This window comes from Chryseobacterium soli, from assembly GCF_000737705.1.
Lineage (GTDB): Bacteria > Bacteroidota > Bacteroidia > Flavobacteriales > Weeksellaceae > Chryseobacterium > Chryseobacterium soli.
In genome coordinates this window covers 288,358-346,028 of record NZ_JPRH01000003.1, presented here as the reverse complement: position 1 = coordinate 346,028, position 57,671 = coordinate 288,358, and the positions used below count along the sequence as shown (strand labels likewise).

54 protein-coding genes and 8 tRNA genes (2 of these 62 only partly in view) are annotated in these 57,671 nt (G+C 36.6%); 25 read left to right on the top strand and 37 right to left on the bottom strand.

Annotation, left to right across the window (positions count from 1 at the left end):
• The 23 genes from IW15_RS09005 to IW15_RS08895 form a co-directional block, all read right to left on the bottom strand.
• A protein-coding gene (locus IW15_RS09005; protein ID WP_084681389.1) for a PKD domain-containing protein crosses the window boundary here: on the bottom strand, positions 1–3,046 show its 5' portion. Its footprint begins 1,784 nt before the window's first position; only the first 3,046 of its 4,830 coding nucleotides appear in the window; it begins with the start codon at positions 3,044–3,046; its stop codon lies off the left edge, out of view.
• Between the two features lie 629 nt (positions 3,047–3,675).
• A tRNA-Asp gene (locus tag IW15_RS09000) sits at positions 3,676–3,749 on the bottom strand.
• Between the two features lie 32 nt (positions 3,750–3,781).
• A tRNA-Asp gene (locus IW15_RS08995) sits at positions 3,782–3,855 on the bottom strand.
• Between the two features lie 36 nt (positions 3,856–3,891).
• Positions 3,892–3,965: transfer RNA gene (locus tag IW15_RS08990), tRNA-Asp, on the bottom strand.
• A gap of 132 nt (positions 3,966–4,097) precedes the next feature.
• A complete protein-coding gene (trxA, locus tag IW15_RS08985; protein ID WP_394331243.1) occupies positions 4,098–4,439 on the bottom strand; it encodes a thioredoxin in 342 nt (113 codons plus the stop codon).
• A 60-nt stretch (positions 4,440–4,499) separates the two neighbouring features.
• Complete coding sequence (locus tag IW15_RS08980) at positions 4,500–5,675, bottom strand: cysteine desulfurase family protein (protein ID WP_034710705.1); 1,176 nt, start codon at positions 5,673–5,675, stop codon at positions 4,500–4,502.
• Between the two features lie 2 nt (positions 5,676–5,677).
• On the bottom strand, positions 5,678–6,145 hold the full coding sequence (locus IW15_RS08975; RefSeq protein WP_034710703.1) for a hypothetical protein: 468 nt from the start codon (positions 6,143–6,145) through the stop codon (positions 5,678–5,680).
• Between the two features lie 23 nt (positions 6,146–6,168).
• Entirely contained in the window at positions 6,169–6,756 is a 588-nt protein-coding gene (locus tag IW15_RS08970; RefSeq protein ID WP_034710700.1) for an HAD-IB family hydrolase, read from the bottom strand.
• Between the two features lie 5 nt (positions 6,757–6,761).
• Positions 6,762–7,487 carry an SDR family NAD(P)-dependent oxidoreductase gene (locus tag IW15_RS08965; protein WP_034710697.1) on the bottom strand — a complete coding sequence of 242 codons (726 nt, stop codon included), beginning with the start codon at positions 7,485–7,487 and terminating at the stop codon, positions 6,762–6,764.
• Positions 7,487–8,806 carry an FAD-binding oxidoreductase gene (locus IW15_RS08960; protein WP_034710693.1) on the bottom strand — a complete coding sequence of 440 codons (1,320 nt, stop codon included), beginning with the start codon at positions 8,804–8,806 and terminating at the stop codon, positions 7,487–7,489. The genes IW15_RS08965 and IW15_RS08960 overlap by 1 nt, the downstream gene beginning before the upstream one ends.
• Positions 8,803–9,690 (bottom strand): decaprenyl-phosphate phosphoribosyltransferase, encoded by an 888-nt coding sequence (locus IW15_RS08955; RefSeq protein WP_034710690.1) that lies wholly within the window; start codon positions 9,688–9,690, stop codon positions 8,803–8,805. The genes IW15_RS08960 and IW15_RS08955 overlap by 4 nt, the downstream gene beginning before the upstream one ends.
• Positions 9,691–9,797: 107 nt before the next feature.
• Positions 9,798–10,487: an OmpA family protein gene (locus tag IW15_RS08950; protein ID WP_034710688.1), complete on the bottom strand. Its 690-nt coding sequence runs from the start codon at positions 10,485–10,487 to the stop codon at positions 9,798–9,800.
• A gap of 24 nt (positions 10,488–10,511) precedes the next feature.
• Complete coding sequence (locus IW15_RS08945) at positions 10,512–11,003, bottom strand: lipocalin family protein (protein WP_034710686.1); 492 nt, start codon at positions 11,001–11,003, stop codon at positions 10,512–10,514.
• A 125-nt stretch (positions 11,004–11,128) separates the two neighbouring features.
• Positions 11,129–12,811, bottom strand: a complete 1,683-nt coding sequence (locus IW15_RS08940) for a S8 family serine peptidase (protein ID WP_034711071.1) — start codon at positions 12,809–12,811, stop codon at positions 11,129–11,131.
• An 88-nt stretch (positions 12,812–12,899) separates the two neighbouring features.
• Positions 12,900–13,514, bottom strand: a complete 615-nt coding sequence (locus IW15_RS08935; protein WP_034710685.1) for a WbqC family protein — start codon at positions 13,512–13,514, stop codon at positions 12,900–12,902.
• 6 nt (positions 13,515–13,520) lie between these two features.
• Positions 13,521–14,201 carry a signal peptidase I gene (gene lepB, locus IW15_RS08930; RefSeq protein WP_034710684.1) on the bottom strand — a complete coding sequence of 227 codons (681 nt, stop codon included), beginning with the start codon at positions 14,199–14,201 and terminating at the stop codon, positions 13,521–13,523.
• Complete coding sequence (gene lepB / locus IW15_RS08925; RefSeq protein ID WP_034710683.1) at positions 14,201–15,847, bottom strand: signal peptidase I; 1,647 nt, start codon at positions 15,845–15,847, stop codon at positions 14,201–14,203. The genes lepB (IW15_RS08930) and lepB (IW15_RS08925) overlap by 1 nt, the downstream gene beginning before the upstream one ends.
• Before the next feature lie 81 nt (positions 15,848–15,928).
• Positions 15,929–16,630 (bottom strand): 4-hydroxy-tetrahydrodipicolinate reductase, encoded by a 702-nt coding sequence (gene dapB / locus IW15_RS08920; RefSeq protein WP_034710681.1) that lies wholly within the window; start codon positions 16,628–16,630, stop codon positions 15,929–15,931.
• A gap of 57 nt (positions 16,631–16,687) precedes the next feature.
• The gene (locus tag IW15_RS08915) at positions 16,688–17,326 is read right to left on the bottom strand and encodes a DUF5683 domain-containing protein (RefSeq protein WP_034710679.1); all 639 of its coding nucleotides are present in this window, start codon (positions 17,324–17,326) and stop codon (positions 16,688–16,690) included.
• Positions 17,323–18,216 (bottom strand): ParB/RepB/Spo0J family partition protein, encoded by an 894-nt coding sequence (locus tag IW15_RS08910; RefSeq protein ID WP_034710678.1) that lies wholly within the window; start codon positions 18,214–18,216, stop codon positions 17,323–17,325. Before IW15_RS08910 ends, IW15_RS08915 begins: the two co-directional genes overlap by 4 nt.
• Before the next feature lie 84 nt (positions 18,217–18,300).
• Positions 18,301–19,074, bottom strand: a complete 774-nt coding sequence (locus IW15_RS08905; protein ID WP_034711070.1) for a ParA family protein — start codon at positions 19,072–19,074, stop codon at positions 18,301–18,303.
• 166 nt (positions 19,075–19,240) lie between these two features.
• Positions 19,241–20,083 carry an energy transducer TonB gene (locus IW15_RS08900; RefSeq protein ID WP_034710676.1) on the bottom strand — a complete coding sequence of 281 codons (843 nt, stop codon included), beginning with the start codon at positions 20,081–20,083 and terminating at the stop codon, positions 19,241–19,243.
• A gap of 336 nt (positions 20,084–20,419) precedes the next feature.
• Positions 20,420–21,706 (bottom strand): adenylosuccinate synthase, encoded by a 1,287-nt coding sequence (locus IW15_RS08895; protein WP_034710675.1) that lies wholly within the window; start codon positions 21,704–21,706, stop codon positions 20,420–20,422.
• A gap of 241 nt (positions 21,707–21,947) precedes the next feature.
• Between IW15_RS08895 and IW15_RS08890 the strand changes: the two genes are divergently transcribed.
• Complete coding sequence (locus IW15_RS08890) at positions 21,948–22,883, top strand: alpha/beta fold hydrolase (protein WP_034710674.1); 936 nt, start codon at positions 21,948–21,950, stop codon at positions 22,881–22,883.
• 84 nt (positions 22,884–22,967) lie between these two features.
• Here IW15_RS08890 and abc-f read toward each other — a convergent pair whose 3' ends face one another.
• The gene (abc-f, locus tag IW15_RS08885) at positions 22,968–24,554 is read right to left on the bottom strand and encodes a ribosomal protection-like ABC-F family protein (protein WP_034710673.1); all 1,587 of its coding nucleotides are present in this window, start codon (positions 24,552–24,554) and stop codon (positions 22,968–22,970) included.
• 357 nt (positions 24,555–24,911) lie between these two features.
• Between abc-f and hpt the strand changes: the two genes are divergently transcribed.
• The 5 genes from hpt to IW15_RS08860 all read left to right on the top strand — a co-directional run bounded on the left by hpt (position 24,912) and on the right by IW15_RS08860 (position 29,381).
• A complete protein-coding gene (gene hpt / locus IW15_RS08880) occupies positions 24,912–25,466 on the top strand; it encodes a hypoxanthine phosphoribosyltransferase (RefSeq protein WP_034710672.1) in 555 nt (184 codons plus the stop codon).
• Positions 25,467–25,595: 129 nt separating this feature from the next.
• Positions 25,596–26,174: an adenylate kinase gene (locus IW15_RS08875; RefSeq protein ID WP_034710670.1), complete on the top strand. Its 579-nt coding sequence runs from the start codon at positions 25,596–25,598 to the stop codon at positions 26,172–26,174.
• Between the two features lie 78 nt (positions 26,175–26,252).
• The gene (gene obgE, locus IW15_RS08870) at positions 26,253–27,236 is read left to right on the top strand and encodes a GTPase ObgE (protein ID WP_034710669.1); all 984 of its coding nucleotides are present in this window, start codon (positions 26,253–26,255) and stop codon (positions 27,234–27,236) included.
• A 222-nt stretch (positions 27,237–27,458) separates the two neighbouring features.
• Positions 27,459–27,953, top strand: a complete 495-nt coding sequence (locus IW15_RS08865; RefSeq protein ID WP_034710668.1) for a DUF6438 domain-containing protein — start codon at positions 27,459–27,461, stop codon at positions 27,951–27,953.
• Positions 27,954–28,115: 162 nt separating this feature from the next.
• A complete protein-coding gene (locus IW15_RS08860; protein ID WP_034710666.1) occupies positions 28,116–29,381 on the top strand; it encodes a DEAD/DEAH box helicase in 1,266 nt (421 codons plus the stop codon).
• 69 nt (positions 29,382–29,450) lie between these two features.
• Here IW15_RS08860 and IW15_RS08855 read toward each other — a convergent pair whose 3' ends face one another.
• The 7 genes from IW15_RS08855 to IW15_RS08825 all read right to left on the bottom strand — a co-directional run bounded on the left by IW15_RS08855 (position 29,451) and on the right by IW15_RS08825 (position 36,522).
• Positions 29,451–30,224: a TatD family hydrolase gene (locus IW15_RS08855; RefSeq protein ID WP_034710665.1), complete on the bottom strand. Its 774-nt coding sequence runs from the start codon at positions 30,222–30,224 to the stop codon at positions 29,451–29,453.
• Positions 30,225–30,229: 5 nt separating this feature from the next.
• Complete coding sequence (locus IW15_RS08850; RefSeq protein ID WP_034710662.1) at positions 30,230–30,751, bottom strand: DUF4269 domain-containing protein; 522 nt, start codon at positions 30,749–30,751, stop codon at positions 30,230–30,232.
• Positions 30,744–31,706, bottom strand: a complete 963-nt coding sequence (locus IW15_RS08845; RefSeq protein ID WP_034710661.1) for a GSCFA domain-containing protein — start codon at positions 31,704–31,706, stop codon at positions 30,744–30,746. The genes IW15_RS08850 and IW15_RS08845 overlap by 8 nt, the downstream gene beginning before the upstream one ends.
• Positions 31,707–31,774: 68 nt before the next feature.
• Positions 31,775–32,746 carry a polyprenyl synthetase family protein gene (locus IW15_RS08840; protein ID WP_034710660.1) on the bottom strand — a complete coding sequence of 324 codons (972 nt, stop codon included), beginning with the start codon at positions 32,744–32,746 and terminating at the stop codon, positions 31,775–31,777.
• Between the two features lie 109 nt (positions 32,747–32,855).
• The gene (locus IW15_RS08835; RefSeq protein ID WP_034710659.1) at positions 32,856–33,998 is read right to left on the bottom strand and encodes an inorganic phosphate transporter; all 1,143 of its coding nucleotides are present in this window, start codon (positions 33,996–33,998) and stop codon (positions 32,856–32,858) included.
• Positions 33,999–34,012: 14 nt separating this feature from the next.
• A complete protein-coding gene (locus IW15_RS08830) occupies positions 34,013–34,651 on the bottom strand; it encodes a DUF47 domain-containing protein (RefSeq protein ID WP_034710657.1) in 639 nt (212 codons plus the stop codon).
• A 152-nt stretch (positions 34,652–34,803) separates the two neighbouring features.
• Positions 34,804–36,522, bottom strand: coding sequence for a DEAD/DEAH box helicase (locus tag IW15_RS08825; RefSeq protein WP_034710656.1), 1,719 nt, complete (start codon positions 36,520–36,522; stop codon positions 34,804–34,806).
• A 227-nt stretch (positions 36,523–36,749) separates the two neighbouring features.
• Between IW15_RS08825 and IW15_RS08820 the strand changes: the two genes are divergently transcribed.
• From IW15_RS08820 to IW15_RS08790, 7 genes are all read left to right on the top strand, one after another.
• Positions 36,750–38,060: a TolC family protein gene (locus IW15_RS08820; protein ID WP_034710655.1), complete on the top strand. Its 1,311-nt coding sequence runs from the start codon at positions 36,750–36,752 to the stop codon at positions 38,058–38,060.
• 2 nt (positions 38,061–38,062) lie between these two features.
• A complete protein-coding gene (locus IW15_RS08815) occupies positions 38,063–39,322 on the top strand; it encodes an efflux RND transporter periplasmic adaptor subunit (protein WP_034710654.1) in 1,260 nt (419 codons plus the stop codon).
• Positions 39,323–39,343: 21 nt separating this feature from the next.
• Positions 39,344–40,111, top strand: coding sequence for an ABC transporter ATP-binding protein (locus IW15_RS08810; RefSeq protein WP_034710653.1), 768 nt, complete (start codon positions 39,344–39,346; stop codon positions 40,109–40,111).
• A gap of 5 nt (positions 40,112–40,116) precedes the next feature.
• Positions 40,117–41,346: an ABC transporter permease gene (locus IW15_RS08805; protein WP_034710651.1), complete on the top strand. Its 1,230-nt coding sequence runs from the start codon at positions 40,117–40,119 to the stop codon at positions 41,344–41,346.
• A 153-nt stretch (positions 41,347–41,499) separates the two neighbouring features.
• The gene (locus IW15_RS08800) at positions 41,500–42,165 is read left to right on the top strand and encodes a DUF2461 domain-containing protein (RefSeq protein WP_034710650.1); all 666 of its coding nucleotides are present in this window, start codon (positions 41,500–41,502) and stop codon (positions 42,163–42,165) included.
• Between the two features lie 191 nt (positions 42,166–42,356).
• Entirely contained in the window at positions 42,357–43,151 is a 795-nt protein-coding gene (locus IW15_RS08795) for an FkbM family methyltransferase (RefSeq protein WP_034710649.1), read from the top strand.
• Positions 43,152–43,160: 9 nt separating this feature from the next.
• Positions 43,161–44,639: a lipopolysaccharide biosynthesis protein gene (locus tag IW15_RS08790; RefSeq protein WP_034710648.1), complete on the top strand. Its 1,479-nt coding sequence runs from the start codon at positions 43,161–43,163 to the stop codon at positions 44,637–44,639.
• Here the strand turns inward: IW15_RS08790 and IW15_RS08785 are convergent.
• From IW15_RS08785 to IW15_RS08770, 4 genes are all read right to left on the bottom strand, one after another.
• On the bottom strand, positions 44,632–45,678 hold the full coding sequence (locus IW15_RS08785; protein WP_034710647.1) for a hypothetical protein: 1,047 nt from the start codon (positions 45,676–45,678) through the stop codon (positions 44,632–44,634). The genes IW15_RS08790 and IW15_RS08785 overlap by 8 nt on opposite strands.
• A gap of 85 nt (positions 45,679–45,763) precedes the next feature.
• Entirely contained in the window at positions 45,764–46,618 is an 855-nt protein-coding gene (locus IW15_RS08780; protein WP_034710645.1) for a glycosyltransferase, read from the bottom strand.
• A gap of 81 nt (positions 46,619–46,699) precedes the next feature.
• A complete protein-coding gene (aspA, locus tag IW15_RS08775; protein WP_034710644.1) occupies positions 46,700–48,100 on the bottom strand; it encodes an aspartate ammonia-lyase in 1,401 nt (466 codons plus the stop codon).
• A gap of 71 nt (positions 48,101–48,171) precedes the next feature.
• The gene (locus IW15_RS08770) at positions 48,172–49,197 is read right to left on the bottom strand and encodes an N-acetylmuramoyl-L-alanine amidase (RefSeq protein ID WP_034710643.1); all 1,026 of its coding nucleotides are present in this window, start codon (positions 49,195–49,197) and stop codon (positions 48,172–48,174) included.
• A gap of 135 nt (positions 49,198–49,332) precedes the next feature.
• Between IW15_RS08770 and IW15_RS08765 the strand changes: the two genes are divergently transcribed.
• The 5 genes from IW15_RS08765 (at position 49,333) to IW15_RS08745 (ending at position 50,895) form a co-directional block, all read left to right on the top strand.
• Positions 49,333–49,417: transfer RNA gene (locus IW15_RS08765), tRNA-Ser, on the top strand.
• A 16-nt stretch (positions 49,418–49,433) separates the two neighbouring features.
• Positions 49,434–49,508: transfer RNA gene (locus tag IW15_RS08760), tRNA-Pro, on the top strand.
• Positions 49,509–49,542: 34 nt separating this feature from the next.
• Positions 49,543–49,616, top strand: a tRNA-Arg gene (locus IW15_RS08755).
• Positions 49,617–50,142: 526 nt separating this feature from the next.
• Positions 50,143–50,682, top strand: a complete 540-nt coding sequence (locus IW15_RS08750) for a DUF2975 domain-containing protein (protein ID WP_228384332.1) — start codon at positions 50,143–50,145, stop codon at positions 50,680–50,682.
• A gap of 3 nt (positions 50,683–50,685) precedes the next feature.
• Positions 50,686–50,895, top strand: a complete 210-nt coding sequence (locus IW15_RS08745; protein WP_034710642.1) for a helix-turn-helix domain-containing protein — start codon at positions 50,686–50,688, stop codon at positions 50,893–50,895.
• Here the strand turns inward: IW15_RS08745 and IW15_RS08740 are convergent, their stop codons facing one another.
• Positions 50,896–51,399: a thermonuclease family protein gene (locus IW15_RS08740; protein ID WP_034710641.1), complete on the bottom strand. Its 504-nt coding sequence runs from the start codon at positions 51,397–51,399 to the stop codon at positions 50,896–50,898.
• A 213-nt stretch (positions 51,400–51,612) separates the two neighbouring features.
• Here IW15_RS08740 and IW15_RS08735 point away from each other — a divergent pair, with 213 nt between their 5' ends.
• The 6 genes from IW15_RS08735 to IW15_RS08710 all read left to right on the top strand — a co-directional run bounded on the left by IW15_RS08735 (position 51,613) and on the right by IW15_RS08710 (position 55,664).
• Positions 51,613–52,893 (top strand): erythromycin esterase family protein, encoded by a 1,281-nt coding sequence (locus IW15_RS08735; RefSeq protein WP_034710640.1) that lies wholly within the window; start codon positions 51,613–51,615, stop codon positions 52,891–52,893.
• The gene (locus IW15_RS08730) at positions 52,893–53,798 is read left to right on the top strand and encodes an ABC transporter ATP-binding protein (RefSeq protein ID WP_034710639.1); all 906 of its coding nucleotides are present in this window, start codon (positions 52,893–52,895) and stop codon (positions 53,796–53,798) included. The genes IW15_RS08735 and IW15_RS08730 overlap by 1 nt, the downstream gene beginning before the upstream one ends.
• A complete protein-coding gene (locus IW15_RS08725) occupies positions 53,791–54,567 on the top strand; it encodes an ABC transporter permease (protein ID WP_034710637.1) in 777 nt (258 codons plus the stop codon). The genes IW15_RS08730 and IW15_RS08725 overlap by 8 nt, the downstream gene beginning before the upstream one ends.
• Positions 54,568–54,655: 88 nt before the next feature.
• Complete coding sequence (locus IW15_RS08720) at positions 54,656–55,147, top strand: DUF6985 domain-containing protein (protein ID WP_034710636.1); 492 nt, start codon at positions 54,656–54,658, stop codon at positions 55,145–55,147.
• Positions 55,148–55,482: 335 nt separating this feature from the next.
• Positions 55,483–55,557, top strand: a tRNA-Pro gene (locus tag IW15_RS08715).
• Positions 55,558–55,590: 33 nt separating this feature from the next.
• Positions 55,591–55,664 (top strand) — tRNA-Arg (locus IW15_RS08710).
• A 1,260-nt stretch (positions 55,665–56,924) separates the two neighbouring features.
• Here IW15_RS08710 and IW15_RS08705 read toward each other — a convergent pair.
• Positions 56,925–57,293: a DoxX family protein gene (locus IW15_RS08705; RefSeq protein ID WP_034710635.1), complete on the bottom strand. Its 369-nt coding sequence runs from the start codon at positions 57,291–57,293 to the stop codon at positions 56,925–56,927.
• A gap of 276 nt (positions 57,294–57,569) precedes the next feature.
• Between IW15_RS08705 and IW15_RS23005 the strand changes: the two genes are divergently transcribed.
• Positions 57,570–57,671, top strand: the 5' portion of a protein-coding gene (locus IW15_RS23005; RefSeq protein WP_228384331.1) for a DUF4280 domain-containing protein. Its footprint extends 15 nt past the window's final position; 102 of the gene's 117 nt are visible here — the first part of the coding sequence; the start codon lies at positions 57,570–57,572; the stop codon falls past the right edge of the window.

The window sequence follows — 57,671 nt, the reverse complement described above, 5'->3', positions numbered from 1 at the left end:
TTTTTACAAACAAAGGATCTTTGATACATCTGCATGCCAATCCTTCTGAAGTCTGGTTCTTCCATAATGGATAGTATTCATATCTCCCCCATACATTTGGGAAGTTAACAGCATCCGGACGGTAATTATTGATATACTGCCCTGCATCAGGTAATAATCTTAAACTTCTTGCTACTGTTGAAGGGGTAACATCATACCATCTGGACATCGTTGCGGTCCAAAGATAAGTTTCATGTCCATCCGTATATTCTGAATTATAAGCGTATAAATTACCTGTACCAGGAAAAATACCTAAATTATTTCCTGAAATATTCCTCATATCAAAACCTGTTTGAGGATATATTCTGAAGTTCTGCATATATGCCGGCATATTAGTATTAGACGGCAGTATCGTTTTTGGCATCGTATTATAAGTAGTTCCTGCATTTGGATTGATTCCAAACGGGGAATAATCAATTCTCACATCATCTACATAGCTATAATTTCCAAGGTTAGCCACCAACATAGACGGTATTCTCCATCCATTAGGACATGGGTCATACGATGATTTATTCTTATAAGGTCTTTTTTGAGAATTAAAATTATAATTTGAAGGGGTAATCTGCCCTTGAGAATTATCCGACCATAAATTCAGTTCTCCCAACCTTTCTGCTGTAAGTGATGAAGAAGTTCCAAACCAATTATATGGAAGGTTTAGATTATTGTTATAAAACGCCTGATTACTATCATTATTATTTTGGATATAAATCAAACTCAACGGATTTCTTATAGAGAGCTGAATATTGTTTTTTACGCTGGCATCCTGCAGTTTTACACGCCTTTCCAACTCATCAAGTGAAGTACCTACCCATTGATTGGTTTCATGAGCATCAAAGTGTCTTACTCTTTTTCCAATAGAGCCTGTAACTTCATAAAAATCATCTCCTTTGGCCACTAATGCAGGAAATGGATCTTTTCTTCCCCATTGATACAGAAGACCTCCATTCTTATTCAAGTTTGTTCCTGTCATAGAATTACCAATGGCACCTAGATTTCTGTCCATCCATCCCCAATCTGAATTAGGAATATCTTCCAGAGTCCCATTTTTTAATTGTCTCTGCACAGCTGTATAACTCTTATAAGTTGATCCGTTAGTGGGGTCGTCCGTCACCCAGATATGCCAGGACCAATACGTTTCTCCATTTATTTTATAGGTAACAACCGCATTTCCTTTTTTAGCTTTATTAACAGGTACTTTTATTCTGGCATCTGTTCCTGTTCCTATTATGTCTAAAGCATAATTCTCCCCAGTTTTTATTAAACCATGAACATCTTCCCAAAGTACATCCGCTGTTACAGTTCCACTCGGAATAGGATTTCCAGCAATAAGATTAGTTGTGCTATTCCACATCGTGTACGCCTTTTTTACGGGAATATAAATACCGTCTACCTCATTATTATTTTGGTCTTTTCCTGTAAAAATATAAGAGTTAGGAGCTAAAGTCCAATCCCTGCAGTCTACTGAATTTATAACCGCTGACGCAGAAGCTGTACAGCCATTTGCACTCTTTACCATAATGGAATAAGTTCCTGCTGCAAGACCCGTTTTCACATTAGAAGTCTGATAAGTTACTCCTCCATCAAAACTATACTCTACTCCTGAAGCAGGAGAAGTTATGGTAATATTGCCTGTATTGACAGGGCATGCAGGTTGTACAATCGTAAATACAGGTGCATTTGGAACAGCAGGAGCCTGGTTGATAGTAACACTTGTTGCATCTGAAACAGCACCTTGTATACTTTTTACTTTTACCAGATAGGTTCCTGAAGCTAAACCGGAAATCGTGTTCAAAGATTGAAAACTATTACCATTATCAAAACTATAAGTCACCCCCGTATTTGGAGAGGTAACTGTAATAGATCCGCTCGGAATACTGCATGAAGGCTGTGTAGCAACAGCTGTTGGAGCATCCATTTGGATGGTTTGTATATAATTATTGATTTTTAATGAAGAAACTAAACTATTACCATAGTCTGCATTCAGTTCCGCATGGTGACTACCCACGGTAGAAAAAGCTATAGCCGGATTATTTAGCGTAGAGGTGAGTACATTGGTACCGTCTTCAAAATTCCATAATACTGATGAAGGTGTTCCTTGTGAAAGGTTTGTAAATTGTACATTACTGCCAACAGTAGTAGAAGTTGGGGCAGCAGAGAATTCAGCAAGTGGAGAAAATGTAAAGCCGTAACCAAAATTTACATTAGCATTCACATCTATTGCTTGTCTTTGCGAACCATTATTGGTATATAATTTTACCTTTATATAGTATTTTCCTGGAGATAAAGGATAATTGATCACCTCAGGGCTTCTGGAGTTAAGCCATCCCTTTGCACCATCACTCATGTATGTTGTCAGGGTAATTTGTGTCTCCGTTTCAGTTCCGTCAGTATTCTTTTTTACCAGATAGGTCCAATTCCTTACAAAAGATAAAGATCTTAAATTTAAAACTGCTGTAGTAACTCCTGTAGGAATTTCAATTTCTTTACTCTTATACTCATGGTAACCTGTGATGGCATTATTTCCTGTTATCCATCTTGAAATACCCGCTACATCACCTGTAGATGCGGAAGACCATCCTGTAAATGTATAACGTATAACAGGTGTACTTACCACTCCATTGATATCAGCATATGACCAATCAGGATCAGGATCAGGATCCGCCATCAGAGAACCATCATTATTTCTGCCAGTGCATAAATCAATAATGTTTCCCGTAGTCACTTTGACTGTTCTTGTTGAAACAGAACTTCCCGAAGCATTGCTTACCGTAAGTTTTGCAGTATAAGTTCCTGCCGCCGCATAGGAGATACTGGGAGTAGAACTTGTAGAGGTTGCAGGATTTCCTCCTGCAAATTCCCATGAAAATGAGGTGGGATTCCCATCACTTGTACTCGAAAAACTTACGGTATTGGCTCCTGTAGCGGTAGCCGTAAATTTAGATAATGGACTTTGTGCAGTGACAAGCATGGCACAAAATAAGAGAAAAAGTAAAATGTTTTTTTTCATAAGTTGGATTTTTTAGAATGAGATATTTATTTATCCTATCTAAATCTATTGAAATCCCCTTGCGTATAAAATATATTGTTCACCAAATTTATAAAACTGAGGTTTCATTTTTAAAAAAAAATAAATACTCAAAACACTGAATATCAACAATTTAAACCATCAATATATATCTCAATGATAATCTGAAAAATTGGTCAACTTGACCAATGATTCTCTAAGATTTATTTGTACAGATTGATATTGAAGACCTTAATCCAGCCTTATGATAAGCTTGAACTTATTGTTTGCATATCATATCGAAAATACCCTGCTCATTTCAAAAACTCTTTGGCTGTTTTAGGAAGGTTCATAACGTCTCGGGCTTAAACGTTCTGCCTTTTCCGGAGAATTATTCCATTATCCCGCTAAATTCCATTATAGGGGCTGTACTCTACCTTTTGTATTGATGTCGGATAATTTTAATGTCTCTGGTAATTCGTAAGTAAATAGAAGTCTTTGCTAGAGAATTAGCTTTAGTTTCTTTATTATATTCAGATTGTGATCTTTAATGCTCTTGAGCCGATATAAAACAAAAAATGCTTTAAAACATATGTTTTAAAGCATTTTGTACTACTCTGATGGATCAGTTGCGATCCGGACGGGACTCGAACCCGCGACCTCCGCCGTGACAGGGCGGCATTCTAACCAGCTGAACTACCGGATCAATTTTTTTAAAGTAAATTGAGAAAACTTCTGCGATCCGGACGGGACTCGAACCCGCGACCTCCGCCGTGACAGGGCGGCATTCTAACCAGCTGAACTACCGGATCAATTTTGTTTTAAAAGTAAATTGAAAAAAACTTTTGCGATCCGGACGGGACTCGAACCCGCGACCTCCGCCGTGACAGGGCGGCATTCTAACCAGCTGAACTACCGGATCATTTTCTGTTTGTTTAAAGAACTTGTTTCTTTTTTGTGATTGCAAAATTACACCTTTTTTCGTTACCTGCAAATTATTTACCAAAAAAAAGCCTTCCAAAAGCGGAAGGCGTTCATTATCAAACTTATTTTTTTACAAGTGTGCGCTTAATTTTTCAGCGATCACCTCTTTTGGAGTTACACCAACTAATTTATCAACCACCTCACCGTTCTTAAAAATTAGAACTGTAGGGATATTTCTGATACCATATTGCATAGAAATTTCCTGATTGTTGTCTACATCTACCTTTCCTACGACTGCTTTTCCTTCAAAATCATTTGCTACTTCCTCGATGATTGGTCCCAACGTTCTGCAAGGTCCACACCATACTGCCCAAAAGTCTACTAATACTGGTTTATCAGATTTTAAAACCGTTTCCTGAAATGAGCTATCCGTAATTTCTAAAGCCATTTTGTTTCTTTTATTTAAATTAATATTATATTTCTATTTAATGTCCAATTGGATATTCAAAATTACAATTTTTAAGTAATAAGACTATCTATGCTCAACATTTGTTTTTTCTATAGTAAAATCGCTTGAAATTTCTTTCAGGGCACTGGCCAGCGCATCAATATCAGCTTTGGTTGTCATATGGCTGAATGAGATACGCAATGGTGTACATTCATCCATTTCATCTTCTGATAACACCATCATCATGACCATCGAAGGTTTAGAAGCCCCGGAAGAGCATGCACTCCCCTGAGAGATCGCAATCCCTTTCATATCCAGCTGAAGTCCGATTAAAGGGTTCTTATAAGGCAGTAAAGCACTTAAAACCGTATAAAGACTATTCTCTTTTTCCGCACTTCTTCCATTGAACTTAATTCCGGGAATTGATGCTGATAACTGTTCTATAGCATATTCTTTAATGGCCTGCATATGGTTGGTATACGCTTCCATATTTTTCAGAGAAATTTCCAGTGCCTTACCAAGTCCAACGATACCGGCAACATTTTCTGTTCCAGCTCTTAAACTTCTTTCCTGAGGACCTCCGGTGATAATTCCTTTTAAACCGCTTGATTTTCTGATGAACGCAAACCCCACTCCTTTCGGACCGTGAAATTTGTGTCCGCTGCAAGAGGCAAAATCCACAAGAATATCAGAAAAATCTAAATTCATATGAACCATTGTCTGTACCGTATCCGAATGGAACAACGCATTATTGGCTTTGCACAATGCAGATATCTTTTTAATATCTGTAATATTTCCAATCTCATTGTTGGCATGCATCAGGCTTACCAATGTTTTCTTATCAGAAGCTTTCAGTAAGGTTTCTAAAGTATCAAGATCAATGTCTCCTTTTTCATTGGGACGGATATAGCTCACCTCCACTCCTTTTCTGCTCTTCATATCCAGAATACTTTCGGAAACACATTTATGTTCCAAAGGAGAGCTGATGATTCTTTCCACTCCAAGATGCTCAACACTTGATTTAATAATCATGTTATTAGATTCTGTTCCGCAAGACGTGAAGATAATCTCGGCGGGACTTACGTGAAGATAATCTGCAACCTGTCTTCTTACATTTTCAATAAGAATCTTCGCTTCCTGTCCAAAACTGTGCGTTGAAGAAGGATTCCCAAAATTCATCTTCATGGTCGCAACCATTGCATCAATAACTTCTTCTGAAATGGGAGTTGTTGCGGCGTTATCTAAATATATTTTATCCATTTTTATTTTGAATATTTTAATTCTACTGAGGTGAACTGATAGTCTGCAGGAACCGCAAACATAAACCATGGGCTGGACATCATCTGAATTTCCATACCTCCTGACTCATGAAAAGGAACTTCTACATACAACACGTTATTGAGTACGGAAATACTTTTGATCTGAGTGATTCTATGATCACCCGATCTGAAACTTCCCAAATGATACAAAATCACTTTTTTGTCTTTTGGAAACTCCGGGTAGTGTACATCAGGTTCTTTTCCCGCTTCTACAATGGTAAAGTTGTTTCCTTTGATCGCGGTGCGGAATTCCTGTTCGTTTTTAATGATCTTAAATCCTGTCTTATCCATGCCGCCTTGCGACTCAGAAACCAAAAGTTCTCCGTGTTTTTGCATGTCTGATGATTTTTGCGCTGTAGTACTGGTGCAACTCATTACAATTGCAGAACAGAAGATAAGCAGTCCTTTCATTTATACATTTTTACCACCCAAAATTAGTGAAAAAATTGATAATGACCTTCATTTGCCCATTTCAGCATTTGCCTGTCGCCGGAAGTATCCCCAAAAGCGATTATTTTATCGTATTTTGAATTGCTTATTTCTTTTTTTATCCGCTCTAATTTTTCGTTTCCGTTGCAGTTTTTACCAATGAAATTTCCTGTAAAAACCCCGTTTTTAAACTCTGCACGCGTAGAAACAAGCTCCATTTTAAGTTCTTCGGCAAAAGGCTTTACCCAGATGTCTAATGATGCGGTCACCAATAAGCTTTGTGTATTATTCCTATCGATATTTTTAATAAAGTCCAGCGCATTTTCTCTCACAATCTTTGGATAGTGATGCTCAAAAAACTGTTTGGACTTCGTTTGAATTTTTTCTTCAGTCTGACCTTTTAGAATGGATCCGATAAAGCTCTTTTTCACTTTTTCGGTATCAGCCAGTTTTAGTTTCAGTAAAATAAAAAGTGGAACATGTCTTAAAAATTGTATTCTGAATTTGGTAGAATCATAGAATTTAAGGTACATGAACATTGTGTCCTTGTAGGTTAAGGTTCCGTCAAAATCAAAACAATACAATTTTTTCATTTTAATTAAAGCTTTAATTTTTTGAATATAAATTCAGGAATATTCCTGATAATCATCATAATAATTCCCCAAATCGGTAATACATATGCCACATTTTTCCGCTTTTTAAATGCTTTATAAATGCATGCTGCCGCCTGTTTTGGGGTTGCCGTCAGTTTCGGATTTAATGGAAGTCCTTCGGTCATTTTGGTGGCCATAAATCCTGGTTTTACGGTAAGAACATGTACTTTTTTCTCAAAAAGATAATTTCTTAAACCGCTCAGATAAGCTGTAAATGCTGCTTTTGCACTTCCGTAAATAAAATTACTCTGTCTTCCTCTATCTCCTGCAACGGATGATAATCCGATAATGGTTCCGGACCTTCTGCTTTCAAATTTATGAGCAAAATAGTTCATGACAGGCACCAGCTTTGAGTAATTGACAGCAATAATACGCTCTGTATTTTTATTATCATATAAACTTTCCTCGGTACCTTCTCCCAAATATCCGGTAGCACAAAATAAGACATTTGAATTGACATTTTCAAATTGTGTGTAATCAATTTCTTTCAGCAGGTCCAGTTCAATGACTCTGGACTGCTGCAAAAACTTTACATCAATATGTCTTGCAAACCTTTCAGTGGTTTCTTTATTTGAGGTAAAAAGATAAATTTTTTCAAATTTCTCGCCTTCTTCCAGCATTTTTTCTACAAAAGCCTGTGCTACTTCAGATGTACTTCCCAGAACTATCATTATGAATTGTTGTTTATGATTCTTTTGTGCTGTAAAGACACAAACTTAGAATTTTGAATATTTTTCAGGTAATTGGTTAAAGATGATTTGCTCATGCTGTCTTTGGTAAGATAGATCCTTCCGCCAAACTGCAGGACAATATCATCCAGTTTCTCAACCAGTTTTTTCAATTTTGAATTGACTTTAAAATCAAGAGCCAGCGTGTATCCTTCTACCGGAAATGAATTGTAAGCCTCCGGATTATTTTTCCCGAAAAGCTTTAAAACGGCTAAAAATGAACCATTTCCGCTGTTGGCAATGGTCTCAAGGATTTTTTTCATTCCTTCTTTTCCCGCTTCTTTTGGAATAACCATCTGATATTGTATAAAACCGGATTTTCCGTAAATTTTATTCCAGTCGGAGATAGCATCCAAAGGATAAAAGAAAGTTTCATAATCGATGAAATTCTTCACCTCCTTCTTAGACTGTTTTTTATAATACAACAAGTTGAATAACTTCACTGTAAGGGAATTCAGGACAAAATTTGGAAAATAAAAAGGAACAGTAGGCTGCAATTTTTTCTTCAGTCTTAATGGATTTTCAGTCATGTTCTGAGGAAGTTCATGGTAAAAAGCATGCTCTCCTCTCATTAAAATACTTCTTCCTATATTTTTTCCTTTCTGAAGGCAGTCGATCCACGCAACCGTGTATGTCCAGCTTTCACTTTCCTCAAAAAGTCTGAAAATTTCATCCAGATTTTCTGCTTTAATACTTTCCTGACGGATATAAGCAGATTCTATATTTTTAAGTTTAAACTTTGCGGTAAGAATAATTCCTGTAAGTCCCATTCCTCCGATAGTAGCCCAAAACTGTGCTGAATTCTCTTCCCGGGAACAGGTGATAATTTCTCCTCTTTCCGTCATCAATTTAAACTCGATGACATATTCTGAAAAGCAGCCTTCTGCATGGTGGTTTTTACCATGAACATCTGATGCAATCGCACCGCCTACAGAGACAAATTTTGTTCCAGGTGTTACATATAAGAAATATCCCTGCGGAACAGCAATTTCAAGCACATCCGAAAGTAGTACGCCCGATTCACATTCTATAACTCCGTTCAGGCGATCAAAACTGATAAATTTATTGAGTTTTTTAGTAGAAAATATATGTTCTCCCAGAGAAGCATCTCCATAGCATCTTCCATTTCCTCTAGCGATAACTTCATTATGATCGAGTACAAATTCTCTTATTTTTTTGAAGCTGTCTTCAGACCTCATCTCCTTTTCCACTACCGGGAAATTGCCCCAGTTGGTAACTTTTTGTGTAAAATTCGGCTTCATTTTTTAAAGTAAATTTGAATTAAGAATGTGGCTACCCATAATAAAAGAGTAACCTGTATATATCTGTCGCGATAGACAATTTTTGTAGGAGATTCTGTTCTGTTGTATACCAGCGTCTGCTGAAGATACCTTAAAAAAGCAAACACCACGAAAATTACGGTATAGAAAACCCTTTCATGAAATCTTGCCTGCACTTCCGGTGATAAGGTAAACATTAAGTAACATATAATAGCCAATGTTACGGAAATAGAGAGCGTAATATCTGCAAACTGAACATTGTATCCATCCAGCGCTTTTCTTGTTTTTCCGGAAACCTGTGCATTAATAAGCTCACCTCTTCTTTTCCCGATCGCTAGTACCAGCGCCAGTACAAAAGTCAGTAAAATTGCCCATTGTGAGATGCTTATTCCAGTGATGTAACCTCCGGATAACACTCTCAATACAAATCCTGTGGCAATGATAAAGATATCAATGATCGGAACGTGTTTAAGTTTGAAGGTATAAGCAAGGTTCATCACAAAGTAAAAGCTTATGATCGCCCCGAATTTCCATAAGTCCTGATGAAAATACAGCTGGGCCCAGAAAAAGAGCGCAATATCTACGATAATAAGCCCGATAAGAATGGATATCGCTTTCGGTTTTGATATGGCTCCGCTTGCCAGCGGTCTTCTTCTTTTTTCAGGATGCTGCCTGTCGGCTTCAATATCGTTATAGTCATTTAAGATATAAACGACACTTGCAGCCAGGGAAAAAATAATAAAAGCAAAGATGCTTTTCGTAAGTAAATCCAGATTTTTGATATTTCCGGAAAAGAACAGAGGGACGAATACAAATAGGTTCTTGACCCATTGCTCCACTCGGAGCAGCTTAAGATATTTCTTCATTTATGTTGTTTCATTTGCAAAAATAAACAATTCAAAATTTATAGCCTAAAAATACAAAAAAAACCGCCGAGGCGGTCTTTTCTGAAAATATTTATATATTAAATTAATTACTGCCCTTGTTTAGCATCATTAATCATTTTTTCGTTTGCTGTAATCGCAAATTCTACTCTTCTGTTTTTAGCTCTTCCTTCTTCAGTATCGTTTGTAGCTACAGGCTGTGATTTCCCTTCACCTTTTGCAAACATTCTGCTGGAAGCAATACCTTTAGATGATAAATAGGTTTTAACAGCATTGGCTCTTCTCTCTGAAAGATTCAGGTTATAAGCATCTGTTCCTTTAGCATCTGTATGCCCGTAAATATTGATGTTGGTATCAGGGTTATTGGTAAGAACCTGAGCCAGTTTATCTAAGTTAGTTTGTGCAACAGAAGTAAGGTTGGTAGAGTCAAAAGCAAAGTTCACAATACTTTCGCTCATGGTAACTTTAATCCCGTCTCCTACTCTTTCAACTTCAGCACCAGGTAAAGTTTCTTTAATTTCTTTAGCCTGCTTATCCATTTTGTTACCGATAACGTTACCTGCAACACCACCGATAATACCTCCTAATACAGCGCCTAATGCTCCATTTCCTCCTTTACCGACGTTATTTCCTAAAATACCTCCCAATACAGCTCCGGACGCAACACCTGCTGCTGTACCTCTCTGTTGATGGTTTGAGTTTTGAACTGCCTCACAACTTGTCAGTAATAATGCTGATGACAAGAATAGAGCTCCTACGTATGATTTATTAAATTTCATTTTTTAATCTTTTATGTTTATAAATTATTTCATTCCCGCTCTCTGGAAATTATACACAACTCTTATTGTGTTTCCTTCAAATGGAACATTTTGCTCAAGCGAAAACTGATCTTTAGCCTGATTGATAATATTTAAAGAATATCCTACTGTATTCTGTTTTGCTTTTGTACCGTCTGCAATTTTTTTAAACATAAAGCTGCTTCCGTTTTTCACTTCAAATTTGATAGGCTGTGTAAATGCCGGACAAGCTCCTCCACCGCTTAATGTGTAGGCTCCTGTATAGTTGTTTGGAATTAATCTCCAGTGGCTTCCTACGAAACACTGTGCATCAGCACCTTCGTCAAAAGGTTTGATCTTATACCCTTTATCGTAGTCGATACTTACAATTTCCCAATCTCCTTTTAGCTGTAAAAAGTCTGATTTTTGGTTTTGAGATGTTTCTGCTTTTTTAACTGAGGAACAAGACACTGCAAAAAGTGTTGACCCCAACATTCCAGCAAGTAGTAACTTTTTCATTTTGTTGTTTATTATTTTGTTGTTATAAAGTTACAAAAAACCGTGCCAAAATTGAAAAATAAAAATAAAAAAAGTCCGGAAAATCCGGACTTTTTGTGGTTATTCCTTAAATACAGGGAGATATATTATTTTTTAACAGCCTTTTTTACGGATTTCGCAGGCTTTGTATTTCCTGAAGATTTACCGTTATAAAAATTGGTGTAAGCGTATTCAGCAGCTTTCTTTACATCGATTACTCCTCCGGCCTGAGAGAAATCACCAAATTGGTTCTCTGTATTCGGGTTGCTTGATTTCACCAATGCTTCAATTACCTGGTAAGGCTTCAGATTAGGCATGTATGCCAGTAAAACCGCAGCAGCACCCGCTACTACAGGTGAAGCCATTGAAGTACCCTGCAGGTATCTGTATTCGTTTTTAGGAACAGTAGAATAAATCTCTTCTCCCGGAGCGAAAACATTGACCATTTTCTTATTAAAGTTGGAGAAACTTGCTCTCAATTCATTATTTCTGTTCGTGCTCGCTCCTACTACCAATACGTTATTCACAAACGGTTTATCATCTGTAATGTTTTTAAAGTTGGTAGGATATGCCAAATGTTCCGCTACATCTTCATTTTCGTTACCGGCTGCTTTTACTAACAATACATTTTTATCTTCTGCATATTTGAAAGCATCCCAAACTACATTTTTACCAGGAGATACAGGCTTACCAAAACTCATGTTCAATACTTTGGCACCGTTATCCACTGCATATCGGATCGCGTTGGCTACGTCTTTATCTCTTTCATCACCATTTGGAACGGTTCTTACAGACATGATTTTAGCCACTTTTGAAGCTACTCCATGCTGAACTTCTTTTCCTTGCGGAAGTCCTGCGATGATTCCGGCAACGTGTGTTCCGTGTTCTGCATCCGGTCCTTCGTAATGGTTATTTCCATAATTCTTTTCAGAATAGTCATCATAGTTATCGCCTACGATTTCTTTTCTGGTATCATAATTCACATCATACTGCTTAGCCATAGGCGCAAAGTGGTCAACCGCTTCTTTCATCTGCTCTTTCATCAGCTTTTCAAATTCTGCAGGAGACTTTCCTTTGAATTCAGGGCTTTGAGAAACCTGAGTCAAAATACTTAATGCAACAGCATCTTTCTGTTCTGTTGGGGCTTTAATTCCCGCAACGGTTTCAGGTGTCACTGATTTTCCTCCTAATAATTTTACCATATTAGGAATCAGGTCAGTGATCATGGTATAAGTTTGAAGGCTTTGTTTTGCTTCTATACTTTTTTTACCGAAAAGATCTTTAGATTTCATGTACAGGGCAAATTCTTCAGGCATTTTAGCCTGATTCGCCTTGTTTTTTGCAGAATCGTCGCCTTCAAAAACAGGTTTGTATTTGGCAACAACCCTTGTTACTTCCATGTTGTCGATATCTACATCTCCATTTTTACCACCGATAAAATTCCATCCGTGTACATCATCGATATAGCCGTTTCCATCATCATCTTTACCGTTATTGGGAACTTCATTTGGATTAGTCCAAACGTTTTTCACCAATCCCGGGTGGTCTACCTGCACTCCGCTGTCTAAAACCCCTACTACAACGGTAGTTGGTTTTAATCCTTTGGATTCTAAATATTTATACGCATTTTCTGTATTTACACCATATACTTTTGTTGTAGAAAAATCTTTATGATACCAAGTCATCAGATCTTTATCTTCATTCGGATCAGTGGTTTTCGCCTGTGCTTCCTGAGCATAAGAGAAACTAAAACCTGCTAAAAAAACAGCAGCTAATAATACCTTTTTCATATGTTGATATTTATTTTTTAAGGTCATACACAAACGCCATTTCATTGGTGAAATTTCAGAGAATTTCATGAATAGCGATTTTATGTTACTATGAATATTTAATATTTTTTATATAAGTCATCGATTCAGGCCCTTTGTTACAAATAAGGTCTACAATCGAAAGGTCAGCTAAAAATCCTAATTTATCAGTGAACGTCTGATAATATTCTTCCATTTCAAATTCTGAAGGAAGTTTTGCGGAAAATTTTTCTCTAAAATTAACAGCATCAGGATTTTTGATATATTCTTCATTCAAAGACTGTGCCTTTTCTGCCTTTAAGATCTGTTTGATAATTTCCAAGGCTTTAATATTGAAATCCAACAAATATTTTTCTTTCAATTCAAAGATCTTCTTTAATTTATCTTCATAGTATTCGAAGTAAGGAGAACTTTGGTAAGCAGTCTTTATGGATTTCCAGTGAATGCTTCTCCAGTCTTCACTGTAGGAGATCTCAATGTCTTTAAATTCCCTTTTACCATTATGTGTAATTGGGATGATCAGCGAAAGTTTGCCGTTGGCACCATAAATATTCGTTCTGCTTCTGTAGGTTTGTTTCGGGAAGCTTTCGAATTGCTCAAATACAACATCGTTTACAGGATCTAAAAACACTGAAAACCAAGAAATTGGTGGTAAATAAAATACCGGTAATAATATATTTTGCATTATAATTTAATTTTTAGGATAAAAAACCCTACCAACTAGATCTTTTTTATCTACGAAGCCTAAATATCGTGAATCCAAGCTTCCATTACGATTATCCCCCAGAAAAAACAACTTATTTTTTGGTATAATGAGAGGACCAAAATTATCAGCAGTCCATTCTTTATGATAAATATTAAAAATAGCCGTATCCTGGGTTGTATTTATGAATCTTTCATAAAAAAAATCATCATTAAGATCACTTTTACTTAATTGAGCTATGAAATATTCTTCTCCAATAGGAAAAATTTCATTTTCACTTACTCCTTTATTTAACATAAGATGATTTGAAAAAGCTCTATCTATTTTATAATTATGCTTTAAATTAAATCTACTGTCAATCAAAGTATCATTAACGTAAAGAACACCATTCTTGATATGAATTTTATCATTTTCAATCCCTACAAGCCTTTGTACATAAGTCCCTTTTTCATAACGTGTATTGTTTTGATTATAAACTAGCATCTTATATTTGTCATAAGGTAGAATATTGCTCATGAATACCAGTGATCTTCTTTTAATCGTAGGTTCGTTTCCAGCCTGGGGTACAAAAGCATATTGCAAAACCCCTGAGAGTTTTGCAATAATTAAAAGAGTTACAATAAAGCTTCCCGTAAGAAGTACCTTATTAAATATCTTGTTTTTAAACACTATTCTTCTGTCTTATTCTTTCCAAATAGTTTCATAAAATATTCCCATCCGAAGAATAGAATAAGAATCATGGCTGCTACCCACCAATAAGAGGTTTTGTTAGCTTCTCCGGTATTGGTTGCTTTAAACATTCTGTCCCAACGGATCCTCCAGCCATCAGCTTGATAAGAAGAACCGGAATCCTTAAATGCTCCTTCAATACTCATCCAAGTGAACATTGGCTTACCAACGATATTTTCTTCCGGAACGAAACCAAAGAATCTTGCGTCTAAAGAAGCATCTCTGTTGTCTCCAATCATCATATAATAATCCTGTTGGATAGTATATTGATTGGTTTCTTTTCCGTTAATGAAAATTTTTCCGTTTTTCTTTTCTAAATTATTATGTTCATATTCAGAAATGATCCACTGGTATTCAGGCAATGTTTCTTGGTTAATCGCTACTACATCACCTTTTTTAGGAATTTTAAGCGGACCATACCAATCCTGATTCCAAGGTTTGTTGATAGGGAAAATAGATTGAGTGGTATCAATACTTTTCTTTAACTCGTCTCTGTAAGCCACCGCAGAATATCCTTTTTCAAGAATATCTTCTTTCATACTCACTACCTGAGGAAGTTGCTTTATATCAGCAGCCGTTTTATCAGTAAGACCCTGAAAACCATATACAAAACCACCTTTATCCATTTGCTGCTCACTAACAGGAAGAAAACCATATGTTTTATACAATCCAGGAATATCTAATTGACTTGCCGTTATCACAATATATCTGTGCTGAACTTCCTGATCTCCTAAAAATGTTTCTGCTTTTCCATTTACGAAAAGTCTTCCGCCTCTCATCTCAAAAGTATCCCCTGCTACAGCCACACATCTTTTTACATAAGGGTCTTTTCTGTCGATTGCGGTATGCACAGAATCCTGAGGATAGTTGAAAACAACAATATCCTTTTTTTGAGGTTTGTTGAATTGTAAAATTCTTTCGTAAGGCAATTTTACTGCGTCTACATATGATTTTGGATCATCTTTAGGATTCCCTTTTTCGCCTGCATCAAAAATAGTTCCCTGAAGGAAAGGTATTGATACGGGACGCATGGGAAGTCTGTATCCGTAGCTCCATTTATTCACAAAAAGGAAATCACCCACTAGAAGCGTTCTTTCCATGGATCCTGTTGGAATCCCGAAAGGCTGCGTTACAAAAACGTGGATAATAGTTGCGAAAACAACAGCAAAAGTAATAGAACCTATAAAAGAATCTTTTTTCTTTTCATTTTTCTCTTCGTCTGTCATGAACAATTCGTTGGCTGCTTCGTCTTCCAACTCTACATCTTTTGAATAATTAACGGTTGCCATATAGATGAATGGAAGAATAACCGTCAGTAGCTGGTGTTGAAATAAATGCTTTCCAAATTTTTTCATTAAATAAATATGGAAAACCGACATCATAATAGGCCCAACGATCGGCATATATGATAAAATTGCCCACCATTTAGGATGTTTTGTCTCCTTTAAAATAATGAAGTAATTATAGAAAGGTACGAATGCCAATAAAGGACTATACCCCATTTTCTTGAACAGCTTCCAAGTTGAAGCTCCCATTAATACGGATAAAATGAGAACGTATACTGCGTAAGTTAAAAAATAATTCATAAATTTTCTGTGCCTATTCTAATTGAATTTGTGTTGAGCAATTCTTTAATTAGTTTATGATTTGATAGATTTGTTACAAACTTAAAGACCTAAAACGTCTTTCATTCCAAAGTTTCCTTTTTTGTCTTTGATCCATTCTGCTGCCACAACTGCTCCCAGTGCAAATCCATCTCTGTTGAACGCAGTATGTTTTATTTCTATTTCATCGACCTCACTTTTGTAGAAAACACTGTGGGTACCGGGAACTTCATCTTCACGAACCGCAAAAATACCTAATTCTTTACCCTGCGTTTCTTCCAGTTTCCATGCTTCAAATTTAGGGTTATTTTCGATGATTCCTTCTGCAATGGAAATTGCGGTTCCGCTTGGGGCATCTTTTTTGTGAACATGATGAATTTCTTCCAACTGGCAAGAGTATTCATCTACGTTTTTCATAAGAGCAGCTAACTTTTCGTTTAGAGCAAAAAATAAATTCACTCCCAAACTAAAATTCGAGCCATATAAAAATGCTGTATCATTATCTACAGCAATTTTTTCTATTTCAGCCTTTTTCTCCAGCCATCCGGTTGTTCCGCAGATGACAGGGATTTTATTTTCCAGACATGTTTTTATGTTATCAAAAGCTACCTCAGGCAGTGAAAATTCGATAACAACATCCGGATTATTCAGATTTTGAGCAGTTGGGGTTTCTTTCAGCCGGGCAACGACTTCATGTCCTCTTTTTTGAGCAATCTCATCAATGATTTTACCCATTTTACCGTATCCAACTAAGGCTATTTTCATGTGGTATTGTATTATTTTTTATCTGCTTATATCTTGTGGTTTACTGCAGACTGTGTATTAAAATTTGTAACTTAAACTCAATCCTGTTTTTGGCGGTGCAAAACCATATTGATCCTGGATTACCGTAGGACTGAATGTAAGATCCGGATCATGACGGCTTTCATACAGGTGGGCATCTACTACCGCATCTACAATATTCAGAACATAGATCAGACCTGTAATTGCAATGGCATAATCCCTTTGTCTTTTTGATCTGTCCTGTGCATTTCCCAACGCTACTTTATCTAACCAGGGGTGACTGTCAACAAATTCATTGGGCGTCCCGTTCAATTTGGCTACATAATATTCTCTGTATTTTTTGTACTGCTTATCATTCCATGCAGCAATTCCCACTCCTGCACCTACAGCTCCCCAAACGATAGGAATTTTCCAGTATTTTTTATTGTAAAACTGTCCTAATCCGGGAAATACGGCAGAATACAACCCCGCTTTTGTAGGATTTAACTTAAGTGTCTTTTTGGTGGGGCCGTTTGCTTTTTCCAGATCGTCAACTACCGTAGACTTAGTTTTCGCCGGTTTTACCAATGCCACACTGTCTTTCGGAGATTTTATCAACCGAATGGTATCATTGGGACTGACTTGTGAATATGCGGATGCAAAAATGCACAAGAAAAGGATGAAAACTATTTTTTTCATTGTTTAATATGAGACAGGATGTATTCCAGCTCATCTTCATTTTTGAAGTCCAGAACAATCTTCCCTCTTTTACCGTTTCCAGAGGATTTGATCTCCACTTTTACATCAAGGATATCAGAGATCGTCTTCTGTACTCTTTTATAATTGTTTGAAAGCTCTACTTTTTCTTTTTTGGCTGCCGGTGATTTAGGATTTTTCAGAGCCATAGAAACCTGCTCTGTCTGACGTACATTCAGATGTTCTTTAATGATTCTGTCAAATAAAATCTGTTGCAGCTCCTCATTGTCAAGACTGATAATTGCTCTGCCATGCCCTGCAGAAATTTCTCCGCTTCTAATGGCATTTTGAATATCCGGGCTTAATCTTAACAATCTGATGGAGTTGGTGATTGTACTTCTGTCTTTCCCTACTCTGTGGCTAAGATTTTCCTGCGTAAGCCCAATTTCATCCAAAAGCCTCTGATACGTCAATGCAATCTCAATCGCATCAAGATCTTCTCTTTGAATATTTTCAACAAGAGCCATCTCAAGAAGCTCCTGATCGTTCACCAAACGGATATAAGCAGGAATAGCCGTTAAACCAGCAATTTTACTCGCTCTGTAACGTCTTTCCCCTGATATGATTTCAAACTTTTCGCCATCTTTCCTTAGGGTAATCGGCTGGATCATTCCTAGGTTTTTGATTGACTGTGCAAGTTCGTTTAATGCTTTTTCATCAAAATAAGTCCTTGGCTGAGTAGGATTGGGATAAATATCTTCAAGTGCTACTTCTACAATATTCCCCACAAATTTGTCTGCCCCTTCATCGGTAGCAGAATTGATACTCGCTTTGGATTCAGCACTTAAAATTGCGCCTAAACCGCGCCCCATAACTCTTTTTTTGTCCTTCATAGATATAATTGATAAATGATAATTAATAAGCGATCATCAGTATTTGAAATAGCAAGACTCGCTTACCGTCCATTTATTATTAATTTAATTCTTTACTAAATTTTCATTCCTTAGCAACACTTCTTCTGCCAACTGGATATACTGAACAGCACCTTTACTTTCGGCATCATAGTTCAGAATACTTTCCCCGAAACTTGGAGCTTCACTTAATCGTACATTTCTGCTGATAATGGTTTCAAAAACCATTTCCGGGAAGTGTGCATTCACTTCTTCTACTACCTGATTAGACAATCTCAATCTGCTGTCGTACATGGTCAAAAGAAGTCCTTCAATATCTAAGTCTTTATTATGGATCTTCTGAACATTTTTAATGGTATTCAAAAGTTTTCCTAATCCTTCCAATGCAAAGTACTCACACTGGATCGGGATAATCACAGAATCTGCCGCAGTAAGGGCATTTACCGTAATAAGACCTAAACTCGGTGCACAGTCGATGATGATATAGTCATAGTCGTCTCTTACGCTGGCCAATGCTTTTTTCAGCATGTACTCACGGTCTTCTTTATCCACCAATTCAATTTCTGCTGCTACCAAATCAATATGAGAAGGAACAATATCCAAATTGGGAGTAGTTGTTCTTTTAATACATGTTCTGGTTTCCACACTGTGTTCAAGCAGATTATATGTAGAATACTGAACATCTTCAACTCCAAGACCGGAAGTTGCATTCGCCTGAGGATCAGCATCAATAATCAGTATTTTTTTCTCTAATACCCCTAATGCCGCAGCTAAATTTACAGCTGTTGTTGTTTTTCCAACTCCTCCTTTTTGATTAGCGATACCTATGATTTTTGCCATTATTAGAACTTTAAGCTTCAAAAATACACTTTTTTCTTTGCTCTGGATGAACGGTGAAAACCAAAATTGAGTTAAAATATTGTTAATAAGCATTTTAACAATAAAAAAAATTATCCACAAAAAATCATTCTTTGTGGATAACTATCTTAATTTGTTTTGTTACTGATTATTCAAATCTCATGGAAACCGGAAATTTGAAATAACTTCTTACCGGTTCTCCCTGTTTATTTTTTGCAGGCTTCCAAGCTCCTCTGATCGATTTGATCGTTCTGATCGCTTCATTATTAAACGAAGCATCGCTACCATTAGCCTTGATTCCGGAAATTGTTCCGTCTTTTTCTACTACAAAGGTAATAACGGTTTTCATGGTATCGCCGCTTCCTTCAAAACCGGAACCGTCAAAATTATCCATTACTTTTTTTCTGAATGAATCAATTCCGCCGCCGTAGCTGGCTTCCTGACTCAATTCTCCCGGGCTTGCAATAGTGTTCCCTGCATCTTTGATCACCGGTGGTGCCACATAAGGACCAGGATGCCCTGTTCCAATAGTAGGTGGCGCAGGAGTAGAGCTATGAGGTGTTACTGGTTCTCCTTTTAGGTTATTTATCAACCCAGGAACAGCGTCATCAGGTTTATCTTGTTTTGCAGGTTCTACTGCATCTCTTTTAGGAGTTACAACAGAACTGTTATATTGTTTCGTATTAGGAGGAGAGACCGGTTTTACAACATCCACTTTTACTGGAGGAGTATCTGTTCTCTCAACCTTTTTTAATATAAAAACTGTCGGTGGAACATCTGTAGGTATTTCCACGGGTGCATCGCTTCTAAACGCAGAGATAATTAAAGGTGTTATTGAAATAGCAGCCAATAAACCTACCCCTACAAAAAGAGACTTGGTTAATATTCTGTCTGATTCGTTTCTTAATGCGTAGGCTCCATACGCTTTATTACGGTGTTCGAAAAGAACTTCATTAAATCGAAATTCCTGATTGTTTTGTAGGTACTTCATCACTATAAAATATTTAAACTGTTAAAACGGTAATTATTGCTTTGACCTGTTATCATCAATAAGCTTTAAGGTGATATCAAAATTTCTGCCAAAAAATTGTTAAAATCTCATTATTTTAAATAAAACCATAATAATCTATCAAAAATACCATTCTCGAAAAAGTAAAATACTGTCCATAAATCACTTATACAGCTGTTTATGAAGAATATTTTTTTTCATTTAAAAAATCACCATGCAACACATAAAGCCCCGAGTTCTTTAAGATGAAAATTATTAATCACAAAAAAGAGACCGCCCTTTTGGACAGTCTCTTCTGTATTATTAATTCTAAAATGCTTAGAATAATTCTTTTCTGATAATATTCTGGCTTCTTTCAGGGCCTACAGAAACTAAGTATACATTGATTCCTAAATATTGCTCAATAAACTCTATATATTTCTGAGCTGTATCCGGAAGTTCATCATAGCTTCTCACCTGAGTAAGATCTTCAGTCCAACCTGGAAGATCCTGATAAATAGGTTCGTAGTTGTATAGTTTTTCTGTTGATGAAGTGAAATAATCGATGATTTTTCCATCTTCAGTTTTGTAATGGGTAACGATTTTAAGGTTTTCAATACCTGTAAGAACATCTAATTTCGTAATTACCAGGTTATTGATTCCGTTGATCATACAAGCATGTTTTAAAGAAACAAGGTCTAGCCAACCTGTTCTTCTCGGTCTTCCTGTCGTTGCTCCGAATTCACCACCAATCTGTCTGATGCTTTCTCCTAATTCATTATCCAATTCAGATGGGAAAGGTCCGTTTCCTACTCTTGTACAGTATGCTTTTGCAACACCGATCAGGTTTTGAAGGGATGTTGGAGGCACTCCTGCTCCGGTACACACTCCTCCTGTAGAAGGGGAAGATGATGTAACGTACGGATAAGTTCCGAAATCGATATCAAGCATCAATGCCTGAGCTCCTTCGAATAAAACGTTTTTACCGTCTCTGATGGCTTCGTTCAATTCAACTTCCGTATCTACAATTCTGTCCTGAAGCTGCTTTCCGATAGCTAAAAATTCGTTATAAATTTCTTCTACGTCCAATGTTGGTTTTCCGTAGTATTTTTCAAAAAGAGAGTTTTTAACCTTAAGGTTTTTCTCAATTTTATCTCTTAAAATTTCAGGATTTAAAAGGTCTACCATTCTGATACCGATTCTTGCGATCTTATCTTCATAGCAAGGTCCGATTCCTTTTTTAGTCGTTCCGATCTGAGTTCCTCCGTGCTCTTCTTCACGGTAAGTATCCAAAAGAATGTGGTAAGGCATGATAACATGCGCTCTTCTGCTGATAAAAATGTGGTCCGTTCTTAATCCTTTGCTTTCAATCTGGTTGACTTCCTTGATGAAAGATTTAGGATTTACCACTACTCCATTCGCAATGATACACTTCCCTTTACACTGCAGAACTCCTGAAGGAAGAAGATGCAGAACAAATTTTTCTTCACCCACATATACTGTGTGGCCAGCGTTATCACCACCCTGGAAACGTACTACGTAATCCGATTTAGCTGATAAAACATCTGTTATTTTTCCTTTACCTTCATCTCCGTATTGAAGACCTACAACTACGTAAGTTGACATATTTTACTTTTATTTTTAGATTCATGCAAAATTACTCTGAAAAAATAGGGTGGGCAAATTATAGGGGAAATTTATTTTTATGTGGGGTGAAAATCATGGGGTTGGGATTGGAAAAAATATTTTTATTTTGACCTTTTATTTACTGAAAATAACACTTATCGATCTGTAGACATCCCTCTTTTTTCCCATTTATTCTGTATATTTGATTGTTCTCTATACTCATTAAACATCATTAATCTTTATGACCATCTCACAAAAATCCGGCTACCTTTCAAAAAATCCTGATGATCAGCCCAAGCTTTTTTACACGACATTTACACCTGATACTGCCCCGGTAAAAGCTACTCTGTTGATTGTTCATGGGATGCAGGAGCATAGCGGCAGATATGCAGCAATAGCAGATTATTTTGCAGGTCATGGATTGGCTGTACTCACTTATGATCATCTGGGGCATGGAAAATCCGTCAAAGAGAAAAAAGATATCGGATTTTTCCAGAAGAACAAACCGGATGAAAGGCTGATTAATGATGCCATCATGATGAGCAGTCACCTTATAGAAAAGCATCCCGATGTTCCTCATTTTATCCTTGGCCATTCGATGGGATCTTTTATTACGCGTTGCGTTCTGCAAAAAATTGGAAATCAATTTGCAGGAGCGGTTATCACTGGAACCGGAGGATCGCTGACGGGACTTAGTTTATTAAATGCTTATTTTTCACTAACCAATACAATCGCACCGCATTCTAAAACTTTTTTCAATGCTCTTTTTAATACAGTTAATAACAGCCATTTTAAAAAGGATACCGATTTCAGTGATACCAGCTGGCTGAGCCTAAATCCTGCCAACAGAAACGCTTTCTCTGAAGATCCACTTTGTGGAGTTCCCTTTACCAACAATGCATTCTATGCTTTATTCAATATATATAAAAAGGCAACGGCCAGAAACTGGGCAGACACAATTCCTAAATCTTTACCTCTTCTGCTGATAAGCGGACAAAATGATCCGATAGGAAATTTCGGAAAAGGAGTCATTGAAACGGTCACTCATTTAAAAGATGATCGATTTGAGGAAGTGAGTGTGAAATTATATCCCGACATGCGTCATGAAATACTGAATGAAGAGATCAGAGAAGAGGTTTTGAATGAGATCTATCAATGGATCAGTAAAAAATTATGACCATCACTTTGGCTATTAGGTTAAAATAATAAACCTTATAGATTTTCAAATCTATAAGGCTTGAGTTACAAAGATTAGATAGAATTAAAGTATTACTTCCCTTTCCACACCAATCTCATGCAAAAAGGTCTTGTCATGAGAGATCATGAGCAGGGTACCCTGATACTCTTTAATGGAATCTGTTAAAATTTCCACATTTTGCAGATCTAAATTATTCGTCGGTTCATCAAGAATGATCATATCCGGAGCTTTATTACTGATGGAAAGTCCGCATAGAAGGAGCCGAAGGCGTTCACCACCGCTCAATACTTCACATTTTTTATCCCAGGTTTCTTTTCCGAATAAAAATCGGGCTAATAATGTCTTTACTTCAGATTCCGGCAGCGCTTCATCATTAAACGTTTGGGCAAATTCATAGCCGGTCAGAGATCTGTTGATCAGTGAATATTCCTGATCAATGTAAATGGTCGTACAATCTGCCTTCGTTATCGTTCCGGTATGCGGTTGTATATTTCCCAGCAGCAATCGGATCAAAGTAGTTTTACCGGAACCGTTTGATCCTTTGATTGAAATTCTTTCACCACTTCTGATTTCAAGATTAAGATTGTTCTTCCATAATAACTTTTCATCATACTGATAATTAATTTCTTCTGCATTAATAAGGATTTTCCCGGTATGAAGACCAGAGTCACTAAAATTAACCTTCATTTGGTCAGCATTTCTTACAGAGGAACGAAGTTCACGGAGATCACCTGAAATACCCTCGATTTTTTCGGCATGAATATTTTTCAGTTTTGAAGTGTTCTTTTCAGCATTATTGCGCAGAGTATTCATCATAATCCTTGCTACGCCTGATTTTTCCTGCTTATTTTTACCGCGTGCATCCAGTTTTTGTTTTCTTTCAAGGGTCTCACGCTCTTTTTCCTTTGCCTTTTTCAGAGCGCGTTCTTTGGAATGGATGTCATTATGCAAAGCTTCTTTTTCAATTTCTTTCTGTTCGGTATAAAAATCATAGTTCCCCCCATAGGTTGAAATCCCCTGAGTGCTGAGTTCAAAAATAGTATCTGCCAAATTCAGCAAAGCTCTGTCGTGGCTTACAATCACAACGGTTGCATTTGTTTTTTCAATATGATCGTAAAGCAGGTTTCGTCCTTCAAGATCCAGATGGTTCGTAGGTTCATCCAACAGTATGATATCCGGCTGATTGATCTGAATTCCGGCAAGAAAAACTTTGGTCTTTTGCCCTCCGCTTAACGTTTCTAATGTTTGATTTAAATCCAAACCTTCAAGTTTCCAATATGTTAAAGCTTCCTGACTGCGTTCTTCGATCATCCAGTCATCATTTAATATTTCAAAATACTTTTCATCAACTTCTCCATTCGTGATATTTTCAAGCGCATCGAGTTTCTTATCAATTTGTAAACAGGCTGCAACGGACATATGATTAAAGTTTCCGAACATCTGAGGAACGTAATATAAGTTACCCTGCTGGTTGATGGTTCCGCTTAAGGGTTCTATTTCTCCTGCGATAAGTTTAAGCAGCGTGGATTTCCCCATACCATTACTTCCGACTAAAGCCGATTTTGAATGTGAAGGTATCGTTATATGAATGTGATTAAAAAGAAGGTCCCTGTTAGGAAACCTATAGGATATATTATGTAGAAAAAGCATGATTTCTTTCTGTATTATAGTTAAACATCAATAACAACGGTGACGAGGTTATTGTTTTGAGTACAGTGGAAAGAAATTGGATCCTACATGTTTGGTGTTTGGTGTTTGGTGTTTGGTGTTTGGTGTTTGGTGTTTGGTGTTGCAAAGATAGTAATTTCGTTTTTATGGTTAAAAATTTCAAAATCTTTACCATATATATTTTTATTAATGGTAACAGAAAAATCTTAATTCAACTATTATATGATGCGGTAAAATAAATTTTTGGAAAACATAATCTATCATGTTTCGTGAATGTGAAACAATCAGGAAAATATTTTAATCAAAAATCCGTAACTTTGCCAACTACTAAAAATTTTTATGGACAGTATTCAAATTCACGACAAAACTTTCGTTCCTTATCTGAAGGACGCCGAAATTCAGGAAATCGTAAAAGCAACCGCTTTAAAAATTTACGAAGATTATAAAGATGAAGTTCCCGTTTTCATTGGTGTTTTGAACGGAGTGATCATGTTCTTCTCAGATCTTTTGAAGCATTATCCGGGAAACTGCGAGATTGCCTTCATCCAAATGAGTTCTTATTCAGGAACTGAATCTACAGGAATCGTTTACCAGAAAATGGAATTAACGAAGGACGTAAAAGACCGTCACATCATCATTGTGGAAGATATCGTTGATACTGGAAATACAGTGGAAAGCCTTTTCAAATATTTTAAGGAAACACAACGTCCGAAATCTGTAAAACTGGCTTCCTTCTTATTAAAACCTGAAGTGTATAAAAAAGATTTCAAACTGGATTATATCGGCTTGGAAATTCCGAACAAATTTGTTCTTGGTTATGGGTTAGATTATGATGAGTTGGGAAGAAACCTTCCTAATTTGTATCAGTTAGAAGAAGGACAAATCAACCACTAACAATTGCTACTGGCTTTTAGCTTTTAGCTATTAGCTTTTAAAAATTATATCTTAATAAAAAGTAAATACTAACTAAAAAAGCTAACAGCAAGAAGCCCACCCGCTCATTGCCAAAAGCGAATCAACATTATGATAAACATAGTTCTGTTCGGCCCTCCAGGAAGTGGAAAAGGTACACAAGCTCAAAATCTAATTGAAAAATTCAACTTGAAGCAGGTTTCAACCGGTGATCTTTTCAGGTTCAACATGAAGAATGATACTGAACTTGGGAAATTAGCAAAATCATATATCGATAAGGGAGAATTGGTTCCGGATCAGGTAACAACAGATATGCTGATTGACGAATTGAGAAAACCAACGGATACCAATGGTTTTATCTTCGATGGATACCCTAGAACTGTTGCTCAGACAGAAGCGTTGGAAAGAATTGTAAAAGAGGAACTGAATGATAAAATAGACATTTGTCTTTCATTGATCGTAGATGATCAGATTTTGGTGGAAAGACTTCTTAAAAGAGGTGAGACAAGCGGAAGAACTGATGACAGCAACGAGGAGATCATCCAAAACAGAATAAAAGAATATTATGCAAAGACAGCTGAAGTAGCTGAGCTTTACAAACAACAAGGAAAATATATCGAGGTAAACGGTGTTGGCGGAATTGATGAAATTTCCGAAAAGCTTTTTGCCGAAGTAGAAAAAATAAAATAATTAATAGTTATGAGTGATGAGTCATAGGTTCATTTTTAAATTCATAGCTCATAATTCATAACTCATAACATTTATTAAATGTCAAATTTTGTAGATTACGTAAAGATTCATTGTAAAAGTGGCCATGGTGGTGCAGGTTCTGCTCACTTACGTCGTGAAAAATATATACCCAAAGGGGGACCTGACGGTGGTGACGGAGGACGAGGTGGTCACGTTATCATGAGAGGAAATGCTCATGAATGGACTTTACTTCCCTTACGTTACACGCGTCACATCAAGGCTGAACGTGGTCAGAACGGAGCAAAAAATCAGTTAACAGGAGCTTACGGAGAAGATGTATACATCAATGTTCCGATTGGAACCATTGCTAAAAATGAAGAGGGTGAAGTGATCGGTGAGATCCTTGAAGACGGACAGGAAATTATCCTGATGGAAGGAGGAAAAGGAGGAATGGGTAACGAGCATTTTAAATCTTCTACCAATCAGACACCAAGATATGCACAGCCTGGAATGGATGGTCAGGAAGGCTTTGTAGTTTTCGAGCTTAAAATTCTTGCTGATGTTGGTTTGGTAGGATTTCCTAATGCCGGAAAATCTACTCTTCTGGCGTCCGTATCTGCGGCGAAACCTAAAATTGCCAATTATGCATTTACCACACTGACTCCCAATTTGGGAATCGTGGATTACAGAAATTACAAATCTTTTGTAATGGCTGATATTCCGGGAATCATTGAAGGAGCAGCAGAAGGTAAAGGTCTTGGACACCGTTTCTTAAGACATATTGAAAGAAACTCTATTTTATTATTCCTTATTCCGGCAGATTCTGAAGATCATTTCCAGGAGTTTAAAATTCTGGAAAATGAATTGAAGGAATACAATCCCGAGCTGATGGATAAAGATTACATCGTTTCTATTTCAAAATCCGATCTTTTGGATGATGTGCTTAAAAAAGAAATATCCGCAGAATTTCCTGAAAACAAGCAACCTATATTTTTCTCTGGTGTAACCGGAGAAAACCTGATGGAACTGAAGGATGCAATCTGGAAAAAGCTTCACGGATAGAACACTTATATTAGTTTTACACTATATCAAAATTAAAACCTCAGGATACGTCTTGAGGTTTTATTTTTATATTTATATTAAATTAAAGAAAAAATATTCTTCTGCATCAATCTGCTACATTCCAATGAAATATAGCATTGATCGCACTTTAAAAGATATCACTGACAATAGATCTGCTTTGTTTTGGAACAGTTATTGAGAGAAAACAATCAAATAAAAACTATGAAATATTTATTCAGTCTTTTCGCTTTTGTGTTGCTATTTTCTTGTACTTCTCAGAATAGCAGCGTTAAATCACCCTATTCAACGATTGAATATCAGGCCGGCGCATGTTTCGGATTCTGTCCTATTTTTAAAATGACCATTAATTCCGACAGAACCGCTGTTTTGGAAGCTGAGCATTATAATTTCAGCAAATCGACATCCAAAGATGAAGTTTCAAAGGAACGTGAAGGAACTTTCACCACCACTATTAAAGAAGTTGATTATAAGAAGCTTGTTGCATTATTAAATGACCTGAATGTGAAAAATTTACAGGACAAATATGGCAGTCATAATATTACGGACCTTTCCACAGCGTATTTAAGAATTAAATTTGAAGACGGAGCGTCTAAAAATGTAGAAGATTATGGGAAAAGAGGAAGTGAAAAACTGACAAAAGTATATCAGTTTTTTGAGGCTTTAAAGCATAATCAGCAGTGGACAAAGGTAAAATAATACGATTAAATTATTTTAGTCTATATTTGCACTATATTTCGCGGCATTCTCAGCCATATGGTAATCTATATTACTTAAAATTCTGTTAATCTTTTTTAGCAGATATGCTAAAAATGATGAAGTATACTACTTCGACCGCATTATTTTAATACGCAATATATTTTGTTATTTACAGACTTAAAAATTATCAAGCCCATTTTAGATGCGCTTCAACAGGAGGGTTATGAAACACCGACACCTATTCAGCAAAAAGCTATCCCTTCTATTTTAGAAAGAAGAGATTTACTAGGAACGGCACAGACGGGAACAGGGAAAACAGCAGCTTTTGCGATTCCTATCCTTCAAAACCTTACTGAGCGCCAGGGGCCAAAAAACAATCATATTAAGGCCTTAATCCTTACTCCTACCAGAGAGCTTGCCATTCAGATTGAAGAAAACATCAATTCTTACGGAAGAAATCTTTCTTTAAGACAGTTGGTGATCTTCGGTGGTGTAAAGCAGGGAAGCCAGGAAAATGCTTTAAGAAAAGGTGTAGATATTCTGGTAGCCACACCGGGAAGACTTCTTGACTTTATCGCACAGGGAATTGTAAGCCTTAAAAACCTTGAAATCTTCGTCCTTGATGAAGCTGACAGAATGTTGGATATGGGCTTTGTGCATGATGTGAAAAGAATCATTAAGCTTCTTCCGCAAAAAAGACAAACGTTGTTTTTCTCGGCAACTATGCCTTCAGAAATTCAGAAATTAGCAAGTTCTATTCTTCAGAATCCTATACAGGTAGAAGTAACTCCAGTTTCTTCAACCGCAGAAACGATTAATCAGTCGGTTTATTTTGTACAGAAAGAAGATAAACTGGATCTGCTTTCCCATATTTTAAAGGAACGTATTTCAGATTCCGTACTTGTTTTTTCAAGAACAAAACACGGTGCTGATAAAATTGCAAGAACTCTACATAAAAATGGTGTTGTAGCAGAGGCCATCCATGGGAATAAATCACAAAATGCCCGTCAAAATGCATTAACGAACTTCAAATCCGGTAAAACCAGAGTATTGGTTGCCACTGATATTGCCGCAAGAGGAATTGATATTGACGAGTTGAAATATGTGATCAACTATGAACTTTCTGACGTTTCTGAAACGTATGTACACAGAATCGGAAGAACGGGAAGAGCCGGTGCAGAAGGAAATTCTATTTCTTTTGTAGACGGATTGGATTTAATTAACCTGAAAAGTACTGAAAAACTAATCGGAATGAAAATTCCGATTATCAAAGACCATCCGTACCATACAGATAATCTTGTTGCCCAAAAAAGGGATTCCAACAACAAGCCTATGTCAGCTGGAGCAGGAAGACCTAAACCATCTTCACCAAGGAATGACGGAGGCCTTAAAAAGCCCAAAAATAAAAGTTTTTTCAGAAAGAAATAAAACTAAAGCCTTCTCAAATTGAGAAGGCTTATTTTTTTAGTATAAGATGATATTTTTATTCAAAATAGTCTAAAGGCTATTCTTTTTAAATATTCTATTGGCATTTTCTGTTGTAATTCTATCAATTTCAGTAAAATCTGTATTGTAAATATTAACCAGTTTACCGGCAACAAGGTCCAGGTAAGAACTTTCATTTCTCTTTCCTCTGTACGGAACCGGAGCCAGATAAGGAGAATCTGTTTCCAGAACAATTTTATCTAACGGAATTTCATTTAAAAACTGATCAATCTTACCATTTTTAAAAGTCACTACCCCACCGATTCCTAATATAAAGTTTAAATCAATTGCATGTTTTGCCTGTTCAAGATCCCCTGAGAAACAGTGAAAAATTCCACGAAGCTTCGGGTATTTTTTTCTTTCCAGCACTTCAAATGTTTCATCAAAACTCTCTCTGGTATGGATCACAATAGGAAGATCTTTTTCTATTGCCCAGTCAATCTGCTGTTCAAAAGCTTTTACTTGAATATCAAGGGTTGTTTTGTCCCAATACAGGTCAATTCCGATCTCTCCTATGGCAGGAAAACTTCTCTGTTCCAGATAATTTTTAACAATCTCCAGCTCTTTTTCCCAGGTTTCGGGTTTTACATAACATGGATGAAGTCCCATCATTGAAAAAATCCGGTTGGGATATTCTGCTTCCAAAGCCAGCATTTTCTCGTGAGATTCTGAATCAATAGCCGGAAGATAAAATTCTTTGATGCCTTTATCTACAGCTCTCTGAATTGCTTCTTTTCTGTCTTCATCAAATTCCTCAGCATATAAATGGGTATGTGTATCAATCATTATTTCTAAAATTTTAACAGCTCTTCATAAGGATCTTCCAAACCGAGTAAAAGTCCAAACGCGGGCTCGGTTTTTATTCCTTCTTTCTTTAATTCTATTATTTTTTGTTTAAAATTTTCTCCTTTTTCTTGTAATATTTTGTGCTCGGTGATCATGTGACGGTAGGCATTCTGCTGAAGTGGCGCTTTATTCTGGCCAAAGATTTCTATGAGGAATCCCTCCAATGCATAGTTGATGACAATACATTGTTCTTCATTTACTGCCCCATTTTCAATATGGACTTCCGTATTGTCTGGAATGAAACTTCTTACAGTCTCAATAAACGCTTCCTGAAACTGAAGATCAACTTCACAGATGATATCCAGATCGCTTCCTTCAATATCAATTTCAATAGGAATCGTTCCGGCTAAAACAGGAGAATAGGCATCCAGCTTTTCAAAAATTTCATATTTTTTGAGGATCTCAAAAGCCTGTTGCTGCCTTTTATTTCCATTTTTAAGATATGCAATCGTTGTAAAATCAATCATCTGTGGTGAATATTCTGTGTTTCACTTTTTTCTGCTGTGCTTCAATCTTCTGATTTAATTTTTCCCTAAACTCAATATATTTGGGGCTTTTTTCATCGGTTGTGCGATGTTCCAGCGCTTTATAAATTTTAAAGTTCTCTTTGATAAAATCCTTGGTTTCCGCTGAAAAATAAGCTTCTCCGAATTTCTCGAATATATAATTGACAGCCTGGGCGTTCGGATGGATCATGTCTTCTTTGTAGAACCGGTAATCCCTGAGATCATCCATCATCATTTCATAAATGGGAAGATAATGACAGTTTTCCATATCGGATAGTACCTCATGAACGGCCATAATCAGCTTGGACTTACTTAACTGATTCTCAATCATTCCATCTTTTGTATGACGGACTGGTGAAACCGTGAATAAAATCTGAACATCATCTTTACAGATATCTTTCAGATTCAAAATAGTATTATAAATAGAATCAGTAAGCTCCTGATGGCTCAACAATCTCTTTTCAAAGAATTTCTGAGGAATTTTATGGCAATTGGCCACCAGTTTTCCCTTCGGAAGAAATTCATAGATGAATGAGGTTCCATAGGTGATGATTACCCAGTTAGTAGTCTGAAGGAAAGAATTTCCCTTTTCTAATTCGGCATTAATTTTATTTAACGTCTGATGCACATATCGGGTATCAAAACTCGAATGGTGATCCAAAGAGATAAATTCATCGTTAAACGCAATCAGATCATCCTCTTCATAGGAATCTGCATCATGAAGCCTCTTCACGGCGTTATTGATCGAAAAGGGATTGAAAATCGTTCCAAAAGGATTATTGAAAGACTGGAGCTGGCCCTGCATCAGCAGATCAGACATTTCAGCAGCAAAACAGGATCCTATTGAAAACAGGCTGTCTTCAACTTCAATCTTCTTTTCTGATTTCTGGATGTCAACTTCAGTACGGAACTTCATTACATTAATTTGAAAATTGAAAAATGAGATAACACGTATATCTATTATCTCATTTTTAAATTGTTTTTCTAGCTCTCTCTTCTTAAAAGATAATTAGCCAGTTCTATAAACGGTTTTTTCTTGTCTTCAGGAATATTGATCTTCTCCAGATAGCTTTGACCGATTTCGTTGTGTTTTTCGATCAGACGCAAGGCTTTTTCGTCTACCTTAGTTCTTCTGAAGATCTTTTCTACATTGTATACTTTATCGATATTGTCGGTCTTTTTAGAGTACCAGTAATCCAGTTCTTTTCTTTCTTCTTCCGTTGCATGTTCTCTTGCCATCAGATAAAGAACCGTTTTCTTATTTTCATAGATATCTCCTGCATGTTTTTTACCAAACTGTGCCTGATCTCCGAATACATCAAGATAATCATCCATAATCTGGAATGCAATACCAATGTGTTTTCCAAAATTGAAGATTGCTTTGGCATCTTTAAAATTAGCCTTGGCAATCAATGCTCCGATTTCAAAAGAGGAAGCACTTAAAACTCCGGTTTTATAGGTAATCATTCTGATGTAATCATCAAAAGTTACATTTTCCTGGGTCTCAAAATTAATATCATACTGCTGACCTTCGCATAAAAGAAGTCCGGTATGGGTAAATATCCTGATACAGGCTTTGAAAATTTCAGGCTCCAAATCTTCAAAAAACTTGTAAGCTTTCAGCATTAATCCGTCTCCGGAAAGAATCCCTACATTAATACCGTGCAGCGTATGAATGGTAGGCTTATTTCTTCGCAACGGCGCTTCATCCATGATATCATCATGAATCAGGGTAAAATTATGGAAAAACTCTATTGCTAAAGCAGGCTTGATTGCCTCTTTCAGATCACCTCCAAATAAGTCGCAGGCCATCAAAACCATAATAGGACGAAGACGCTTTCCACCATGGGAAATGATGTAATTCATCGGATCATATAATTCTGCAGGCTTATCTTTAAAAGTATACTTATTAATAGCGTCCGCAACAATCTGTTGGTATCTGTCTAAAAATTCCATAAATTATTTTTATAGTTTAAGCAAAAATACGATTTTTAAAGGCTTTATAAAACAAAAAACTTTGCCTGATCAGGCAAAGTTTTTATGTTTATATAATTAAAAGTGATTTCTAAGAAATAAAAGTAATAATAAGGTATGTAATTCCTGCAACAATAGCTGAAATAGGAATTGTTAATACCCAAGCCCAAAGTAGACTTACAGTGATTCCCCAACGTACTGCAGAAATCCTTTTCGTCAATCCTACCCCAATAATAGATCCGGTAATCGTATGGGTTGTAGAAACCGGGATCCCGAAGTGATCTGTTATAAATAAGGTAATCGCTCCTGCTGTTTCTGCACTTACTCCTTCCAATGGAGTAACTTTAGTGATCTTGGTCCCCATGGTTTTGATGATCTTCCAACCACCGCTCATTGTTCCTAAAGCAATTGCAAGGAAAGATACCAATGGTACCCACAGATAATGCTGTGCAAAGTAATCAAAACGGGCAGCTGGTGCTATATCCAGATAAACCGGATCTTGAAGCATATTCACATGATAATAAATTAATGCCGCTCCAATAATACCCATTACTTTCTGAGCATCATTTAAACCGTGTCCTAAACTGAATAATGCAGAAGACACCAACTGTAATCTTTTAAAAGATTTATCTGCTTTATATGGGTTTGATTTTTTATAAAGATGAACAATAATTAATGTAATGATGATTGAGATGACCATTCCTATAATCGGTGCCAGGAAAATGAACAGGAAAATAGGAATTACTTTACTAAATTTCACGACATTCTGTGTTGACACCTGATAAGCAGCCTGTTTCATGGTCTCAAAGAAACCTAAGCCTGGATGCTCTGCAACCACAGCATGATAGTCCATAATGAAAGCATGCATCAGCGCAGCTCCCAAAAATCCACCGATAAGGGTGTGAGATGATGAGGAAGGAATACCAAACCACCATGTTAAAAGATTCCAGGCAATAGCAGCAATAAGCCCGGAAAATATTACTTCAAGCGTAATAAAATTCTCATTTACTGTTTTGGCAATCGTATTACCAATTTTAAATTCTCCAATAACATAAGCTGCAATAAAGAATGCTGCAAAGTTCCAAAGAGCGGCCCAAAGTACAGCCTGGAAAGGGGTTAAAACCTTTGTAGAAACAATAGTCGCAATTGAGTTGGCCGCGTCATGAAAACCATTAATATAATCGAAGATTAAAGCCAAAGCAATAATAACCGTAAGTAAAATCGGAAATTCCATTTTTGTTATTTTGTTTAGGCGTATTTAATCATGATGTTTTCAATCGTATTGGCAACATCTTCTGCTTTGTCTGTTACGATTTCAAGATAATTAAGTACCGATGAAATTTTGATGATATTGATAGCATCATTGGTTTCAAATAACTCCACCATTGAGTTTGAAAGCAAGTCATCTGCAATATTTTCAATTGAGTTTACTTTGATACAAGCTTCTTTTACCTGCTCCATATTCTTGAATCCTTTAAGATTCTTCATTGCGTTCTGGATTTCCAGACAAGCTTTGTGGATCAATAGGGAGAAATCTGCGTAGGCCTTCATCAAAGGCGATTTGTATAAGAAAATATATTTCGTTGAAGCGTAGATATAATCAGCAATATCGTCTAGTCCAGTTGCCAGTGTGTGAATATCTTCACGGTCAAAAGGGGTGATGAAATTTTTACCCAGTTCTATAAAAATTTCATGAGTAAGCTCATCATTTTTATGTTCGTAGTCGCTCATTTTTTTCAACATTGAATCATCGTTAAGATCAAAATCTTTAATTCCGTTGTTGAATTCCTCAGACATTGCTACCAGGTTTTCAGTTACTTTTTCAAAAAGGACAAAAAAGATTTTATCTTTTGGTTGAAAAGCGTGGAAAATATTACCAATTCCCATTTTTAAGTATTTATAATTTTGAGTGCAAATTTCCTAAAAAAGCTTCTTACCTGAAACTATATAACATTAAGTTTTGTTAACATACTGTTATCTCCTGATTATCAAATAAAAAAACCGGCTGTAAAGCCGGTTTATATGATTAAGAATGAGTTTTAATTCGCCTCTTCAGCTCTCATATCTTTTCCTTTAAACTTCATTGAAGAAATGTTATCTAAAAGCTCTCCTTTAAATGATTTTTCGATTTCAAAGAAAGAGAATTTCTCTAAAATTTCAATATCCCCGATTTCAGCTCTTTTTTTGCTTCCTCCGGCAGGGGTTGTTGCTTTATTGATAATGTCCAAAACATCCAGTTTTTTCAATTGATCTTTTTTACCCAGGTTAAAGAAGAATCTTACCATATCTTCATTCTTTTTCCTTGGTTTTCCGCCACGTTCTCTTCCTCTGTCTCTATCTCCTCCACTTCTGTTGTCGCGGTCTCTTCCTCTATCCCTGTCTCTGTCACGACCTCTATCTCTGTCTCTTCTAGGATAGTCATCATCTCTGCTGTTGAATTTCTGGTCAACAAGATCATGTTTATCTTTGTAATACAGGGCAAGATCTTTCAATTGGAACTGTAATAACTTATGTACCAGTTCTTCTTTAGTGAAAGCGCTTAGATCCGGGATTAAACTGTCGTCAAATTCAAATATATCCTGGTGCTCCGTAAATAATTTTTCGAAAACACCACCCACCTGAGCTTTGATTACATCTTCTCCTGTTGGGATAAATTTTTCAATGATATCAATTTTCGTGGTAGATTTTATCTGCTTTAATTTTCTGCTTTCTTCAGGCTTGATCAAAGAGATTGAAATACCGTCTTTTCCTGCTCTACCTGTTCTTCCACTTCTGTGAACGAATACTTCAGGATCATCAGGTAAAGAGTAATGGATAACGTGAGTTAATGAATCTACATCCAATCCTCTGGCTGCAACGTCTGTTGCCACCAAAATATCGATGTTTTTCAATCTGAATTTCTTCATTACCGTATCTCTCTGCGCTTGAGAAAGATCTCCGTGAAGTGCATCAGCGGCATATCCGTTCTGCATTAAGAAATCTGCAACCTCCTGAGTTTCCATTCTTGTTCTACAGAAAAGAATAGAATACTGGTTAGGGTTCGCATCAATTAATCTCTTAAGAGCTTCTTTTTTGTTACGATATCCTACAACATAGTATTCGTGCTTAATGTTCTTTTTAACTTCGTTAATAGAACCCACAGAAATACGGTGTGGTTTTGTAAGATAATTTTTAGAAATTCTCTCCACTTCTTTATTCATCGTTGCAGAGAATAAGAAAGTTTGTTTTGTTTCAGGAGTTTCTCTTAAAATGGTTTCCAATTCGTCTTTGAAACCCATTGAAAGCATTTCATCAGCTTCGTCTAAAACTAACCAATGAATAGCAGAAAAGTCAAGTGCTTTTCTGTTGATAAGGTCGATAACTCTTCCTGGAGTACCTACAATAATCTGTGGCTTATCCTTTAAAGAACGAATCTGATCCACAATACTGCTTCCACCATAAACTGCTGTAGTTTTGATGTCTTTCATGTACTTAGAATAATTCTTTATGTCTTTAGAAATCTGAAGACATAATTCTCGTGTCGGACAAAGCACCAAAAATTGGATTTTGCGACTCGTATCGTCAATCATATCCAAAATCGGAAGCGAAAACGCTGCTGTTTTGCCTGTCCCTGTTTGCGCAAGTGCGATCAAATCGCGAATATCTGAAAGAATAAAAGGGATAGTCTGTTTTTGGATTTCTGTTGGGCTTTCATAACCCAGTTCGCCAACTGCCTTAAGAATGTCAGGACTTAAATTGGACTCCGTAAATAAATTCATTAAATATTATAAAATTTCTGCAAATATACAATAAATATTTGAATTTTTTTTGAACAAAGTGTTAAATAACTAAACTTAATTTCAGAATCCTTTAATATTTTTTTAATTTTTAAAAAATTATAACCAAAAAAAAGCAGTGTCTGTTAAAAACTCGTTAAATATTGTTTTTTTTTATTAAATTGGATTGATTTTTTCTGTCTTATTAATGAATTTTCAAAAATAAACTCATGGAACGGAAATTTTTATTTTTAGTATTTCTATTGAAAACTCTTGATATATTCGCTCAGACCAGCCATTATCCTGAAAATTGGACCTTAGAAAGCTGTATTCAATACGCAAAAGAAAATAATATTTCCATTAATTCTTTACGGTTATCGAAAAATTCGGCAGAACAAGATCTGCTGCAGGCAAAAGAAGCCAAATATCCCAATGTAAGCGCTACTGTTTCCCAGGGACTTTTTGCCGTGAACGGCAGCAACGGGCTTCATCTTAACGGTGCCCAATCTCAAAGCATCGGTGCCAGTTCTTCCATGACACTCTATCATGCCGGTTATATTAAAAATAATGAAGTTTCTAAGAACTTGGAAGTTCAAATGGCTGATTTATCCGTGCAGGAATCCGAAAATAATATCACTCTAACTATTGCACAGGCATTTCTGAATATTCTGATGTCTCAGGAAAATATTGTCTCCCTTGAAAATGTCCTGAAAACCACCCAAACCCAGTTGAAACAGGGCGGACAGCTCTACGGTGCCGGAAGTATTTCAAAATTAAATTATCTACAGATTCAAGCCCAGGTTGCTCAGGATGAATACAATCTGGTTTCTGCTCAAAACGGATTAAAAACCAATATTGTTAACCTTAAACAGATTCTCCAGCTACCTTCTCCGTATAACTTTCAGATTGCCCAACCAGACTCTATTATCGTTGATGACAACATAAAAGCATTGCAGGATGTTCAGGATACCGCACAGAACCAACGTCCTGAAGTGAAATACGGGGAACTGAATATAGAAAGTTCCAATACCAATCTGAAAATGGCAAAAGCTTCCATCCAGCCCACGCTGAACCTGGTAGGAAATATTTCTACCAATTATGCCAACGGCAACGGAAATTATTTTAATCAGCTGGGAAATAATTTTTATACTCCCATCGGATTAAGTCTTGGAATTCCCATCTATAACAACAGAATTTATAAAACTGAAATTGAAAAATCGAAAATTGCCATTCAACAGGCCAATTTAGACCTTCAAAACACGAAAACAGTTCTTAATCAACAGATTGAACAATCTTACATCAGTCTGCAAAATTCACTTTCCCAATATGATTCTGCCTTAAAACAGATGAACATCAATAAAGAAAGCTATGACATCGTCAATGCACAAATGAAACTCGGAAGTATTGATTATGTTCAGCTTCAGCAGCAGAGACTGCTCTATATACAAGCAATCCAGAATTACCTGCAGGCCAAGTACTCTGCAGTTCTCAACAGAAAAATTTATGAATTCTACGCAGGTAACCCTATAACGCTGAAATAACTATGAAAGCAAAAAATAAAAAATGGCTGATCTGGCTTATCGGAGGAATCATTGCTATCGGAGCCATCTGGTATTTCTTCATCAAAAAAGAAGAGGTAAAAATCCAGCTTGAAACCGTGCATCCTTCAATGGGTGAAATTTCAAATTCCATTACCGCAACAGGAACCGTTCAACCCGTAGATACCGTGGCTGTAGGTACTCAGGTTTCAGGAATCATCAAAAACCTGTATGTTGATTTCAATTCTCAGGTGAAAAAAGGACAGCTTCTCGCTACGGTAGATCCTGATCTGCTTCAGTTTCAAACAGAACAGATTAAAGCCAATCTCCAAAATGCAAAAAGTAACCTGGCCTACAATGAGATTAATATCAACAGACAGTCGCAGCTTTATAAAGTAGGCGCCATCAGTAAAGCCGATTATGACAATGCAACCAATCAGTATAATGCAGCCAAAGCCCAGGTGGGTGCTGTGAATGCACAGCTTTCTACGGCAAATAAAAACCTGTCGCTTACCTACATCTACTCTCCTATTGACGGGACTGTTCTGAACAGGAATGTAAGTGAAGGACAGACGGTTGCCTCAAGCTTCAGCACTCCTACTCTTTTCAGCATCGCCAAAGATCTTACCAAAATGCAGGTCCGGGCATCTGTGGATGAAGCGGATATCGGAAATGTAAAAGTGGGACAGAAAGCAACCTTCACTGTTGATGCATTTCCTGATGAAGTTTTTAAAGGACAGGTCTCTGAGGTACGCCTTCATCCAACGGTTTCTTCCAATGTAGTGAACTATACAACAATTATTAATGCAGATAATTCAGGGTTAAAATTAAAACCGGGAATGACTGCTAATATTACTATTTATACCAATGTCCTGGAAAATGTCATGAAGATTCCTGTCGCAGCAACCAGCTTTATGCCAGACAGCCTGGTTGCTGAAAAATACAAGATCAATTCCCCTTTCTTGAAAGGCAGGAAAAAAGGCGGAAAAACAAAACAAACCGGACAAAACAATACCCATAAAAATGGTACTGGAGTATGGGTCATTGCAAAAGACAGTACCATCTCCCACAAAAAAATAAAAACAGGAATGGATAATGATACGGAAATCCAGGTAATTTCTGGGTTAACGACCTCCGACAATATCATTACAGGATATAAAACCTTATCTAAAAAATCAGGCAGCGGCGCTGCAAAAAGCCCATTCCTTCCTCAAAGAGGTGGTGGTAACAGAAACAGCGGCGGCGGCGGTGGCGGTCCAAGATAATTTTCACAAAAAAATAAGGTCATGACAGGGAAAATTCTTGAAATAAAAGACTTGAAAAGAGAATTCAGGATGGGCGAAGAAACCGTACATGCTCTGAAAGGAGTTACGTTTTCCGTAGAACGCGGCGAATTTGTTACCATTATGGGAAGCAGCGGTTCCGGGAAATCTACTTTACTTAATATTTTAGGTTGTCTGGACAAACCTACCAGCGGAGATTACAGCTTAGATGGCGTTAACATTAAAAATCTTGACCGGGATGAATTAGCCCTTCTTAGAAATCAAAAAATAGGTTTCGTTTTTCAGTCTTACAATCTGCTGGCAAGAACTTCTGCCAAAGAAAATGTGGAGCTTCCGCTGCTGTATAATTCAAAAATATCTACAGAAGAAAGACACAGCAGAGCGTTAAAGGCATTAGCAGCCGTAAAACTGGAAAACAGAGTCGATCACCTTCCCAACCAAATGTCCGGCGGACAGCAGCAAAGAGTTGCCATTGCCAGAGCATTAGTGAATGAGCCTGTTATGATTTTAGCTGATGAAGCCACAGGAAACCTGGATACAAGAACTTCTTATGAAATTATGGCGCTTATGCAGGAATTGAACAAACAGGGAAGAACTATTGTTTTTGTAACCCACGAACCGGATATCGCAGCCTTCAGCAGCCGTACCGTAACGTTAAGAGATGGTGTCGTTATAAAAGATGTTACCAATGATAATATAAAATCCGCCAAAGAAGCACTGGATAATCTTCCGGTAAACGACGATTACAACAGTCATGAATTAAAACCCTAAGCACAATGAATCTTTCAAACCTCTTCAGAATCGCATGGAAAGCCATTTTCCGGAATAAGCTCCGGGCCTTCCTTACCATGCTCGGGATTATCATCGGGGTTGCCTCTGTGATCGCTATGACCGCCATTGGTGAAGGCTCCAAGAAAAGTATCAGTGATCAGCTTTCGTCTATGGGTTCCAATATGGTTACAATACGTCCCTCTAGTAACATTAATGTTTCTGGAGGAGCAAGAATTGGTGCTTCAGGTCTTCAAACACTGAAACCTCAGGATGCTGATGCGATTGCAAAAGGGGCTCCCGATGTTTCTTATGTGTCACCGGCTGTTCAGACTAACGGACAGTCCATCAACGGTCCCAACAACTGGCCTACCCAGCTTCAGGGAGTAAATTCGGATTATTTCAGCATCCGCGACTGGAATGTATCCAGCGGAACGCTTTTCACATCAAAAGATGTTACCACCTCTAACAAAGTGTGTGTGCTTGGGCAAACGGTTGTTTCCAATCTGTTTCCTAATGGTGCAGAACCTATCGGAAGTATCATCAGGTTTAATAAAGTTCCGATGAAAGTTATTGGTGTATTGGCCTCAAAAGGTTCAAACGCCTTCGGACAGGACCAGGATGATGTGATTATCGCACCGTTTAATACGGTTCAGCGAAGATTTTTAGGCATCACCTATGTGCAAACTATTTATGCATCTTCAACGAATGAAAACACTTCTCAACAGGCGACGGATGAAATTTCAGAAATTTTAAGAAAACAGCATAAACTTTCTCCTGATGGCAATAATGATGATTTCTCTGTAAGAACACAAGCCGAGCTGATCTCTACCATGAGTTCCACCAGCCAGCTTTTGACCGTTCTTTTATCTGCTATTGCAGGAATTTCCCTGATTGTAGGCGGCATAGGAATTATGAATATCATGTATGTTTCCGTGACGGAAAGAACAAAAGAAATCGGTCTCAGAATGTCCATTGGAGCCAGAGGGAAAGATATTTTGTACCAGTTTCTCATTGAAGCCACCATGATCAGCATTACAGGCGGAGTTATTGGAGTAATTTTAGGAATTGTGACCTCAAAACTCGTTACGGTATTCCTTTCCTGGCCTACTTTTATTACAGAATCTTCCATCATTGTTTCGTTCATCGTCTGTGCCATTACAGGAGTCTTTTTTGGATATTATCCGGCTTTAAAAGCCTCCAAACTTGATCCTATCGAAGCATTGAGATATGAATAGTTTTTTTTACTTTTGATTAATCATTGTGGGTTGACAGTTGTTAGTTTTGAATTGACAGTTTCTAATTGAAAGAAATTTAATTATCTTTTTTACTCTAAAATAAACTGTTATTGATATCTCACTATTGAATTTAAAACAGAAAAATACAAAATTATGTCGGCTACCATTGCACCCAGCACTTTTGAATTTATTAAAAATTTAACGAAGAATAATAACCGCGAATGGTTTACTGAAAATAAAGCTCTGTACACAGAAGCTCAGCAGAATGTCATTACTTTTCTGGAAGATCTGATTGCCGAAATGAGTGGCTTTGATGATGAGCTGGGAAAAATTGACGCTAAAAAATCACTCTTCAGAATTTACCGGGATACCCGGTTTTCAAAAGATAAAATTCCATACAAAACGAATTTCGGAGCCTCTTTAGGAATGGGAAAAGGGAGTCAGAAAGGAGGATATTACCTTCATATAGAACCTGGAAAATCTTTCTTAGCAGGTGGAATTTACATGCCGGAACCTGCTGTATTAAAAGAACTACGAAAGGAAATTTCTTTATATGGTAACGACTTTATCAAAATCATTGAACAAAAAGATTTCAAAAAACATTTCCCGGAACTGGATCAGGCTGACAAACTGAAGAAAATCCCTCAGGGCTTTGAAAAAGAAGATCCAATGGGAGAATACCTAAAGCTTAAAAACTTTATTGTAGTTTATAATGTGAAAGATGATGAAGTTCTGGATAAAAATGCTGTAAAAAACTTCAGCAAAATTTTCCAGCTCATGAAGCCGCTTAATGATTTCCTGAACGCCCCATTTTTGTAGGAGCCTCTCTTTATTTAAATGTATTAATAATCTATATTTTCAGTTAAATCACCCCTTCAGGTGCAGCCCTATCATTCAATTTCACAAAAAATAATAAATTTAATTACTGATAATCAATTCATTAGAATCAAAGTATTTTAACATCAGTTTAACATTTTTGCTTATCTTTGCTGTTCGTCAAAAAACCAGGGATGTCTTTATACCAAACAATTGCAGAAAAGCTACAATACATCAGTCCGAATTTTTACAAAAAAAGATATTTTAAAAATTTAAATAATCTTACTAAAGACAATTTTTCGGCACGGAATGTAGAACCGGAATTGGTCTGGATAAAAGACTATTTGCCTAAAAATGCAGTTATCCTGGACATCGGAGCCAATGTAGGAACTTTTCTTTACCAGCTGGAAAACAAGCTGGATCATGAAAATGTGTATGCTTTTGAGCCTAATAAAAGGCTGTACAACCGTCTGAAAAGGCTGTTTCCATCCATGAGGGTTCTTCCTCTGGCACTTTCCGATGAAAATACTACGGCTACCTTTAAGGTGCCTATCATCAACGGAAAAATGATCGCATCGCGTGGAACGCTTAATACTGCCTACAAAGAAAAAGGCGAGGAAAAAAGTTATACGGAAAAAGTAAAGGTCATCAAACTGGATGAATGGGCTGCCATAGAACACTTCAGCAAGCTGGATTTCATTAAAATAGACGTAGAAGGAAATGAAATGAAAACGCTTTTCGGAGCGAGAGCAATCATTAAACAGTTTCTTCCGACGTTAATGGTTGAAATGGAGCAAAGGCATCACGACAATCCAATCTGGAATGAGATTTCAGAGGTAGAAAGCTGGGGATATGAAGCACGGTATCTCAACCGGAAAACTTTTGATCTTGAGAGACTTACCGAAGAAATCATCCTGCATAATACAGACGACGAGAAAAACAAAACGAATTATATCAACAACATTATTTTTATACCTAAAAACCATTAAAACAACGTTATGAGTGTAGTAGCGAGACAAGGCTTCAAATATTCCATTATCGGTTATATTGGTTTTTTGCTGGGAACAATTTCAGCAATATTTATCTTTCCGAATGATTTTGAATTTTACGGAAAGCTCCGCTACATTCTTCCTACTGCTGAAATGCTGGTGCCTTTTGTAGTTCTTGGAATCTCTTACTCCAACGTTAAATTTTTTCATACGGTAGAAAAAGACGGCAAAAAGCAGAATATGCTTTCTCTTTCTCTGCTCACGGTACTGATCAATTTTGTGATTTTTACTGCCGTATTTTTTGTGCTTCCTTATTTTTACCCAAAATTCAGGCATTCAGAAGCCTGGAAGACCAAAGAAATGATTCTTCCTTTGATTCTGATTCTTTCTTTCTGTGCCATTTTCAATAAATATACTTCCAATTATAAAAGAATTGTTGTTTCCAATATTTTCGATAATCTTTTACCCAAAATAGCCAATTTAGGGGCTTTCTGCCTGTTTTTCTATTTTGCGTTATCACAGAAAATTGCTTTTGCTTTCTTCTTTGCTATTTTCAGTCTGATGCTTTTAGGGTATGTTTATTATACCAACAAATTAGAAAAAATACAGCTGGATTTCAGCACGGATTATTTCAAAGAAAATAATTTATGGAAGGAGTTTTTCAATTATAGCTTTTTTGGATTTTTAGGAACCTTCGGAAATTATTTAGCGATCAACAGTTTTATGATCGGTGAGTTTATGGGAATGGAGGAAGTTGGGATCTATTCTGTACTGTACGCACTTATTTCATTGATTTCTATTCCTCAGCTGGGGCTTTTCAATATTTCGGCTCCGATTATCAACAAAACACTTGCTGACGGAGATATGGAGGAACTGGACCGGTTTCATAAAAAAACTTCTTTATCCTTATACTTTTTAGGGGCAGTTTTATTTTCATGCATCATGGTAGGATTTCCTTTCCTAACGCAGTTTATGCCTAAAAACGGAACGATGCTGAGAGAATATGAACCTGTAGTCTGGATCTGGGGATCTGCAGTATTAGTGGATCTGGCGACCGGATTTAACGGAAATATTATTTCTCTTTCCAAATACTACCGTTTTAATATTTTAGTAATGCTTTTGCTGGCAGGACTTACGATCGGCCTGAACTATTATTTCATTAAAAACACGGACTTAAAATTAATTGGAATTGCTTTATCCACCGCTATTTCATTAACGACGTACAATGTTATTAAAATCATTTTCAATTATATTGTATTTAAAGTCTCGCCGCTTACGATTGAGATGATCTTTGTTTCTATTATCTGTACACTGGCGATCACCGTAGCGATCGTACTGCCTACTTTCAATAATAATCTGATCAACTTAATATACAAACCTTCTGTTGTTCTGATATTGATCTATATTGGAAATTATTTTACTAAAATATTCCCGCTTGAAGATTATCTGAATATGAGATTTATTAAGAGTGTATTCAAGTTTAAATAGAAATCAAGCCGCTTATTACTTTCTCAATTTCTTGCTGTACTTTGTCTCTGTTATAGTTTTCCTGAAAATCGAAATGATGGGTTGTAAGGGTTTTAAACTGTTCCATCACATTTTCCTGCTCCGGAACAATAAACGCTAATTGCGAAGAATAGTCCGCGGGAAAAATCGCAAATTTTCCATATTGGATGGCATCGCCCAGGTTTCCGGTCATTTTGGTACTTCCATATTTTTCTTTTCTGCTGAAAAACTCGGTTTCCGGCTGGATAGGACACCACAACACATCTGCTTTCTGCATCCATTCTTCAAAATCAGCTGATGACACCCGCTCTGTGAAATACGTAATGGAAACACCTTCTGAAAGATTCTCAGAGAGTTTTTTAAGTTGCTTTAATTCCCCATCCATGGCTTTCCCAAGAAATACAAAGCTAAATTTGCCGGATGATTGTATATTTCGAATGATTTCAAAAATGCGGTGATAATCCCGTCTTTTTTGTGAAACTCCGCCCGGAATTACGATGGTGATATTTTCGTTTTGAGTTTCCTTAAAATTTTTGGTATAAAAAAGCGGAAGAAATTTATACAGTTTTGAAGACAATTGCTTGTCCAGCACTAAAATATTTTTTGCTTTCCGATAAGTCTTTGGGGAATACAATAAGCCTTCTTTCCACCATAATTTCAGTCTGTAGATTACATCTCCTTTGAAAATGCTTTTCAGTAAATCCAGTTTTGAGGCTTTTGTAAAATTGATATTGTGAACAATCACTGCCGTATTATATTTTCCGGCAACCGCCATGAATGTATTGAAATAGCGGTGAAGGGTTCCAATGATTACGAGATCATATTTTTTCAACTTTAACTGATCCGTAATCATAGAGCTGTCTGATAAGAAAAACGTTTCTCCCGATTCACTGATTTGATCTCTGATCTTTTTGGAAAAATAGTAATCCACGTCAAATTCCCTCGATCCACGGGTGATTTCCATGAAAGCCTGTGCAATTTCTGCATGGGTGTCTATTTCTATGTAGGCTATTTTCTTCACGTTTACATGTTAAATGGATTTTAAAATCCAATTTAGTAAAATGGGTTAAACCCGTTTCTATTGAATGGATATATTCACGAATAGATTACATTCGCAACCATTTCTTTTTCAACGCTTTCCAACGTTGATTATTAATTGTTTTTTGTTCTTCTTTGGAGATTTTCAACTCCAGTTTTTTGGTACGGCAGGCTTCGTATGATTTGACGATCTGAAAGAAAAAAGAGACCGATTTGCTTTTCATGGCTTCTTTTGAGGAGGCGATATACGCTAAGAGTCTGTTTAATCCTAAAAAGTAAAAATACCTTCCGTAATACTCTGATTCTCTGACCGTATAATCCGATCCTTTCACTTTGATCAGCTTGACCTGAAGTCCTGGCAGAACGATTTCTTTCCAGCCTAAATTTTCAAGCAGTATCGAATCAATATTGTCCCAACCCAGTGTTTCCCTCAAACCACCCATCTGAATGAAACATTCTTTCCGGTAGGCTTTCATAGGGCCTCTCACGTGATGTTTATTTGAATTTCCTTCGTACCCCCAATTCCCTTCTTTTTCTACATATAAAAGACCACCAACCAATCCATACTCAGGGTTATCCTGAAAAGCTTTTTCAATGGTTTTAAGATAGTTTTCGGGAAGAATAATATCGGCATCAAACTTACAGATTACATCAAAATCATCAATATTTTGTGTTTGCAGACCATTTTTGAAAGCATTAACGACTTTTGATCCCGGCTGATGAGCTGACTTTTGAAGATTAACCGTTTCAAAACGCGGATCATGGTCCATATATTTCCGGATTACTTCTGCTGTCCTGTCTGTGGAACCATCATTTACCACCACCACTTTAAAGTCTTTACAGTTTTGCTGCTGCAAGGAATCCAGGGTAAAGGAAAGGTGATCTTCTTCGTTATGAGCAGGGATTATTATTAAAAACCTCACGATTGAATGGATAAGTATGAGAAATAATTGATAAATAATGGGTTTGAAAGATCAATCATTATTTATCAATTATCATTAATATTATTTGTTATGCGGCTTCAGCATATTTTTAGGATCCAGGATTTCGTCCAGCTTCTCCTGAGAAAGAATACCTTTCTGCAGTACCAGATTATACACGCTGTTCCCTGATTCTAAAGCTTCTTTTGCAATCTGTGTAGACTGTTTATATCCGATATATGGATTAAGTGCTGTTACAATACCGATGCTGTGCTTTACCATGTTCAGGCAAACCTCTTTATTGGCCGTGATTCCAACGATACATTTTTCACGCAGGGTATCCAACGCATTAGACAGGAAATTGATGTTTTCCATGATCGCATGGGAAAGCACCGGTTCCATTACGTTAAGCTGTAACTGTCCGGCTTCTGCGGCAAAAGTTACGGTAAGGTCATTTCCAATCACCTTAAAGCATACCTGGTTAACCACTTCGGGAATAACAGGATTTACTTTTCCGGGCATAATCGATGATCCGGGCTGCATTGGCGGAAGATTTATTTCGAAAAGTCCGGCTCTTGGTCCTGATGAAAGGAGTCTAAGGTCATTGCATATTTTAGACAGCTTTACGGCAAGGCGCTTCATTGCTGAGGAATAAATGACATACGAACCTGTATCCGGTGTTGCTTCCACTAAATTCGGAGCGGAAACAATCGGAAAACCTGTGATACGAGCCAAATTCTTCGCACAAAGATCTGCGTAGCCAACAGGAGCATTTAATCCTGTTCCGATCGCTGTAGCTCCCATATTGACTTCTACAAAAAGATCGGCGTTATTATTCAATTTAGAAATATCTTCTTCCAGATTGGCAGCATAGGCTTCAAATTCCTGTCCCAACGTCATAGGAACGGCATCCTGAAGCTGCGTACGTCCCATTTTTATCACATCCTGAAACTCTTCTCCTTTTGCTCGGAAAGCGGATACAATTTTCTGAAGTCTATCTGCCAGTCCTTCATTCATCTGAAGAAGTCCCATTTTTATGGCAGTAGGATAGGCATCATTCGTTGATTGGGAAAGGTTAATATGATCATTGGGTGAGCAGAATTCATATTCACCTTTATTTTTTCCCAGTTTTTCTAAAACGATGTTGGCGATCACTTCATTCGCATTCATATTGATTGAAGTTCCGGCCCCACCCTGAATCATATCAACAGGGAACTGCTCGTGAAACTTTCCTGCAATAATATCGTCACATGCTGCGGCTATTGTAAAATACAGACTTTCGTCAAGCAATCCTAATTCATAATTGGTTTTGGCCGCTGCTTTTTTTACAAAGGCAAGCCCTTTGATAAAGTACGGATATGAAGACAAAAGCTGTCCTGAAATTTTAAAATTATCAATCGCTCTTTGCGTCTGAACCCCGTAATAAGCGTCAATGGGAACGTTCAGTTCTCCCAGTAAGTCGCTCTCTTTTCTGAAATTTTCCATTACAGATATTTTAACTTTTTTTATCGTCTAAAGATAGCAAAAACGCATCTAAACGATGCGTTTTATATTGATTATTTCGTTGGATATTTTTGATTTAAAGACTGAAGGATTGCCCATGTTTCAGCATCCATTATTCCATCATAATTCTGAGGACGGAAATGATACTGGAAGGCTTCTATTGTTTTCTTTGTCGTATCATCCCATTTTCCACTGAGTTCCAGTCCGTATCCGAATTTCTGGAAAGCAGTCTGGATTAAAAAGATGAATGATGCATCGCTATACCTCACTGCAAAATCACTTTGTGCTGTATTGAAGAAATTCTGTTTTGAGGTTTCATCATACCACATTCCTATCTGATACTGGTCATAGAGTTTTTTCCAAGGGAACATTGGTCCCGGATCCTGCTTTCTTGTAGGAGCAATATCTGAATGCGCAAGAACGTTGGTTGCCGGAATCTGATATCTGATAATAATATCTTTAGCCAAAGCTGCTACTTTTTTCACCTGATCGTCACTAAAAGGGGCAAATATTTTTTTACCTGTAGAATCTGAGGCGTACCCTGTATTGACAATTTCGATTCCAATAGAGGTATCATTAAGGTTTTTATCACTTCTCCATGAGCTTACTCCTGCATGGTATGAACGTTTGTTTTCGTCCACAAGCTGATAGATCTCGTTATCTCCGGTATTATTCACCAGGTAATGGGCACTTACGGATTGCTGGGTAAGTACAGTAATGGATTTGTCATCCGGAAGTGCGGTATAATGAAGTATTAAATATTTCTGTCTGAAATTTTGCGCGATGGCAGGAAAATAAGTTTTTACCACCTTATATCCAATCGGTTTTGCCGAAACGATGGAACCGTAACTTGCGGTGTTATCATTTTTGGTTGCATCGGCAATATTTGTTGTAAAAAATTCCACTCCATGATCGTTGGTAATTTGCGGTTTTGGAGTTTCCGGAGTTTGTGGTTTTACCGCGGGTTTAGGCTGTGCCACGGGGTTTTTCGGTTTGTAAGTATTTTTTTTTACATTTTGTTGCGAAGTACATGAAAAAACAAAAACGCTTAATCCGATGATATATAATGTTTTACGCATTGGTTTACTTTTTTAATCATTTATTAGCTCAAAAATACACAAATTTTTCTTGAATTTTATTTGGTAAATAAAGAAATCTGTTCTATATTTGCACTCGCAATAACGGAACAACGATCATTAAAAAATAAACGTAAAGGAGGGTTGCCAGAGTGGTTAATGGAGCAGTTTGCTAAACTGTCGACGCGAAAGTGTCGCAAGGGTTCGAATCCCTTACCCTCCGCTTTTTTATTATACTTCGGGGCGTAGCGTAGTCCGGTCATCGCGCCTGGTTTGGGACCAGGAGGTCGCAGGTTCGAATCCTGCCGCCCCGACTTTTTTTGATAATTTTCGTAAAAATTATACAATGGGTGCGTAGCTCAGCTGGATAGAGCATCTGCCTTCTAAGCAGACGGTCTCAGGTTCGAATCCTGACGCGCTCACAAAACCGACATCAAAATTCTCAACAATTTGATGTCGGTTTTTTTATTTATTAATCTACTGTTAGTTGTTAGTCAAACAGATATACCTTTTTATATTCATTTCTTTAGTTCAAAACACTGTTTCATCAGATTCCAGTTTTCCAGGATAAATACCGAACTGCAATCATCCTTTTTGCTTCTACCATTTAGGCCATTATCATGCCTGGTCTGAATATCAAAGTCTCTTAAGATGAAAATGCACATTGCACAGAACCTTTCTACCAGATCTGTCTTCCCCCTTTCTTCTTATCTCAATACACCATATTTCTCATAGCACTTATAAAAGAATTTCTAGCCACCCCTCTATTTTATCCCTGATTCATCGCCCTAACATGATCTGCTGGAGTAGGCCCTTAGCTATTTCATTAAATGTCCAATATTGCGAAGCACCTTCTATATTCGGTAAATATTTTTTGAATAAAAACTTATTTTTATTGTTTATCAATAAAATTTAATTACTTTTGACACATCATATTTAATTTCAACAATGATGTCAAAAACAAATAACTTCGTATTTAAAGGCTTGTATATTGTGGCTTGGGTCATTTTTGTAGGTTTGTGTGTTGAAGCAGGAGGTTTAATAGTTAATTTCTTTTTCAGTTTGTATAAACCTGAATTTATTCAAAATCTCTATCAAAAGTTAGACTTAACTGAAATGTATAAAGACAGTAGATTAGCTTTTTTCGGTATCTACAGCTTTATTATAGCCATTTCAATTTTAAAAGTCTGCCTATTTTACATAGTTATCAGATTAATGCACAAAATGGATTTATCAAAACCGTTCAACACATTTGTTGCGAGACGAATTTCAGAAATTAGCTATTATACCCTTTCAATTGGACTGTTAAGCTACGTTGCCAGACAGCTAGCTGAAAATTTAATGCATCATGGCTTTGTTACCGATAACTTGAACCAATTTTGGGCAGACAGTCAGGCATTTATTTTAATGGGAGCTGTAATCTATATTATTGCGACTATTTTTAAAAAAGGAATAGAGATTCAAAACGAAAACGATTTAACTTTTTAAGCTATGGCAATTGTAGTAAATTTAGATGTTGTAATGGCTAAACGAAAAATGTCACTTAATGAACTTTCTGACAAAGTTGGTTTGACATTATCGAACCTCTCAATATTGAAAACAGGTAAAGCAAAGGCAATAAGATTTAGCACTTTAGAAATAATTTGTAGTGTTTTGGAATGCCAACCGGGAGACATTTTAGAATATGTTGAAGACAAATAATTAAATCTTCTCCTCTTGTAGAACCTTTTTATTTTTATTAAGATCTCGTTTCATTTTTCTGTATTCCCAGGGAGCTACCGCGTGAATATCCTGCCAAAGACCTATCTTTTTATATTGAGCTTTATCCTGCAACTCCCCTAGTGAGGCATTTTTAGAAAAAGAATAATACCACCAGCCCATTCCCGCTCTTATCAACTCTTCTGACAGGTATTTCCCGTTGTCATAGTACACTTTCGCAATGGTGCGTCCATAACGGTCTGTATCTGTTTCAATAAAAGTAATGGTTTTCCCGAAGACTTTATCCGAGGTAAACTGTCTGGCATTTTTCCCAAAAGCTTGTCCTCTTTCAGGGCAATCCACTTCGGCAAGTCTGAGTTTTTTTTGTTCTTTCCCTCTTAACAGTATGGTAATGGTATCCCCATCTGAAATTTTTATTACTTTTCCTTTTGTTTGCGATAAGATAAACACAGGAAAAAGCACATACATTAATATCAATCGTTTCATCCGGCAAAGATAGGAATTAAGAGATATTGAACGCTGCTACTTCCATTTTTCAGACTTTAAAAATACGAAATGTCAATTCGTCACTTTTCCTTCCAGGGTATTATTTTCGGGATCAGTACTAAAAATCCATATAAAAATTTAATATATTGTATAGGAACTCATAATTTAAAAAGGAATGTTTATATATTTAGCAACGGTATAATTTTTTAATGAATGAAGAAAATATTTTACGCTTTTCTGGCTTCTGTTGCAGGCATTTTTATACTCAATAGGATTGTTTACAAAGAAGTTCCCGAAACAGTAAAAAAACCGTTGCTTTCAGAAGTAAAACGGTATCAACATCCTGTTAAAAGTATTTCGTTCAACGATACAGATTTTAATGATTTAAAGATCTTTGATTCAATCCTTACCGGAAACAAGGTATTGATGCTGGGAGAAAACACTCACAGAGACGGCCAGACTTTTAAAGCCAAAAGCAGACTGATCCGGTATCTTCATGAACATCTTGGATATAACGTAGTGCTTTATGAAGCCGGCCAATATGATTCCTGGATGATGAATCAGGAAATGAATACTCACAAAATGAAGGTTTCAGCTGATTCTATCGGCGGCCTTGGGCTTTTTGATTTCTGGTGGGCCAACTATGAAACCAAACCTCTGATCAGTTATTTCCAGCGTACGAAAGCAATGAAAAACCCTATTACTGTTGGAGGTTTTGACATTCAGATGTCGGGAGGAGTTCTGTTTGATAAGCGTGCAGGGCTTATTAAAGATTTCTTATCCCGAAATAAAATTGATCTTAAGAAATACCCTCTTTTTTCTAAAAATATTGATAACTTATATTATTTCATCTATGACTATTACGTTAATAAAAGACTGAATGAAAAGCAGAAAAAACAGTTTCTTGAGGAGATAAAACATATTGAAAATGCAGTTTTACGATTGAATAAGAATGAAGAAAATACCATCTATGCAAGGTATTTCAATGATATGCGGAATAATTACTATAAAGCCTGGAAATTCAAAGTGGGATCTATGCCCAGCATGCAGTTCAGAGATTCTTTAATGGCCAAGAATGTAATCCATCAGATCGACTCGGTATACAAAGATCAAAAGGTGATTATCTGGTGTGCTAATATTCATACATTTGCCCAACGATACAGCAAGGATTATCTTCCATTGGGAACTTATATAAAAAACAAGTATGGAAAAGCCTCTTATATGATCGATTTTTCCTCTTACGCAAGGCAAAACCCAGTCAATGGCAATACCATTGAAAAGCCTGGCAAATTCGCTGTGGAAAATGTATTTCATGACACGAAAACACCTTACTTTTTCATCAACTTAAGAGAAATTCCTTCCACTTCGTTCCTCAAAAAAGGATTTGTATCCACCATCAATCAGGGAATGGATGAAAAAAAACAATGGAGCAGCCTTTTTGATGGAATCTTTTATATCGACATTAACAAAAACCCAACGTATCCAAAGAAATAATGGAAAGCATCACGACTACAAATTTAAACTATACGATAGGCTCTAAAACCATTCTAAAGGATATCAGCCTTCATGTACCGAATGGCAGTATTTATGGCTATTTGGGAAGAAACGGTGCCGGCAAGTCAACCACAATAAAGCTGCTGTTAGGACTTTTGGAACAACAGAATGACAATATTTTAATTCAGGGGAAAAGTTTGCAGAAAGACCGGACGGAAATTCTTTCCGCAACGGGAAATCTCATTGAATCACCCTGTTTTTATACGAAACTGACCGTTTTTGAGAATTTAAAGTATCTGGATATCATTTATGGCAAAGGGACCAAAAGAATTGATGAAGTACTGGAATTGGTGGACCTCCACAGAGAAAAAAAGAAAAAGACCAGTGCCTTATCGATGGGGATGAAACAGCGTTTAGGAATTGCCATGGCCATCTTCCATGATCCTCAGCTGCTGATCCTGGATGAGCCGTTGAATGGACTGGATCCACAGGGTATTTTTGAAATGCGAAAACTTTTTCAGCATCTTAATGCTCAAGGGAAAACTATTTTTCTTTCGAGCCATATTTTAAGTGAACTGGAAAAAACAGCAACCCATATCGGGATTATTGAAGGGGGAAAAATGATCTTTCAGGGTACAAAAAATGAATTGTTGAGCCGGGTAGAAAAAACAGTTGTCGTAAGGGTAAATAACACTGAAAAAGCAGTCTCTGTTTTACAGGGAATACATTTCCAGGTTTCACAAAGTGATGGAAATAAAATTTCAGTAACGATCAATGATGATCAGGCATTTCATTCTTTATTAAAGGTCCTTATTCAGCATGATCTCGAGATCTATGAAATTGAATCTCAAAATGCGAACCTTGAACAGATCTTTATTAACTTAATTTCCAACAGCCATGACTAATACTTTCTATAAAGCCTTTTCTTCTGAGCAATATAAACTTTCCAAAAATAAAGAGCTTTTTGGGGTATTGCTGCTTCCTGCCCTCATTATTTTTGCGGTTGATATCTACTTTATCTATGGTATCTTAACTTCTGGAAATGAACCCGGCGGTGGAACCATGAATCCATGGAAAAACATGCTTGGAAACACCGTATTCCTGTTTTTTTACATGCTCTACCCTATTCTTATCTCGATATTTGTGTATGCATGTTGTGATGTTGAATATAAAAACAACAATTATAAGATCCTCTTTACGATTCCTATTTCAAAATCGAAAATATTCTTCTCCAAAGCATTATTCATACTGATCACCATTTTATTTTCCACCGTTTTATCATACCTTGTATTTTTACTGAGCGGTTATTTTTTCAGCGTTGCTTTTCCTGCCATAGGCTTTCAGAACTATGATTTCAGGGAAGTTATTTTTTATACTTTTCTAAAACTGTATATCACACTGTCTTCAATTGCTATGATTCAATTAGCATTAAGTCTCGTATTCAGAAACTTCATCTATCCTATTGGTTTCAGCGTATTTATGATTATCTTCTCTATAGTGGTGAATGAAAAGAAATTTTCTGACTTTATTCCTTACACCGGAGGCTTTAAATCATACGCGAATCTGATGACTGAGAATATTCTTTTTGAAAGACTGGATTATTCTAATATTGCTATGACATTAGTTTTTATAGGATTGAGTTTTTATTTGTTTGTAAAAAAGAAAGGAGCCTAAAAAGAATGTCTGAAAATAATCGGAACTCATTATAATCAGGTTTTTGTATATTTAAGATTGTTTTAAAAAAATAATTAAAGGATAAATAATGGCAGCACACGAATATTGGGGAGAAGTAGAACAAGACTGGGCAGGTTTTTCATCTGACATATCATTCTCTCATCCGTTTTTTGACGAACAGAATATTTCTGTTTTTTTAGGAGAAGAGTTTGACGATGAAGGGGAAGAAATTGATGAATCTCCTACTGAAAATCAACTGGCAGATTTTGCAAAGACCTATCAGGATTTTTTAGCGGCTATTGAAGCTAATCTGAGCGCCATTCAGCATCAGGCGTTTGATTATTATAAAAATTATTATGCCCATTACTTTGAAAATCCAGAAAAATCCGGCGAACCGGCACTTCATATTGACACCGTAGAAAAGCACAATGAATACATTAAAGAATTGCTGCATCTAAGAATTTCAAAAGGCGGCACGATCACCATAAGTATCCATTATAAGCTGGATACGGAACATGGAATTGAATTTAAATTTGTAAATGGACGTCTAGAAAAAGTTGGTGGTATTGCTGATACGTAGGCGTTGTCAGTTGTCAGTTGTCAGAAAAAAATAAAGTATCATGCATACTTTTCCAATACACCCTGGATGCTTACTGATTTTACTATTTAAAAATATTTTACGAAATAGTAAATCATAACAGATAAAATATTGAAATCTTCTGCATCAATATATTTTATGAGATTTCCCAAACAGGCCCTTTCATTCAGCATCTGTGAAAAAATTAATCCACCTGAAAAACAGGCTACTATTAAAATCCTTCTAAATTATTTTCATGTTTTGTTTTTTTATTCGAAAAAACATTCTATCTTTGCACCCGCTAAAACGAAGTAATATTCGTTACAAATGACCACCATCGGGGCGTAGCGTAGTCCGGTCATCGCGCCTGGTTTGGGACCAGGAGGTCGCAGGTTCGAATCCTGCCGCCCCGACTTTTTTAATAGTTTTCGTAAAAATTATGGAATGGGTGCGTAGCTCAGCTGGATAGAGCATCTGCCTTCTAAGCAGACGGTCTCAGGTTCGAATCCTGACGCGCTCACTTAATGACGTCATTAGGATAATTTATTCCAAATGACGTCATTTTATTTATAAATATCTCTCAATCAGCCTCAGCCTATTTAATACATTTTACACTCTTTTTCTTTGTTTTCTAAAACATAATTTCTCTTTAAAAAACAAATATTTTATCATTTTTAGATTATTTTTAGGCTAAAGCTTTTACTATTGATACAAACCTGACAGGATTCGAATCTTTTCAAGAGGCTTATCCTATCAGTCTTTTTCAAAATAATTTCCATAGAGAGTGGACTTTGAACCAGAAAATTTCTTAACTGACCAAATAAAGTGGGGTTGGTCTGCATAATCTAACTCCGTATAAAAATTTTCCACTTTTAATGTATATAATTGAATTGCAGAATTTGATGATATCAATATAGCTTTTTAAGCTCATCCCAAACCATTTTCTAAAGTATCGGTTGATCTCCCTACTACTCCATCCAAGTTCTGTTGCGATTAGCCAACCTTAAGTTTGTCCTTTTGACCGATTGATCAGATCAAATAACTTTAGTTTCCGGATAAGCTGTATCGTATTGCATGTTTTCTTGTATAAGGCTTCAAAATCGTTCATTCCTCTCTGAAGAGTCCCTTAAAACCAGTTGCCACAGTAATTTATTAAGGGAGGCTGGAAAGGAACGCTTAAATACGAGTTCTGCTGCTATCGGGTAAAAACTTACAGTGAACATTATAAATTTGGGGAAAGAATGTTTTACTATTTTCATTGAATATCCCACTTATGAAAATTTCGAAATTCGATCCATGATCCAAATACAGGAAAAGATCAATCTTACCATCTGGAAGAACTGTTCCTTCCACACTCTTTTCAGAATGATTTCTTACCATCCAAATACTTTCTATAAGATAATGCAACTATAGGCGGTAAAGAAATACACTCCAACTCAGTTTTCAAGATAAATTTATTTAATAAGTCAACGACAATAGAATCCTAGTCCTTATAGCTGATTCCATCTCATAACAAATTTAAAGAATTTGTCAATTAAGAATAATTAATATTTTAGTTTTTTACCAGCCAGAAATCCGCCATCAACAATCCAGATGGCTCCAGTACCGCTGCTTACAGAGGACTTATTAAAATAAAAAATAGAGTTGGCAATGAGCCAACTCTATTATATTTACAAATTATAATTTCATGCGTTTTATAATTTATAGCAGTCTTTTCCTCCCATTGTACTTAAGCTCCGGAATACTTCTTTCCTTTAATAAGTCTCAGAGTTAAGAAACGCTACGCAAACCCAGCAAACCTATGATATGCCACAACTGCTGATAGTATAAAAACTATAATCAACATTGGAAGCATTTTGTATTCTTGCTTTGAAGTATGAACAAGCATACCCGCTACCATAATTATGCAAAAGCAAACAGCTGTTATTGGCGTTAAAATTGGCGCAATACCAGTGAGCCACGGGACTATAATGCCGACACAACCTAACAATTCAAGAACTCCTAATATTCGAATTGGTATTATAGAACTATTTGTTTTCAAATGTCCGTCTGCGATGTGTTTTTCTTTGCTGCCAGTAATTTTCCCATAACCAGGCATAATAAAAAATGCAGAGAGAAGCCCCTGTATTATCCACAAAATTATATTCATTTTTGTTCTTTATGAATTAAAAAATTAAGTATAGTAAACGTAGATGAGCAAAAACTGCCTGAAAAGACCAAGCTTGCTCACCAAAAGATCTTATTTAAACAAAATCTCTTTATTTCTTAACGTTGACTAATCCTTTCTCGGTTGGTCTAACCAAAGCCTAACTTCTTCCATTTATGAACTTATTTGTGGTAAACTACGCAAAGGTATTAAAATAATATTGGGCAATAGTTCTAAAAGTGAAGTACCGTTTCTATCACAGTAACCAGTCAATCCTTTATGAGCATTGAAGGGAAACTACAGACTACAGAAGAAGACAAGCAGCCTAACATCAACATTAAACCTTTTGGTGTATGTAGCATTTTAGGATCTTCCTGCGTT

Excerpts from the sequence above, each read along its gene's own strand:
- IW15_RS08895 (WP_034710675.1), bottom strand. The coding sequence starts at position 21,706 with ATGTCAACTTACGTAGTTGTAGGTCTTCAATACGGAGATGAAGGTAAA.
- IW15_RS08875 (WP_034710670.1), top strand. The coding sequence starts at position 25,596 with ATGATAAACATAGTTCTGTTCGGCCCTCCAGGAAGTGGAAAAGGTACA.
- IW15_RS08745 (WP_034710642.1), top strand. The coding sequence starts at position 50,686 with ATGGCAATTGTAGTAAATTTAGATGTTGTAATGGCTAAACGAAAAATG.
- IW15_RS08740 (WP_034710641.1), bottom strand. The coding sequence starts at position 51,399 with ATGAAACGATTGATATTAATGTATGTGCTTTTTCCTGTGTTTATCTTA.
- IW15_RS08855 (WP_034710665.1), bottom strand. The coding sequence starts at position 30,224 with ATGATTGATACACATACCCATTTATATGCTGAGGAATTTGATGAAGAC.
- IW15_RS08915 (WP_034710679.1), bottom strand. The coding sequence starts at position 17,326 with ATGAAAAAAATAGTTTTCATCCTTTTCTTGTGCATTTTTGCATCCGCA.
- IW15_RS08960 (WP_034710693.1), bottom strand. The coding sequence starts at position 8,806 with ATGAAGCCGAATTTTACACAAAAAGTTACCAACTGGGGCAATTTCCCG.
- IW15_RS08795 (WP_034710649.1), top strand. The coding sequence starts at position 42,357 with ATGTCTTTATACCAAACAATTGCAGAAAAGCTACAATACATCAGTCCG.
- IW15_RS08835 (WP_034710659.1), bottom strand. The coding sequence starts at position 33,998 with ATGGAATTTCCGATTTTACTTACGGTTATTATTGCTTTGGCTTTAATC.
- IW15_RS08980 (WP_034710705.1), bottom strand. The coding sequence starts at position 5,675 with ATGGATAAAATATATTTAGATAACGCCGCAACAACTCCCATTTCAGAA.
- IW15_RS08950 (WP_034710688.1), bottom strand. The coding sequence starts at position 10,487 with ATGAAATTTAATAAATCATACGTAGGAGCTCTATTCTTGTCATCAGCA.
- hpt (WP_034710672.1), top strand. The coding sequence starts at position 24,912 with ATGGACAGTATTCAAATTCACGACAAAACTTTCGTTCCTTATCTGAAG.
- IW15_RS08790 (WP_034710648.1), top strand. The coding sequence starts at position 43,161 with ATGAGTGTAGTAGCGAGACAAGGCTTCAAATATTCCATTATCGGTTAT.
- IW15_RS08910 (WP_034710678.1), bottom strand. The coding sequence starts at position 18,216 with ATGAAGGACAAAAAAAGAGTTATGGGGCGCGGTTTAGGCGCAATTTTA.
- IW15_RS08820 (WP_034710655.1), top strand. The coding sequence starts at position 36,750 with ATGGAACGGAAATTTTTATTTTTAGTATTTCTATTGAAAACTCTTGAT.
- IW15_RS08965 (WP_034710697.1), bottom strand. The coding sequence starts at position 7,487 with ATGATAGTTCTGGGAAGTACATCTGAAGTAGCACAGGCTTTTGTAGAA.
- lepB (WP_034710683.1), bottom strand. The coding sequence starts at position 15,847 with ATGAATTATTTTTTAACTTACGCAGTATACGTTCTCATTTTATCCGTA.
- IW15_RS08830 (WP_034710657.1), bottom strand. The coding sequence starts at position 34,651 with ATGGGAATTGGTAATATTTTCCACGCTTTTCAACCAAAAGATAAAATC.
- IW15_RS08800 (WP_034710650.1), top strand. The coding sequence starts at position 41,500 with ATGTCGGCTACCATTGCACCCAGCACTTTTGAATTTATTAAAAATTTA.
- IW15_RS08810 (WP_034710653.1), top strand. The coding sequence starts at position 39,344 with ATGACAGGGAAAATTCTTGAAATAAAAGACTTGAAAAGAGAATTCAGG.
- IW15_RS08735 (WP_034710640.1), top strand. The coding sequence starts at position 51,613 with ATGAAGAAAATATTTTACGCTTTTCTGGCTTCTGTTGCAGGCATTTTT.
- IW15_RS08845 (WP_034710661.1), bottom strand. The coding sequence starts at position 31,706 with ATGAAGTTCCGTACTGAAGTTGACATCCAGAAATCAGAAAAGAAGATT.
- IW15_RS08770 (WP_034710643.1), bottom strand. The coding sequence starts at position 49,197 with ATGCGTAAAACATTATATATCATCGGATTAAGCGTTTTTGTTTTTTCA.
- IW15_RS08970 (WP_034710700.1), bottom strand. The coding sequence starts at position 6,756 with ATGAAAAAATTGTATTGTTTTGATTTTGACGGAACCTTAACCTACAAG.
- IW15_RS08945 (WP_034710686.1), bottom strand. The coding sequence starts at position 11,003 with ATGAAAAAGTTACTACTTGCTGGAATGTTGGGGTCAACACTTTTTGCA.
- IW15_RS08705 (WP_034710635.1), bottom strand. The coding sequence starts at position 57,293 with ATGAATATAATTTTGTGGATAATACAGGGGCTTCTCTCTGCATTTTTT.
- dapB (WP_034710681.1), bottom strand. The coding sequence starts at position 16,630 with ATGAAAATAGCCTTAGTTGGATACGGTAAAATGGGTAAAATCATTGAT.
- IW15_RS08825 (WP_034710656.1), bottom strand. The coding sequence starts at position 36,522 with ATGAATTTATTTACGGAGTCCAATTTAAGTCCTGACATTCTTAAGGCA.
- aspA (WP_034710644.1), bottom strand. The coding sequence starts at position 48,100 with ATGGAAAATTTCAGAAAAGAGAGCGACTTACTGGGAGAACTGAACGTT.
- abc-f (WP_034710673.1), bottom strand. The coding sequence starts at position 24,554 with ATGCTTTTTCTACATAATATATCCTATAGGTTTCCTAACAGGGACCTT.
- IW15_RS08840 (WP_034710660.1), bottom strand. The coding sequence starts at position 32,746 with ATGGAATTTTTAGACAGATACCAACAGATTGTTGCGGACGCTATTAAT.
- IW15_RS08725 (WP_034710637.1), top strand. The coding sequence starts at position 53,791 with ATGACTAATACTTTCTATAAAGCCTTTTCTTCTGAGCAATATAAACTT.
- IW15_RS08890 (WP_034710674.1), top strand. The coding sequence starts at position 21,948 with ATGACCATCTCACAAAAATCCGGCTACCTTTCAAAAAATCCTGATGAT.
- IW15_RS08955 (WP_034710690.1), bottom strand. The coding sequence starts at position 9,690 with ATGAAGAAATATCTTAAGCTGCTCCGAGTGGAGCAATGGGTCAAGAAC.
- IW15_RS08905 (WP_034711070.1), bottom strand. The coding sequence starts at position 19,074 with ATGGCAAAAATCATAGGTATCGCTAATCAAAAAGGAGGAGTTGGAAAA.
- IW15_RS08730 (WP_034710639.1), top strand. The coding sequence starts at position 52,893 with ATGGAAAGCATCACGACTACAAATTTAAACTATACGATAGGCTCTAAA.
- IW15_RS08975 (WP_034710703.1), bottom strand. The coding sequence starts at position 6,145 with ATGAAAGGACTGCTTATCTTCTGTTCTGCAATTGTAATGAGTTGCACC.
- IW15_RS08865 (WP_034710668.1), top strand. The coding sequence starts at position 27,459 with ATGAAATATTTATTCAGTCTTTTCGCTTTTGTGTTGCTATTTTCTTGT.
- IW15_RS08805 (WP_034710651.1), top strand. The coding sequence starts at position 40,117 with ATGAATCTTTCAAACCTCTTCAGAATCGCATGGAAAGCCATTTTCCGG.
- obgE (WP_034710669.1), top strand. The coding sequence starts at position 26,253 with ATGTCAAATTTTGTAGATTACGTAAAGATTCATTGTAAAAGTGGCCAT.
- IW15_RS08750 (WP_228384332.1), top strand. The coding sequence starts at position 50,143 with ATGATGTCAAAAACAAATAACTTCGTATTTAAAGGCTTGTATATTGTG.
- IW15_RS08815 (WP_034710654.1), top strand. The coding sequence starts at position 38,063 with ATGAAAGCAAAAAATAAAAAATGGCTGATCTGGCTTATCGGAGGAATC.
- IW15_RS08935 (WP_034710685.1), bottom strand. The coding sequence starts at position 13,514 with ATGCAAAATATATTATTACCGGTATTTTATTTACCACCAATTTCTTGG.
- IW15_RS08940 (WP_034711071.1), bottom strand. The coding sequence starts at position 12,811 with ATGAAAAAGGTATTATTAGCTGCTGTTTTTTTAGCAGGTTTTAGTTTC.
- IW15_RS08900 (WP_034710676.1), bottom strand. The coding sequence starts at position 20,083 with ATGAAGTACCTACAAAACAATCAGGAATTTCGATTTAATGAAGTTCTT.
- IW15_RS08720 (WP_034710636.1), top strand. The coding sequence starts at position 54,656 with ATGGCAGCACACGAATATTGGGGAGAAGTAGAACAAGACTGGGCAGGT.
- IW15_RS08850 (WP_034710662.1), bottom strand. The coding sequence starts at position 30,751 with ATGATTGATTTTACAACGATTGCATATCTTAAAAATGGAAATAAAAGG.